45 protein-coding genes (1 of these 45 running past the window's edge) are annotated in these 57,671 nt (G+C 71.1%); 15 read left to right on the top strand and 30 right to left on the bottom strand.

Translation table 11 applies throughout. The features are described from left to right. Positions 1-87 precede the first annotated feature (87 nt). Both hemQ and hemG read right to left on the bottom strand, forming a co-directional pair. Complete coding sequence (gene hemQ / locus ACZ51I_RS28435; RefSeq protein ID WP_468881376.1) at positions 88-801, bottom strand: hydrogen peroxide-dependent heme synthase; 714 nt, start codon at positions 799-801, stop codon at positions 88-90. A gap of 17 nt (positions 802-818) precedes the next feature. Next, positions 819-2,282: a protoporphyrinogen oxidase gene (hemG, locus tag ACZ51I_RS28440; RefSeq protein ID WP_468881378.1), complete on the bottom strand. Its 1,464-nt coding sequence runs from the start codon at positions 2,280-2,282 to the stop codon at positions 819-821. A gap of 156 nt (positions 2,283-2,438) precedes the next feature. Here hemG and ACZ51I_RS28445 point away from each other — a divergent pair, with 156 nt between their 5' ends. After that, entirely contained in the window at positions 2,439-3,476 is a 1,038-nt protein-coding gene (locus ACZ51I_RS28445; protein WP_468881381.1) for a DUF4349 domain-containing protein, read from the top strand. Between the two features lie 9 nt (positions 3,477-3,485). Continuing rightward, positions 3,486-4,859, top strand: a complete 1,374-nt coding sequence (locus tag ACZ51I_RS28450; RefSeq protein ID WP_468881383.1) for an FAD-dependent oxidoreductase — start codon at positions 3,486-3,488, stop codon at positions 4,857-4,859. 80 nt (positions 4,860-4,939) lie between these two features. Here ACZ51I_RS28450 and hemE read toward each other — a convergent pair whose 3' ends face one another. Then, entirely contained in the window at positions 4,940-6,016 is a 1,077-nt protein-coding gene (hemE, locus tag ACZ51I_RS28455; RefSeq protein WP_468881386.1) for a uroporphyrinogen decarboxylase, read from the bottom strand. A gap of 90 nt (positions 6,017-6,106) precedes the next feature. Between hemE and ACZ51I_RS28460 the strand changes: the two genes are divergently transcribed. The 3 genes from ACZ51I_RS28460 (at position 6,107) to ACZ51I_RS28470 (ending at position 9,067) form a co-directional block, all read left to right on the top strand. Then, entirely contained in the window at positions 6,107-6,799 is a 693-nt protein-coding gene (locus ACZ51I_RS28460; protein ID WP_468881389.1) for a DUF3000 domain-containing protein, read from the top strand. 239 nt (positions 6,800-7,038) lie between these two features. After that, the gene (locus tag ACZ51I_RS28465; protein WP_015037008.1) at positions 7,039-7,704 is read left to right on the top strand and encodes a response regulator transcription factor; all 666 of its coding nucleotides are present in this window, start codon (positions 7,039-7,041) and stop codon (positions 7,702-7,704) included. A 79-nt stretch (positions 7,705-7,783) separates the two neighbouring features. After that, positions 7,784-9,067 (top strand): ribonuclease D, encoded by a 1,284-nt coding sequence (locus ACZ51I_RS28470; RefSeq protein ID WP_468881392.1) that lies wholly within the window; start codon positions 7,784-7,786, stop codon positions 9,065-9,067. Between the two features lie 69 nt (positions 9,068-9,136). Here ACZ51I_RS28470 and ACZ51I_RS28475 read toward each other — a convergent pair whose 3' ends face one another. Further along, positions 9,137-10,270 carry an alpha/beta hydrolase gene (locus ACZ51I_RS28475; RefSeq protein ID WP_468881394.1) on the bottom strand — a complete coding sequence of 378 codons (1,134 nt, stop codon included), beginning with the start codon at positions 10,268-10,270 and terminating at the stop codon, positions 9,137-9,139. A 298-nt stretch (positions 10,271-10,568) separates the two neighbouring features. Between ACZ51I_RS28475 and ACZ51I_RS28480 the strand changes: the two genes are divergently transcribed. Together ACZ51I_RS28480 and ACZ51I_RS28485 are read left to right on the top strand one after the other, a co-directional pair. Then, the gene (locus ACZ51I_RS28480) at positions 10,569-11,783 is read left to right on the top strand and encodes a thiolase family protein (protein ID WP_468881396.1); all 1,215 of its coding nucleotides are present in this window, start codon (positions 10,569-10,571) and stop codon (positions 11,781-11,783) included. Then, on the top strand, positions 11,780-13,918 hold the full coding sequence (locus ACZ51I_RS28485) for a 3-hydroxyacyl-CoA dehydrogenase NAD-binding domain-containing protein (protein WP_468881398.1): 2,139 nt from the start codon (positions 11,780-11,782) through the stop codon (positions 13,916-13,918). The genes ACZ51I_RS28480 and ACZ51I_RS28485 overlap by 4 nt, the downstream gene beginning before the upstream one ends. Before the next feature lie 75 nt (positions 13,919-13,993). On the opposite strand, the gene ACZ51I_RS28490 is transcribed toward ACZ51I_RS28485, so the two are convergent. The 10 genes from ACZ51I_RS28490 to ngcE all read right to left on the bottom strand — a co-directional run bounded on the left by ACZ51I_RS28490 (position 13,994) and on the right by ngcE (position 27,329). After that, positions 13,994-15,073, bottom strand: a complete 1,080-nt coding sequence (locus ACZ51I_RS28490) for a PLL family lectin (protein WP_468881401.1) — start codon at positions 15,071-15,073, stop codon at positions 13,994-13,996. A 99-nt stretch (positions 15,074-15,172) separates the two neighbouring features. After that, positions 15,173-16,651, bottom strand: a complete 1,479-nt coding sequence (locus tag ACZ51I_RS28495; protein WP_468881697.1) for an amino acid permease — start codon at positions 16,649-16,651, stop codon at positions 15,173-15,175. Between the two features lie 156 nt (positions 16,652-16,807). Continuing rightward, positions 16,808-18,727, bottom strand: coding sequence for a 1-deoxy-D-xylulose-5-phosphate synthase (dxs, locus tag ACZ51I_RS28500; protein WP_468881403.1), 1,920 nt, complete (start codon positions 18,725-18,727; stop codon positions 16,808-16,810). Between the two features lie 257 nt (positions 18,728-18,984). Beyond that, entirely contained in the window at positions 18,985-20,277 is a 1,293-nt protein-coding gene (locus ACZ51I_RS28505) for a sugar ABC transporter permease (protein WP_468881406.1), read from the bottom strand. After that, complete coding sequence (locus tag ACZ51I_RS28510) at positions 20,274-21,062, bottom strand: ATP-binding cassette domain-containing protein (RefSeq protein WP_015037000.1); 789 nt, start codon at positions 21,060-21,062, stop codon at positions 20,274-20,276. Before ACZ51I_RS28510 ends, ACZ51I_RS28505 begins: the two co-directional genes overlap by 4 nt. A 278-nt stretch (positions 21,063-21,340) precedes the next feature. Beyond that, positions 21,341-22,405 carry a sugar ABC transporter substrate-binding protein gene (locus ACZ51I_RS28515; protein WP_468881409.1) on the bottom strand — a complete coding sequence of 355 codons (1,065 nt, stop codon included), beginning with the start codon at positions 22,403-22,405 and terminating at the stop codon, positions 21,341-21,343. 122 nt (positions 22,406-22,527) lie between these two features. After that, a complete protein-coding gene (locus ACZ51I_RS28520) occupies positions 22,528-23,739 on the bottom strand; it encodes an ROK family transcriptional regulator (protein ID WP_468881412.1) in 1,212 nt (403 codons plus the stop codon). Positions 23,740-23,899: 160 nt separating this feature from the next. Next, positions 23,900-24,838, bottom strand: coding sequence for a carbohydrate ABC transporter permease (locus tag ACZ51I_RS28525; protein WP_468881415.1), 939 nt, complete (start codon positions 24,836-24,838; stop codon positions 23,900-23,902). Continuing rightward, the gene (locus tag ACZ51I_RS28530; RefSeq protein ID WP_468881416.1) at positions 24,838-25,767 is read right to left on the bottom strand and encodes a carbohydrate ABC transporter permease; all 930 of its coding nucleotides are present in this window, start codon (positions 25,765-25,767) and stop codon (positions 24,838-24,840) included. Before ACZ51I_RS28530 ends, ACZ51I_RS28525 begins: the two co-directional genes overlap by 1 nt. Before the next feature lie 119 nt (positions 25,768-25,886). Then, positions 25,887-27,329 (bottom strand): N-acetylglucosamine/diacetylchitobiose ABC transporter substrate-binding protein, encoded by a 1,443-nt coding sequence (ngcE, locus tag ACZ51I_RS28535; RefSeq protein WP_468881419.1) that lies wholly within the window; start codon positions 27,327-27,329, stop codon positions 25,887-25,889. A 527-nt stretch (positions 27,330-27,856) separates the two neighbouring features. On the opposite strand from ngcE, the gene ACZ51I_RS28540 reads away from it, so the two are divergent. Beyond that, entirely contained in the window at positions 27,857-28,768 is a 912-nt protein-coding gene (locus tag ACZ51I_RS28540) for an FG-GAP repeat domain-containing protein (RefSeq protein ID WP_468881422.1), read from the top strand. A 91-nt stretch (positions 28,769-28,859) separates the two neighbouring features. Here the strand turns inward: ACZ51I_RS28540 and acnA are convergent, their stop codons facing one another. Next, positions 28,860-31,577 carry an aconitate hydratase AcnA gene (gene acnA / locus ACZ51I_RS28545; protein ID WP_468881425.1) on the bottom strand — a complete coding sequence of 906 codons (2,718 nt, stop codon included), beginning with the start codon at positions 31,575-31,577 and terminating at the stop codon, positions 28,860-28,862. Positions 31,578-31,811: 234 nt separating this feature from the next. Beyond that, positions 31,812-32,534, bottom strand: coding sequence for a dienelactone hydrolase family protein (locus ACZ51I_RS28550; protein WP_468881428.1), 723 nt, complete (start codon positions 32,532-32,534; stop codon positions 31,812-31,814). Between the two features lie 283 nt (positions 32,535-32,817). Between ACZ51I_RS28550 and ACZ51I_RS28555 the strand changes: the two genes are divergently transcribed. The 3 genes from ACZ51I_RS28555 to ACZ51I_RS28565 all read left to right on the top strand — a co-directional run bounded on the left by ACZ51I_RS28555 (position 32,818) and on the right by ACZ51I_RS28565 (position 35,179). Next, positions 32,818-33,174: a VOC family protein gene (locus ACZ51I_RS28555; RefSeq protein WP_468881430.1), complete on the top strand. Its 357-nt coding sequence runs from the start codon at positions 32,818-32,820 to the stop codon at positions 33,172-33,174. A gap of 96 nt (positions 33,175-33,270) precedes the next feature. Beyond that, positions 33,271-34,800 (top strand): helix-turn-helix domain-containing protein, encoded by a 1,530-nt coding sequence (locus ACZ51I_RS28560; RefSeq protein WP_468881432.1) that lies wholly within the window; start codon positions 33,271-33,273, stop codon positions 34,798-34,800. 73 nt (positions 34,801-34,873) lie between these two features. Further along, positions 34,874-35,179 carry a hypothetical protein gene (locus tag ACZ51I_RS28565; RefSeq protein WP_468881434.1) on the top strand — a complete coding sequence of 102 codons (306 nt, stop codon included), beginning with the start codon at positions 34,874-34,876 and terminating at the stop codon, positions 35,177-35,179. Between the two features lie 75 nt (positions 35,180-35,254). Here the strand turns inward: ACZ51I_RS28565 and ACZ51I_RS28570 are convergent, their stop codons facing one another. From ACZ51I_RS28570 to ACZ51I_RS28580, 3 genes are read right to left on the bottom strand one after another with little or no spacing between them, the layout of a single operon-like run. Then, the gene (locus ACZ51I_RS28570; protein WP_468881437.1) at positions 35,255-35,956 is read right to left on the bottom strand and encodes a hypothetical protein; all 702 of its coding nucleotides are present in this window, start codon (positions 35,954-35,956) and stop codon (positions 35,255-35,257) included. Continuing rightward, positions 35,953-38,943, bottom strand: a complete 2,991-nt coding sequence (locus ACZ51I_RS28575) for a hypothetical protein (RefSeq protein WP_468881440.1) — start codon at positions 38,941-38,943, stop codon at positions 35,953-35,955. Before ACZ51I_RS28575 ends, ACZ51I_RS28570 begins: the two co-directional genes overlap by 4 nt. Positions 38,944-38,951: 8 nt before the next feature. Continuing rightward, positions 38,952-39,698 carry a DUF2690 domain-containing protein gene (locus ACZ51I_RS28580; RefSeq protein WP_468881442.1) on the bottom strand — a complete coding sequence of 249 codons (747 nt, stop codon included), beginning with the start codon at positions 39,696-39,698 and terminating at the stop codon, positions 38,952-38,954. A 185-nt stretch (positions 39,699-39,883) separates the two neighbouring features. On the opposite strand from ACZ51I_RS28580, the gene ACZ51I_RS28585 reads away from it, so the two are divergent. Beyond that, positions 39,884-40,717, top strand: a complete 834-nt coding sequence (locus ACZ51I_RS28585; RefSeq protein ID WP_468881444.1) for a PASTA domain-containing protein — start codon at positions 39,884-39,886, stop codon at positions 40,715-40,717. Between the two features lie 22 nt (positions 40,718-40,739). Here the strand turns inward: ACZ51I_RS28585 and ACZ51I_RS28590 are convergent, their stop codons facing one another. From ACZ51I_RS28590 to ACZ51I_RS28600, 3 genes are all read right to left on the bottom strand, one after another. Further along, positions 40,740-42,293, bottom strand: coding sequence for an MFS transporter (locus tag ACZ51I_RS28590; RefSeq protein WP_468881447.1), 1,554 nt, complete (start codon positions 42,291-42,293; stop codon positions 40,740-40,742). A 94-nt stretch (positions 42,294-42,387) separates the two neighbouring features. Then, on the bottom strand, positions 42,388-42,801 hold the full coding sequence (locus tag ACZ51I_RS28595) for a RidA family protein (RefSeq protein ID WP_468881450.1): 414 nt from the start codon (positions 42,799-42,801) through the stop codon (positions 42,388-42,390). Then, positions 42,798-43,952 carry an acyl-CoA dehydrogenase family protein gene (locus tag ACZ51I_RS28600; protein ID WP_468881452.1) on the bottom strand — a complete coding sequence of 385 codons (1,155 nt, stop codon included), beginning with the start codon at positions 43,950-43,952 and terminating at the stop codon, positions 42,798-42,800. Before ACZ51I_RS28600 ends, ACZ51I_RS28595 begins: the two co-directional genes overlap by 4 nt. A gap of 138 nt (positions 43,953-44,090) precedes the next feature. On the opposite strand from ACZ51I_RS28600, the gene ACZ51I_RS28605 reads away from it, so the two are divergent. Both ACZ51I_RS28605 and ACZ51I_RS28610 read left to right on the top strand, forming a co-directional pair. Further along, positions 44,091-45,713, top strand: a complete 1,623-nt coding sequence (locus ACZ51I_RS28605) for an AMP-binding protein (protein WP_468881455.1) — start codon at positions 44,091-44,093, stop codon at positions 45,711-45,713. 37 nt (positions 45,714-45,750) lie between these two features. Next, positions 45,751-46,572 (top strand): PaaX family transcriptional regulator, encoded by an 822-nt coding sequence (locus tag ACZ51I_RS28610; protein WP_468881458.1) that lies wholly within the window; start codon positions 45,751-45,753, stop codon positions 46,570-46,572. Here ACZ51I_RS28610 and ACZ51I_RS28615 read toward each other — a convergent pair. The 3 genes from ACZ51I_RS28615 to ACZ51I_RS28625 all read right to left on the bottom strand — a co-directional run bounded on the left by ACZ51I_RS28615 (position 46,569) and on the right by ACZ51I_RS28625 (position 50,211). Then, entirely contained in the window at positions 46,569-47,045 is a 477-nt protein-coding gene (locus tag ACZ51I_RS28615) for an anthrone oxygenase family protein (RefSeq protein ID WP_468881460.1), read from the bottom strand. The genes ACZ51I_RS28610 and ACZ51I_RS28615 overlap by 4 nt on opposite strands. A gap of 77 nt (positions 47,046-47,122) precedes the next feature. Then, positions 47,123-49,306 (bottom strand): bifunctional salicylyl-CoA 5-hydroxylase/oxidoreductase, encoded by a 2,184-nt coding sequence (locus ACZ51I_RS28620; RefSeq protein WP_468881700.1) that lies wholly within the window; start codon positions 49,304-49,306, stop codon positions 47,123-47,125. A 77-nt stretch (positions 49,307-49,383) separates the two neighbouring features. Further along, positions 49,384-50,211: an enoyl-CoA hydratase family protein gene (locus ACZ51I_RS28625; protein ID WP_468881463.1), complete on the bottom strand. Its 828-nt coding sequence runs from the start codon at positions 50,209-50,211 to the stop codon at positions 49,384-49,386. A gap of 304 nt (positions 50,212-50,515) precedes the next feature. Here ACZ51I_RS28625 and ACZ51I_RS28630 point away from each other — a divergent pair, with 304 nt between their 5' ends. Beyond that, positions 50,516-50,998 carry an ATP-binding protein gene (locus ACZ51I_RS28630; protein WP_468881702.1) on the top strand — a complete coding sequence of 161 codons (483 nt, stop codon included), beginning with the start codon at positions 50,516-50,518 and terminating at the stop codon, positions 50,996-50,998. Positions 50,999-51,046: 48 nt separating this feature from the next. Here ACZ51I_RS28630 and ACZ51I_RS28635 read toward each other — a convergent pair whose 3' ends face one another. The 5 genes from ACZ51I_RS28635 to ACZ51I_RS28655 all read right to left on the bottom strand — a co-directional run. Beyond that, positions 51,047-51,898 carry an MBL fold metallo-hydrolase gene (locus ACZ51I_RS28635; RefSeq protein WP_468881464.1) on the bottom strand — a complete coding sequence of 284 codons (852 nt, stop codon included), beginning with the start codon at positions 51,896-51,898 and terminating at the stop codon, positions 51,047-51,049. A 162-nt stretch (positions 51,899-52,060) separates the two neighbouring features. Next, on the bottom strand, positions 52,061-53,074 hold the full coding sequence (gene argF, locus ACZ51I_RS28640) for an ornithine carbamoyltransferase (protein WP_468881467.1): 1,014 nt from the start codon (positions 53,072-53,074) through the stop codon (positions 52,061-52,063). Between the two features lie 112 nt (positions 53,075-53,186). Beyond that, positions 53,187-54,419: an arginine deiminase gene (locus ACZ51I_RS28645; RefSeq protein WP_468881469.1), complete on the bottom strand. Its 1,233-nt coding sequence runs from the start codon at positions 54,417-54,419 to the stop codon at positions 53,187-53,189. 278 nt (positions 54,420-54,697) lie between these two features. After that, positions 54,698-57,232, bottom strand: coding sequence for a polynucleotide kinase-phosphatase (locus ACZ51I_RS28650; RefSeq protein ID WP_468881472.1), 2,535 nt, complete (start codon positions 57,230-57,232; stop codon positions 54,698-54,700). After that, positions 57,229-57,671, bottom strand: partial view of a 3' terminal RNA ribose 2'-O-methyltransferase Hen1 gene (locus tag ACZ51I_RS28655; protein ID WP_468881474.1) — the end only. The gene runs 1,021 nt beyond the window's last position; only the last 443 of its 1,464 coding nucleotides appear in the window; the start codon falls outside the window, past its right edge; it ends in the stop codon at positions 57,229-57,231. Before ACZ51I_RS28655 ends, ACZ51I_RS28650 begins: the two co-directional genes overlap by 4 nt.

A 57,671-nucleotide genomic window follows, 5' to 3' on the forward strand; every position in this document is an offset into this window, starting at 1 on the left:
TGTTTTCGCCCTGTCTTCTTTTTGGGGGGGCGGGGGCTCGTCACCCTGGCCTACCACCTCCCCCCGCCACCAGGTTTCGTACGGCCGTCAGGCCAGGCCCGCCACCAGGTCGGCGACGCTCTTGCGGCGGCCGGTGAAGAACGGGACCTCCTCGCGGACGTGCATCCGCGCCTCGGAGGCGCGCAGGTGGCGCATGAGGTCGACGATGCGGTGCAGCTCGTCGGCCTCGAAGGCGAGGAGCCACTCGTAGTCGCCGAGCGAGAAGGAGGCGACCGTGTTGGCGCGGACGTCGGGGAAGCCGCGGGCCATCTTGCCGTGGTCGGCGAGCATCCGGCGGCGGTCCTCGTCGGGCAGCAGGTACCAGTCGTAGGAGCGCACGAAGGGGTACACCGACACGTAGTCGCGCGGGTTCTCGTCGGCCAGGAAGGCCGGGATGTGCGACTTGTTGAACTCGGCGGGGCGGTGCAACGCCATGTTCGACCAGACCGGCTCCAGAGCGCGGCCCAGCCTGGTGCGGCGGAAGAGGTTGTACGCCTCCTGGAGCTCGTCGCTCGTCTCGGCGTGCCACCAGATCATGACGTCGGCGTCGGCGCGCAGACCGGAGAGGTCGTACGTGCCGCGGATGGTGATGTCCTTGGCCCCGAGCTGGTCGAACAGCTCCTGGACCTCGTCGGCGTAGCCGCCGCGGTCCTCGGGGAGAACGTCGCGCAGCTTGAAGACGGACCACAGGGTGTAGCGGATGACCTCGTTGAGGTCCTTCGCCTTCTTACCGGCGTTCGGGATCTTTTCGGGCGCACTCATACGCCTATTCTCGCCCGTCACGAGGAGTGCCCCGCACCGGGGTCGGTCCTCCGCGACGTGGCGATGATCTCGTCGGCCGCGCGGTGGGCCGAGGCGATGCAGGCGGGGACGCCGACGCCGTCGTACGCGGCGCCCGCGAGCCGCAGTCCGGGGAGGGCGGCGACGGCCGCGCGGACGCGGGCGACGCGGGCGAGGTGGCCGACCGGGTACTGGGGAAGGCCGCCGGTCCAGCGGGTGACCGTGCTCGCGACCGGGCGGGCGGCGAGGCCGGTGGCGGCGGCGAGGTCCTTGAGGGAGGCGTCGACGAGGTCGGAGTCCTCGCGGTGGACCTGCTCCTCCTCGCCGTGGCGGCCGACGGAGGTGCGCAGCACGAACAGGTCGGGGGCGCCGTCGGAGACCCACCGCCACTTCTGCCCGGAGAACGTGGAGGCCTTGACGGTGTGGCCGTCGACGGGCGGCACCAGGAACCCGGAGCCTGCCAGGGCGGGCACGTCGGAGCGGCGGAAGGCGAGCGTGATCAGGGCCATGGAGGCGTACTCGATCGCGTCGAGCTCGGCGGCCGCGTCCGGGGCGTGGCCGCCGAGGAGGCCGGCGGCGGTGCCGGCGGGGGTGGCGAGGACGACGGCGTCGGCGTCGAAGGTCCGGTGCCGGGTCACGACCTGCCAGCCGGTGGTGCCGGTGCGGACCAGCGCGTCCACGGGCGTGCCGGTGAGGATCTCGCCGCCCGCGGCGCGGATCGCGTCGGCGACCGCGCCGGGGAGGGTGCCGACGCCCCCCTCGATGCCGAGGAAGACGGCGCCGCCGAGGCCGGTGGCGGCGCCCGCCGCGTCGGCGGGGGTGGCGGCGCCGGCCCGCTGGACGGCGTGGACGGCGGCGGTGAGCGTGGGATGGACGCGGGCGGCCTCGAAGAGGGCGGGGACGGCGGCCTTCATCGAGATGCGGTGGGCGTCGCCGGCGTACACCCCGCCGAGGAGGGGTTCGACGAGGCGGTCGACGACCTCGTGGCCCATGCGCGCGGCGACGTACGCGCCGATGGCGATGTCCTCGCCGATCTCGGTGGGCGGCAGCTCCAGGTCGCCGCCGACGCGGCGCACGCCCTCGGCGGAGAGGAGCCCCTCGACGGCGGTGGGGTCGCCGGGGACGCCCATGACGTGCCCCTTGGGCATCGGGACGAGGCGGCCCCGGGACCAGACGGACGCGGTGGTCGTCACGGGGGCCTGGAGCCGGTCGCCGAGGCCGACGGACCGGGCGAGGGCGACGGCCTCGGGGCGGCGGGCGAGCAGCGACTCGGCGCCGAGGTCGACGGGCGCGCCCGCGATCTCCCCGGCGAGGAGCTTGCCGCCGAGCCGTCCTTCGGCTTCGAGGAGGGTCACCCGGTGGCCGGCGAGGGCCAGCCGGTGGGCGGCCGCGAGTCCGGCGATCCCGCCTCCGACGACGACGGCGTGAGGCCCGGTGGGGTGTCCCGTGGTGTCCGCGTTCATGGCACCACTCTCTCAAATCGCCCACCGGCTCCCGGCGCCCGGCCGCTCCCGTTCCGAGGCCGGACCGTGACCGCATCGCTACCGCCGGAGGGAAACCCGCACCGGAGGCCCGTGCGTCCAAGAGGCATCAGCCACCACCACCCTGGGGGGATCCTCGTGCGGACAGCGCGAACGAGAACGACGGCCGCGGCCCTGCTGACCGCCTCGCTGGTCCTGACCGGCTGCGGCGCGGGCGCCACGGACACGGCCTCGGACAGCAAGGGCGGCATGGCGGCGGCGAAGCCCGCGGACGCGGGCCGGGACGGGGCGGGCGAAGGAGCGGCGGACAGCGGCTCCGGGCCCGCGGGCAAGCCCGCGTCGAAGGCGCCGGCCCAGAAGCACGTCATCCGTACCGCCTCGCTCTCCGTCGAGGTGAAGGACGCCGCGAAGGCACTGGCCACGGCCCGCCGGGCGGCGACGGACGCGGGCGGCCACGTGGAGAACGAGTCGACGGAGCGGGTCGACGACACGTACCTCACCTCCCAGATCGTGCTGCGGGTGCCACAGGAGCGGTACGACTCCGTCCTCACCGAGCTCGCGGGCACCGGGAAGCTGCTCGACCGCAAGGCGGACGCCAAGGACGTCACCGGCGAGGTGGTGGACGTGGAGAGCCGGATCGCCACCCAGCGGGCGAGCGTGGCGCGGGTGCGGGCGCTGATGGACCGGGCGGAGAAGCTGTCCGACGTGGTGACCCTGGAGGGCGAGCTGAGCCGCCGCCAGGCGGACCTGGAGGCGCTGCTCGCCCAGCAGGCCTCGCTGAAGGACCGTACGACGCTGGCGACGATCACGCTGCGCCTCTCCGAGAAGGAGAAGCCACCGGCCCAGAAGCCGGAGGAGGGCCGCCCCGGGTTCGGGGACGCCCTGAGCGGCGGCTGGAACGCGCTGGTGGGCGCGGCGGCCTGGGTCGGGATCGTCCTGACCGCCCTGGCCCCGTGGCTCGCGGTCGCCCTGGCCGGCTTCCTCCTGTGGCGCCGCCTCGTCCGCCCGCGCCTCGCGGCCCGCACCCGGCCCGCGGCCCCCGCACCCGGCCTGCCGGGCACCGCGCGGAACGCCGCCGGAGCGGCCGTGGCCACCCCGCCCGCCCGGGGCACCGGGCCCGGGCAGGCCCCCGAGCCGCCGAAGGCCCCGCAGCCCCGGGAGGCCCCTGAGAAGTAGCGTCCTCCCATGAGCGAACGACTGGTAGTCATCGGTGGCGACGCGGCGGGCATGTCCGCCGCGTCGCAGGCGCGCAGGCTCAGGTCTCCCGGCGAGCTGGAGATCGTCGCCTTCGAGCGCGGGCACTTCTCCTCGTACTCGGCCTGCGGGATCCCGTACTGGGTCGGCGGGGACGTGGCCACGCGCGGGGAGCTGATCGCGCGCTCCCCTGAGGAGCACCGGGCCCGCGACATCGACCTGCGGACGCGGACGGAGGTGACGGAGATCGACCTCCCGGGACAGCGGGTCCGCTCGCGGGACCTGGAGGCGGGTACGGAGGCGTGGACGGGTTTCGACAAGCTGGTGATCGCGACCGGGGCCCGGCCGCTGCGCCCGCCGCTGCCGGGGATCGACGCGCCCGGGGTGCACGGCGTGCAGGACCTCGAGGACGGCCAGGCACTGCTCGACTCGCTGTCCGGTACGGAGGGGCGGCGGGCGGTCGTGGTGGGCGGGGGCTACATCGGCGTGGAGATGGCCGAGGCACTGCTGAACCGGGGTTACGAGGTGACGGTCCTGACCCGGAGCGAGCAGCCGATGGCGACCCTCGACCCGGACATGGGGCGGCTCGTGCACCGGGCGATGGACGGGCTGGGGATCAGGACGGTCGTCTCGGCGCCGGTGACGAAGATCCTCACGGGCCAGGACGGCCGGGTGCGGGCGGTGGCGACGGACTCCGACGAGTACCCGGCGGACGTGGTGGTGCTCGGCACGGGCGTGGCGCCGGAGACCACGCTCGCGCGGGACGCGGGACTGCCGCTCGGGGTGTACGACGGGCTGCTGACCGATCTGGCGATGCGGGTCCGGGGGCACGAGAACGTCTGGGCCGGCGGTGACTGCGTGGAGGTCCTGGACCTGGTCTCGGGCCGGGAGCGCCATGTGCCGCTGGGCACGCACGCGAACAAGCAGGGCCAGGTCATCGGCTCGAACGTCGGCGGGGGTTACGCGACCTTCCCGGGCGTGGTGGGCACGGCGGTGTCGAAGGTGTGCGACCTGGAGATCGCGCGGACGGGCCTGCGGGAGAGGGACGCGCGGGAGGTGGGGCTGCGGTTCGTGGCGGTGACGGTCGAGTCGACGAGCCGCGCGGGCTACTACCCGGGGGCCGCGCCGATGACGGTGAAGATGCTGGCGGAGAAGCGCACGGGACGGCTGCTCGGGGTGCAGATCGTGGGCCGTGAGGGGGCGGCGAAGCGGGTGGACGTCGCGGCGGTGGCGCTCACGGCGGGGATGACGGTGGAGGCGATGACGGCCCTGGACCTGGGGTACGCGCCGCCGTTCTCCCCGGTGTGGGACCCGGTCCTCGTCGCGGCGCGCAAGGCGGTGGCGGCCGTACGGGCCGCGGGATGACCCGAACGGCAGGGTGACCCCTGGTGACGGCTTGCGCCTTCCGGTCACCAGGGGTCACTGCGCTCCAGGGCGGATGGGCGTCAGACGGCCGTCCGCGTGTGCACGTACTCGACGAGACGGGACAGGGCGTCCGGGTCCATCGCCGGCATGACGCCGTGGCCCAGGTTGAAGACGTGCCCCTCCAGGTCCTTCGCGGCGGCGAGGACCTCGTCGGTCTTGGCCTCCACGACCTCGCGCGAGGCGAAGAGCACGGCCGGGTCCAGGTTGCCCTGGAGGGCCTTGCCGGGGCCGACGCGGCGGGCGGCCTCGTCGAGCGGGACGCGCCAGTCGACGCCGACGACGTCCGCGCCGGCCTCGCCCATCAGGCCGAGGAGCTCGCCCGTACCGACGCCGAAGTGGATGCGCGGGACGCCGTAGCCGGCGACCGCGTCGAAGACCTTGGTGGAGGCGGGCATCACCGAGCGGCGGTAGTCGGCCGGGGCGAGGGCGCCGACCCAGGAGTCGAAGAGCTGCACGGCGGAGGCACCGGCCTCGATCTGGACCTTGAGGAAGGCCGAGGTGATCTCGGCGAGGCGGTCGAGCAGGTCGGCCCAGAGCTGAGGGTCGCCGTACATGAGCGCCTTGGTGTGCTCGTGGCTGCGTGACGGGCCGCCCTCGACGAGGTAGCTCGCGAGGGTGAACGGCGCGCCGGCGAAGCCGATGAGCGGGGTGTCGCCCAGCTCCTCGGTGAGCATCCCGATGGCCTCGGTGACGTAGTGGACGTCCTCGGGGGTCAGGTCGCGCAGCCGGGCGAGGTCGGCGCGGGTGCGGATCGGGTCGGCGACGACCGGGCCGACGCCGGGCTTGATGTCGAGGTCGACGCCGATGGCCTTGAGCGGGACCACGATGTCGCTGAAGTAGATCGCGGCGTCGACCTTGTGGCGCCGGACCGGCTGGAGCGTGATCTCGGTGACCAGCTCGGGCCGCATGCACGACTCGAGCATGGGGATGCCCTCGCGGACCTTCAGGTACTCGGGGAGGGAGCGCCCGGCCTGCCGCATGAACCAGACGGGGGTGTGCGGCACCGGTTCGCGCCGGCACGCCTTGAGGAACGCGGAGTCGTACGTCCGCGACTGCTGCTTCGTCTGCTGGCCCTGCGGGCTGTCCGTGGCACTCACGCCCAAATCTTCGCATGTGGCGGGAAGCCGCTCGTCCGGGCCGGGTGTCCCTCCCTGCACGGAGGCCCCGTTCCGCCTACTCTTCCCCGCATGGCTGCGGCGCAGGGACATTTTTCCGATCATTCCGACGGCGAGCGAGGGACGGACGAAACGGCGGACAGTACGGACACGAATCCGGTTCCGGCCGCGTTCCGGCGGGCGGTGGAGGCCCTGCGGTCGGCGAGGCTGCGGCCCGAGATCGAGATCGACCCGACCAGGCCGCCGCAGCGCCTCGCCCCGTACGCGTACGCGGTGGAGGCGGCCGTCGTGGAGGGCGAGGAGGACCTGGCGGACGGGCGGCTCGTGCTGCTCCACGATCCGGACGGCCACGAGGCCTGGAAGGGCACCTTCCGTCTGGTGACCCTGGTCCGCGCGGAGCTGGAGCCGGAGATGGCGGCGGACCCGCTGCTGCCCGAGGTGTGCTGGTCCTGGCTGACCGGGGCGATGGAGGCGCGGGGGCTCGCGTACGGGGAGGCGAGCGGGACCGTGACGATGGCGGGCTCGCACTACTTCGGCGGTCTCGCGGACCGCAGGCCGGCGACCCAGATCGAGATCCGGGCGTCCTGGACCCCGCGCGAGGCCCTGGGCGGGGTGCCGGACACCGGGGCGCACCTGGCGGCCTGGTGCGATCTGCTCTGCCAGATCGCGGGGCTGCCGCCCGCGCCGGCGGATCCGGGGGCGGGGACGGTGACGGGGGCGGGGGTCGTCTCGCTGCCGCAGCGGCGAGGGCCGCAGGGGACCTGAACGCCCGCCCGGTGGGGGTCCCTTCCGGGTCCCTCGTGGGGGTGACGGAGCGGGCCCGCTCGTAGGATGATCGATCACGCGTCCGAATTGCCCTAATTATTACTCACCAAATCGTGATCTTTTTCTAAAGGCGGGCGGCCCGACTGCCGAAGGAGTAGTGACCCCTTCACAGCACGGGTTCGCCCCCGGCTTCTTCCCCGAGCCGGCTCCGTCCCGCACCCTTCCCCCCAGGAGGCCTGGTGTCCGTTCTCCTCGAGCAGCCCGCAAGCCTGGTCGCCTACCGCCCGAACAAGCCGACGGCCATGGTCGTCGTGGCCGATCCGCGCGTCCGTTCCACCGTGACCCGCCACCTGTGGGCCCTCGGAGTACGCGACGTGATCGAGGCTTCGTCCATCGCGGAGGCCCGTCCCCGCGTCGGCAACCCACGCGACATCTGCGTTGCCGACGTCCATCTGCCCGACGGCAGCGGCCTGACCCTGCTGTCCGAGACCCGCGCCGCGGGCTGGCCCAACGGCCTCGCCCTCTCGGCCGCCGACGACATCGGCGCCGTACGCAACGCCCTGGCGGGCGGAGTGAAGGGCTACGTCGTCACCGGCACCCGGACCAACATCGGCCACCCCACCCGTCCCGGCGCCGCCCCCATCGGCGCCGCGGCGGCCCGCCTCGGCCACCGCCGCCCCCCGGGTGCCCCGAGCCACCCGGGCGGCTACCGCGAGCTCTCCGGCCGTGAGGTCGAGGTGCTCCGGCTCGTCGCGGAGGGCCAGTCCAACAAGGCGATCGGGGTCTCCATGGGCCTCTCCGCCCTCACCGTCAAGAGCCACCTCGCCCGCATCGCCCGCAAGCTGGGCACCGGCGACCGCGCCGGCATGGTCGCGGTGGCCCTGCGGACGGGGATCATCCACTGACCGCCGGTGGACACGGCCCGCGCCCGTCGACGGAACGTTCCGTCGGCGGGCGCTTGCCGTTCACCGATACCCTTGACACGTGACCGACGCCCAAGAGACCGCAGCAGACACAGCACTGCGCACCACCGGGGGCGGCCCCCCGGACGACGATGTCCCTGCGAATGGGCTTCCGATCCCGTTGCTGGAGCCCCGCGAGGGGGTTCCGCCCGTCATCGAGACCGAGGACGCCCTCGCCGAGGTGATCGCCGCGTTCGCCGCCGGAACGGGTCCCGTGGCCGTCGACGCCGAGCGTGCCTCCGGCTACCGCTACGGCCAGCGCGCCTACCTCGTCCAGCTCCGCCGCGAGGGCGCGGGCACCGCGCTCGTCGACCCCGTCGGCTGCCCCGACCTCTCGGGGCTCGGCGAGGCGCTCTCCGGCACCGAGTGGATCCTGCACGCCGCGACCCAGGACCTGCCGTGTCTGCGTGACATAGGCATGCTGCCCACCTCGCTCTTCGACACCGAGCTGGCCGGGCGCCTCGCGGGCTTCCCCCGGGTCGGGCTCGGGGCGATGGTCGAGTCCGTCCTCGGCTACGCCCTGGAGAAGGGCCACTCCGCCGTCGACTGGTCCACCCGTCCGCTGCCCGAGCCGTGGCTGCGGTACGCGGCCCTGGACGTCGAGCTCCTCGTCGACCTGCGGGACGCCCTGGAGAAGGAGCTCGACCGGCAGGGGAAGCTGGAGTGGGCCCACCAGGAGTTCGACGCGATCGCCGCGGCGCCGCCCGCTCCGCCGCGCAAGGACCCGTGGCGCCGGACCTCCGGCATGCACAAGGTGCGCCGCCGGCGTCAGATGGCGGTCGTACGGGAACTGTGGACGGCCCGTGACAAGGTCGCCCAGCGGCGCGACGTCTCCCCCGGCAAGGTGCTGAGCGACGCGGCGATCGTGGAGGCGGCGCTCGCGGTGCCGCTGAACGTGGCGGCGCTGACGGCCCTGCCCGGCTTCGGCAACCGGATGGGCCGCCGCCAGCTGGAGCAGTGGCAGGCCGCGGTGGACCGGGCCAGGGCCCTCCCGGAGAGCGAGCTGCCCCAGCCGGGCCAGCAGGTCGCGGGCCCGCCGCCGCCGCGCGCCTGGGCGGACAAGGACCCGGTCGCGGCGGCCCGCCTGTCGGCGGCGCGCGCGGCGGTCTCGGCGCTCGCGGAGGAGCTGAACCTCCCGCAGGAGAACCTGATCACCCCGGACACCGTGCGCCGCGTCTGCTGGGAGCCGCCGTCCCCGGGCACCCCGGACACGGTCGCCGCCGCCCTCACCGGCTACGGCGCCCGGCCGTGGCAGGTGGAACTCGTGACCCCGCTGCTCGTGAAGGCGCTGACGGCGAACGCGTGATCCTGTCGGCGGAGCCCCCGGCGCCCGGAGGGGCGCCGGGGGCTCCGCCGTGTCCCGGCAAGACACCCCCTACGGGGCCGGGCTGAGGTTGCCGTCGACGTCCATGTCGAAGACGCCGTGCGTCTTGCCGTCGACCTTGAGCTGCTTGAGCCAGTGCTTCGAGAGCTCGTGCACGTTCGTGTGCTGCTTCTCCCACGGCACGGAATGCCCCGCGCAGGCCAGCTTGACCATCAGCTTGTGGGCGCCCGCGACGGCGTCGTAGAGCGCGGGGACCGAGAAGTTGAGTTCCGGGTTGTTGGGGTTGGGCGGTGTCGTGTTCGCCTGCCTGTCGTGCTCCCCGTACACGATCAGTACGGGCACGCTTCCGCCGAGCACCCCGCCCTGCTTCGCGGTGGTCTCGTTCCACCCCCACCGGGCGAAGCTCCTGAACCGGTTGAGCCCGTCGATGCCTCCCCAGACGCTGCCGACCGGGTCGCTCTTCAGCAGCGCGTCCCAGACCACGTCGACGATGCCGTCCTCGCGCTGACCCTCGCAGTGCAGTTCGCCGCCCCAGCCGCCGGGGGAAGACAGTCCGCTCTTCGTGCTGAGGTTGGTCGGGTAGCCCGGCACCGGTAGCGAGGCCGGCGGATCCGAGGTGCCCTTGGCCGGGAAGATCGGCGCCAGCAGGAACAGGCTCTCGACCATGCCGGGGTTCTTCACCGCGTACGGCCCCATCCAGAACGCGGCGGCGGACCAGCCGATGAAGGCGACCTTGTCCACCTCGCACAGGTCGCGGATGAACTTCACGACGGTGTGCAGCTCGTCCCGGTCGCTGTTCGAGTCGTTCAGCTGGTACGGGTAGTTCGGCTGGCCCGGTGTGAATCCCGGCGGCCGCGGCGTCAACAGGTTCTGCTGGTTGGGGTTGACGTTGCGGGGGTCGTCCATCTTGGGCCGTGCCGAGAGGCCGGAGCCCTGGAGGTCCATCATGAAGACGTCGTAGCCGGCCTGCGCCAGCGCCCCTGCCCAGCTGTAGTCCTTGTACCGGAGGTCGAAGCCCGGGAGCACCGGGACGCTCCGGCCGTGCAGCATGAGGACCGGCCTGCGCTTCTGTCCCTTGGGCGTGCCGTTGCGCTCCCGTACGAAGAGCTCGACCTCCTCGTCCTTGTTCGCGGGGACGGTGGACCTGTGCCAGACCCAGTGGTCGGTGGTGATGACCTTCGCCATCGGAGTCCTTTCCGTGGGGGGGGACCCGAGGCCGCACGCCCCGGTCCGGCCAGCGTCTTCCGGACGGGTCACGGGCGCCACGGCACGGTCGCCGGCGTGGGCCCATCGGGTTGCGGGAACCTCCCAACGGAGGGGCGCGCGGAGGGGGCGCGTGCCGTGGTGGGGGATGTGACCTTCGCCGCTTGGCCCTCAGGGGGTGGGCAGCCTGGTTACCCACAAGTAGCATGGGGGAAGCAAGCGCGCGCTTAGGCGTGCGCGGCAGCAGCAGTGCCACCCCGCACCCTGGAGGAGAGCCATCGTGCCTCGTACCGTCAGGGACGTCGTCTTCGTCGACGGCGTCCGCACCCCGTTCGGCAAGGCGGGCCCGAAGGGCATCTACCACGAGACCCGCGCCGATGACCTCGTCGTGAAGGCCATCCGGGAGCTGCTGCGCCGCAACCCGGGCCTCGACCCCGCGAAGATCGACGAGGTCGCCATCGCCGCGACCACGCAGATCGGTGACCAGGGTCTGACCCTCGGCCGCACGGCCGGCATCCTCGCCGGCCTGCCGCAGTCGGTGCCGGGATACTCCATCGACCGCATGTGCGCCGGCGCCCTCACGGCCGTGACGAGCGTCGCCGGTTCGATCGCCTTCGGCGCGTACGACGCCGTCATCGCCGGTGGCGTCGAGCACATGGGCCGCCACCCCATGGGCGAGGGCGTCGACCCGAACCCGCGCTTCGTGTCGGAGAAGCTCGTCGACGAGTCCGCCCTCTTCATGGGCATGACCGCCGAGAACCTGCACGACCGCTACCCGAGCATCACCAAGCGCCGCGCCGACGAGTACGCCGTGCGCTCGCAGGAGAAGGCCGCCAAGGCGTACGCCGACGGCAAGATCCAGCAGGACCTGGTGCCGATCTCGGTGCGCCGCACCGACCCGGCGGGCGGCGAGACCGGCTGGGGCCTGGTCACCGCCGACGAGCCGATGCGTCCGGGCACCACCCTGGAGTCGCTGGCCAACCTGAAGACGCCGTTCCGCGTCCACGGCAACGTCACCGCGGGCAACGCGGCCGGTCTCAACGACGGCGCCACCGCCTCGATCATCGCCTCCGAGGACTTCGCCCGGGAGAACGACCTCCCGGTCAAGATGCGCCTCGTCTCGTACGCCTTCGCCGGCGTCGAGCCGGAGGTCATGGGCTACGGCCCGATCCCGGCGACCGAGAAGGCCCTGGCCAAGGCCGGTCTGTCCATCGAGGACATCGGCCTCTTCGAGATCAACGAGGCCTTCGCGGTCCAGGTCCTCGCGTTCCTGGAGCACTACGGCATCGCCGACGACGACGCCCGCGTGAACCAGTACGGCGGCGCGATCGCCTACGGTCACCCGCTCGCCTCCTCCGGCGTCCGTCTGATGACGCAGCTGGCCCGCCAGTTCGAGGAGCACCCGGAGGTCCGCTACGGCCTCAACACGATGTGCGTCGGCTTCGGCATGGGCGCCACGGTCATCTGGGAAAACCCCCACTGGGAGGGCAAGTGAGCACCACCGCCGAGCTTCTGAAGGGCGCCGCCGAGCTCTTCCCGGACGAGGTCGTGACCTCGGCCCACGTACGGCACTTCGAACTGCCCGCGGGTGCGGGCCGGTTCGCGCTGATCACGCTGGACAACGGCTTCGACCACACCAAGCCGACCACCTTCGGCCCGCAGTCCCTCGCCAACCTGAACACGGCGATCGACCAGGTCGAGGCCGAGGCCGCGAACGGTGAGATCACCGGCGTCGGCATCACCGGCAAGCCGTTCATCTTCGCCGTCGGCGCCGACCTCAAGGGCGTCGAGCTGCTGAAGAAGCACGACGAGGCGCTCGCCATCGGCAAGGGCGGCCACGACGTCTTCAAGCGCCTGTCCGCGCTCGCCGTGCCGACCTTCGCGTACTACAACGGCGCGGCCATGGGCGGCGGCGTCGAGGTCGGTCTGCACTGCACCTACCGCACCGTGTCGAAGGCCCTGCCGGCCTTCTCGCTGCCCGAGGTCTTCCTCGGCCTGGTGCCCGGCTGGGGCGGCTGCGCCATCCTGCCGAACCTGATCGGGGCCGAGAAGGCCGTCTCGGTCATCATCGAGAACTCGCTGAACCAGAACCGCCAGCTCAAGGGCAAGCAGGTCTTCGAGCTCGGCATCGCCGACGCGCTCTTCGAGGGTGCCGACTTCCTGGAGCAGTCGCTCATCTGGACCGCCGGCGTGCTGAACGGCTCCGTGACCGTCGAGCGCCCCGAGGTCGACCGCGGCGAGGCCTGGGACCAGGCCGTCGCCAAGGGCCGTGCCATCGCCGACTCCAAGGTCCACGGCGCCGCCCCGGCCGCCTACCGCGCCCTCGAGATCATCGAGGCCGCCAAGGACGGCGACCTGCAGAAGGGCTTCGACGCCGAGGACCAGGCCCTCGCGGACCTGATCATGGGCGGCGAGCTGCGCTCCGGCATCTACGCCTTCAACCTGGTGCAGAAGCGCGCCAAGCGCCCGGCCGGCGCCCCGGACAAGTCCCTGGCCCGCCCGGTCACCAAGGTCGGTGTCGTCGGCGCCGGTCTGATGGCCTCCCAGCTGGCCCTGCTCTTCCTGCGCCGCCTCGAGGTGCCGGTCGTCCTGACCGACATCGACCAGGAGCGCATCGACAAGGGCGTGGGCTACGTCCACGGCGAGATCGAGAAGCTGCTCGGCAAGGGCCGTATCAACCAGGACAAGGCCAACCGTCTCAAGGGCCTCGTCTCCGGTGTCCTCGACAAGGCCGAGGGCTTCGCGGACGCGGACTTCATCATCGAGGCCGTGTTCGAGGAGATGGGCGTCAAGCAGCAGGTGTTCGCGGAGGTCGAGGCGGTCGCCCCGGCGCACGCGATCCTCGCCACCAACACCTCCTCGCTGTCGGTCTCCGAGATGGCCTCGAAGCTCCGGCACCCGGAGCGCGTGGTCGGCTTCCACTTCTTCAACCCGGTCGCGATCCTCCCGCTCCTGGAGATCGTGCGCGGCGAGAAGACGGACGACGCCTCGCTGGCCACCGCCTTCGGTGTCGCCAAGAAGCTGAAGAAGACCGCGGTCCTCACCAAGGACGCCCCGGCGTTCGTCGTGAACCGCATCCTGACCCGCTTCATGGGCGAGATCCAGAACGTCATCGACGAGGGCACCCCGGTCGAGACGGCCGAGAAGGCCATCGAGCCGCTCGGCCTGCCGATGTCCCCGCTGGTGCTCCTGGAGCTCGTCGGCCCCGCGATCGGTCTGCACGTCTCCGAGACCCTGAACCGCTCCTTCCCCGAGCGCTTCAAGGTCTCCCCCAACCTGAAGGCGGTCGTCGAGGCCGGCAAGCGCGGCTTCTACGTCTACAACGCCGAGAACGGCTTCAAGCCGGAGCTCGACCCGGAGGTCGCCGCCCTCCTCAAGCAGGGCGACGTCGTCCTGACCGAGGAGCAGGTCCGCGACCGCGTCCTGGACGCGGTGGCGCAGGAGATCGGCCTGATGCTGGAGGAGGGTGTCGTCGCCGAGGCGCAGGACATCGACCTCTGCCTGATCACGGGCGCGGGCTGGCCCTTCCACCTGGGCGGCATCACGCCGTACCTGGACCGTGAGGGCGTCTCCGAGCGCGTCAACGGCAAGCGTTTCCTGGCCCAGGGCGTGGCGAGCGTCCCGGCGTAACACTCCCAGGGCGTACGTGAACGGCCCCGGCACCTCGCACAGGTGCCGGGGCCGTTCCGCATGTCGGGGGCGGCGTCACCCTATGGAGCGCCAGCCTTCGAGCAGCAGCCCCTCGGCGCCCACCTTCTGACGGGTCATGACCGGCGTGCCCCCGTCGGCCACGGTCATCGCGACCAGACCGCCGTCGAGGCCCCGGGTGAGGACGGCCTCCAGGCTGCCCCGGCGCTCCCCCGTCTCGGACCAGCTCAGGCCCTCCGCCTCCTGCTCGCTGGGGTAGGCGGCGAGGGCGAGCCGGCCGTCGTCGGACTGCTGGGCGAGGACCGTGCAGTCGAAGCCGTCGATGAGACAGCGGGTGACGGACAGGCGTCCGGTGCCGACCGCCTTGCCCAGCGGCGTCGGCGCGAGGTCGCGCTCCGGCGACCAGGCGGAGACCTGGCCCTCCTGGTCGAGGTAGAAGAGCGTCACGTGCCCGGAAGGGCCGGTCACGGCCGCCAGGCTGCCCATGGTCACGGAGGCCGGCAGGAGCTCCTCGCGGACCGGCTTCGCCCCGGCCTCGCGCTGTACGTAGCGGACGAGGCCCTTCGCGTGCGAGCTGTACAGCTCGACGAGGCCGGAGCCGTTGGTGACGGCGACCGGCGAGGGGTCGGTCTTCGACCCCATCAGGTCCCACCAGGGGTGCCAGCCGCCCACGTCCTTCTGCGCGCGGACGCTGATACCGCCGCCCCCGTTCCGTACGAAGGCGTAGACACGGCCCTGGGCGTCCACGGCGACGGCGGGGTTGCCCGTCCACGGCCCCTTGCCGTTCGAGTGCCCCAGGGACCGCCAGGCGGCCGCCGGACGGCCCGTCTGGAACTGGACGGCGTGCACCAGCTCGACGTGTCCCTCGTCCCCGCCCGTCGGCCGCAGGCCGACGAGGTGGACATAGCGGTCGGCTCCCTGGCCGACGGCGAGGAAGGGGGTCAGGCCGTCGCCGCCGAGGGAGACGGGGCCGCTCCAGCCGCCGCCGGGCTCCTCGGTCCAGCGCACCACCTCGCCGTCCCGGGGCAGATAGGCGCTGAACCGGCCCTCCTCCCCTCTGGTGAGCCAGCCGCCCTGCAGCACGGGGGCAGCGGGGCCGTGGGAACGGTCGGTGGGGGCGTGGGATCGATTCGCCATGGGGGGATCCAGCACTCCGGTCGTCGGGAGGAGTTCGGGTACGAACCGACTGTAGTCGCCCTCCCGGACCCTCTCCGCCGCGCCTTCGGCCTCACCCCGTCAGTAGCGGGCGTCCCCTCCGGCCCGGCCGAGTCTGCTGTGACCGCGCCCGTACAAGAAGTACACGACCAGGCCGATCACCATCCAGACGGCGAACCGGAACCAGGTCTCGCCCGGCAGGTTGAGCATGAGCCAGACCGAGGCGGCGATGGAGAGGATCGGCAGCACGGGCACCCAGGGGGTGCGGAAGGCGCGCGGCAGGTCGGGGCGCGTGCGGCGGAGCACCATGACGCCGATGGCGACGACGACGAAGGCGAAGAGGGTGCCGATGTTCACCAGGGTCGCGAGTTCGTTGATGCTGGTGAAGCCGGCGACGATGGCGATGATCACACCGAGCAGGATGGTCGGCCGGTACGGGGTCCTGAACCGCGGGTGCGTGACGGAGAAGAACCGCGGCAGCAGGCCGTCGCGGCTCATCGCGAAGAAGACGCGGGTCTGGCCGAGCAGCAGGATCAGACAGACCGTGGTGAGGCCGACGGCGGCGCCGAAACTGATCACGCCCGCGTAGAAGGGGTGACCGGCCGCCTTGAAGGCGTCGGCGAGCGGGGCGCTCACGGACAGCTCCGTGTAGTGCTGCATGCCGGTGACGACGAGGGCGACGGCCACGTACAGCACGGTGCAGATGAAGAGCGAGCCGAGGATGCCCCGGGGCATGTCCCGCTGCGGCAGTCTGGTCTCCTCGGCGGCGGTGGCCACCACGTCGAAGCCGATGAAGGCGAAGAAGACGACGGAGGCCGCGGTGAAGATGCCCATGACGCCGAAGTTCGTCGGCTCGTATCCGAAGATCGTCTGGACCAGCGGGGAGTCCCAGTTGGAACCGCCGCCCTCGGGGGTGACGGCCTTCGGGATGAAGGGCTTGTAGTTGTCGCCGACGATGAAGAACAGGCCGGCGATGATCACGATCATCACGACGGTCACCTTGATCGCGACGACGACCGCGGTGATCCGGGCGGAGAGCTTCATGCCGAGGACGAGGACCACGGTCAGCACGAGGACGAGCAGGAAGGCGAGGATGTCGAAGGTGCCGCCCTCGATGTCCGGGCCTTCGAGCGCGGCCGGCAGGTGCCAGCCGATGTTGTCCATCAGGGATCTGACGTACCCGGACCAGCCGACGGCCACCACCGCCGTACCGAGGGCGAACTCCAGGACCAGGTCCCAGCCGATGATCCAGGCGGGCAGCTCTCCGATCGAGGCGTACGCGAAGGTGTACGCCGATCCCGCCACCGGCACCGTCGAGGCGAACTCGGCGTAGCACAGGGCGGCGAGGGCGCAGACGATTCCGGCCGCGACGAAGGCCAGGGCGGTGGCCGGTCCGGCGTTCTCCTTGGCGACCTTGCCGGTGAGGACGAAGATGCCGGTGCCGATGATGACGCCGACGCCGAACACCGTCAGATCCCAGGCCGACAGGGATTTCCGGAGCGCGTGCTCGGGCTCCTCCGTGTCGCGGATCGACTGCTCGACCGACTTGGTCCGGAACATTCCGGTGTTGGCGCGTGGCCGCTGGTCCGTACTCACGTCGCACCTCCCTGCCATGGGGCTGCCCATCCTGTGGTCAGCATGCACGCGAAAGGGCCGGTCGGCACTCCGAAGAGTGATCCGACCGGCCCAAAGGTGACGCGGAGTGGCGGTGGTCCGTCAGTCGCGGGCGGGCTCCACGGCCTGCGCGCTGCTCTCGAACCTGCCGTCGAGCCGGGAGACCAGACCGGTGACCTGGCGGGCGATGTCCGGGGCGGTCAGCCCGATCTCGGCCAGGACCTCGCTGCGGGAGGCGTGGTCGAGGAAGCGCGGCGGGATGCCGAAGTCACGCAGCGGTACGTCGACGCCCGCGTCGCGCAGCGCCTGGGCGACGGCGGAGCCGACACCGCCGACGCGGCTGTTGTCCTCGACGGTGACGACGACCCGGTGGCGCTCGGCGAGCGGGGCGAGGGCCTCGTCGACGGGCTTGACCCAGCGGGGGTCGACGACCGTGGTGGAGATGCCCTGCCGGTCGAGGAGGTCGGCGATCTCCAGGCACATGGGGGCCAGGGCGCCCACGGAGACCAGGAGGACGTCCGGCCGCTCCGAGCCGGGCTCGCGGAGCACGTCCATGCCGCCGACGCGACGCAGGGCGGGGACGGCCGGGCCGACGGCGCCCTTGGAGAAGCGGACCACGGTCGGGGCGTCGGTGACCTCGACGGCCTCGCGCAGCTGGGCGCGGACCTGGTCGGCGTCGCGCGGCGCGGCGAGCCGCAGGCCGGGGACGACCTGGAGGATCGACATGTCCCACATGCCGTTGTGCGAGGCGCCGTCGGTGCCGGTGACACCGGCCCGGTCGAGGACGAAGGTGACGCCGCACTTGTGCAGCGCCACGTCCATCAGGACCTGGTCGAAGGCGCGGTTGAGGAAGGTCGCGTAGACCGCGAAGACCGGGTGGAGGCCGCCGGTGGCGAGGCCGGCCGCGGAGACCGCGGCGTGCTGCTCGGCGATGCCGACGTCGAAGACCCGCTCGGGGAAGGCCTTGGCGAACTTGTCGAGCCCGACGGGCTGGAGCATGGCCGCGGTGATCGCGACGATGTCCTCGCGCTCCTTGCCGAGCGCGACCATCTCGTCGGCGAAGACGCCGGTCCAGTCGGCACCGGAGGTGGCGATGGGCAGGCCGGTGTCGGGGTGGATCTTGCCGACGGCGTGGAAGCGGTCGGCCTCGTCCTGGAGGGCGGGCTGGTAGCCGCGGCCCTTCTCGGTGAGGCAGTGGACGATCACCGGGCCGCCGAAGCGCTTGGCGCGCGTGAGGGCGGACTCCAGGGCCTCGATGTCGTGGCCGTCGATGGGGCCGACGTACTTCAGGCCGAGGTCCTCGAACATGCCCTGGGGGGCGATGAAGTCCTTGAGGCCCTTCTTGGCACCGTGCAGGGTCTCGTACAGCGGCTTCCCGACGACCGGGGTGCGCTCCAGGATGTCCTTGCCACGGGCGAGGAAGCGCTCGTAGCCGTCGGTGGTGCGCAGGGTGGCCAGGTGGTTGGCGAGGCCGCCGATGGTGGGCGCGTAGGAGCGCTCGTTGTCGTTGACGACGATGACGAGCGGGCGGTCCTTGGCGGCGGCGATGTTGTTCAGCGCCTCCCAGGCCATGCCGCCGGTGAGGGCGCCGTCGCCGATGACGGCGACGACGTGGTCGTCCTTCTTCAGGACCTCGTTCGCCTTGGCCAGGCCGTCGGCCCAGCCGAGGACGGTGGAGGCGTGCGAGTTCTCGATGACGTCGTGCTCGGACTCGGCCTGCGAGGGGTAGCCGGAGAGGCCGCCCTTCATCTTGAGCTTCGAGAAGTCCTGGCGTCCGGTGAGGAGCTTGTGGACGTAGCTCTGGTGGCCGGTGTCCCAGAGGACCTTGTCCTTCGGGGAGTCGAACACCCGGTGCAGGGCGATGGTCAGCTCGACCACACCGAGGTTGGGGCCGAGGTGCCCGCCGGTCTTGGAGACGGCGTCCACGAGGAACGACCTGATCTCGTCGGCCAGCTGGTCCAGCTGCTCCGGGGAGAGCCGGTCCAGATCTCGCGGTCCCCTGATACGGGTCAGCAGAGCCACCCGTTCCTCCTTGCTTTGAGCTGGTCGAGCTTGCCGATTTGTCGAGTCTAATGTTCCGTCTTGGATCGTGGGCATCGGGCCGGGGGGTGAGGCGTCACCCTCACGGCCGACAAGCCGCTGATCTGTACGGCTCTGTACGCGGCGCCTCTGTACGGCTTCGTGCGCGGGTTCGCGCCGCTCCGTACGCGCGCGTGCACTGCTCCGGACGCGCCGGAGCCCGGCACCGGTTTCCCGGTGCCGGGCTGATGTGACGGGGGTTACGCGCGTCCGGCCGTCTTCTGGGTGCGGCGGGAGACCGAGTCGATGATCACGGCGATGAGCAGGACCGCTCCGGTGATCATGTACTGGATCGCGTTCGAGGACAGGTTCATCTGGTTGAGGCCCTGGACGATCGACTGGATGACCAGGATGCCGAGGAGTGCCGACCAGACCTTGCCGCGTCCGCCGAAGAGGGACGTGCCGCCGATGACCGCGGCGGCGATGCACATCATCAGCTGGTTGCCGCCGCCGAGGGAGCGGTCGGCGCCGCCGGTCGCGGAGGCGAGGAAGAGGCCGCCGACGGCGCCCATCGTGCCGGAGATCATGAAGACCGAGATCCGGATCCACGAGACGTTGATGCCGGCGCGGCGGGCGGCCTCGATGCCGCCGCCGACCGCGAAGACCTGACGGCCGTAGGTGGTGCGGCGCAGGACGAAGTCGGTGACGAGCAGGATCGCCAGGAAGATCACCAGGGAGAGCGGCAGGCCCTGCTCCTGGTTGAAGCCGTACGCGGCGACGAGGACCAGGACCGCGAGGACGGCGGTGCGCAGGATGATCTCGCTCTGCGGGCGGTGCGGCAGCTCGGCGGCCTTGCGGCGGCGGGAGTCGCGCAGCTGGGCGAGGTAGAAGGCGGCGACGACGGCGACGGCGAGGCCGTACGCGGCGGCGACGTCGGAGAAGTAGTACTTGGTGAGGTCGCCGACGAAGCTGCCGATCGGGGTGGGGATGGTCGACCGGTCGCCCATCACCCAGGTCTGCAGACCGGCCCAGCCGAGGAAGCCGGCGAGGGTGACGACGAAGGCGGGGACGCCGATCTTGGCGAACACCATGCCGTGGAAGGCGCCGATCAGGGTGCCGGACAGGATGCCGAGGAGGATCGCGAGGCCGTCGGGCATGTCGGTGCCGAGGACGCCCCAGACGGAGCCGGCGAGTCCGGCCACGGAGCCGACCGCGAGGTCGATCTCGCCGAGCAGCAGCACGAAGACGATGCCGACGGCCATGATGCCGGGGCCGACCGCGTACAGCGTGATCTGGTCGAGGTTGTACGAGGTGATGAAGTTGCCGGTGAGGGCCTGGAAGACGACGCCGATGACGATCAGGCCGACGACGACGGGCAGCGAGCCGATCTCACCCGAGCGGATCTTGCGCTTGAACTCGTCGACGTAGCCCTTGAAGCCCTGCTCGCGGACGAGGAGGCGGGGGTCGACGGCGGGGACCGCGGCGGCCGCGACCGGGGCCTCCTCGCGCGGCTCGGGCACGGTGTCCTCGGAGGTACGGGGGGTCGTGCTCACTTCGCTACCTCCGCGTTGCGGGCCTGGCGGCGGGTCACGGCGTTGTCCGTGGCACCGGTGATCGCGGCGATGATCTCTTCGTGCGTGGTGGTGGCCACCGGGAAGGTGCCGTTGTTGCGGCCCAGGCGGAGCACGGCGACGGTGTCGGCGACGGCCTTCACATCGGCCATGTTGTGGCTGATGAGGATGACGCCGAGGCCCTGCTCGCGCAGCCGCTCGACGAGGTCGAGGACCTGCGCGGTCTGCTCGACGCCGAGCGCGGCGGTGGGCTCGTCCAGGATCACGATCTTGGGGTCGCCGACCAGGGCGCGGGCGATGGCCACGACCTGCCGCTGGCCGCCGGAGAGGGCGGCGACGGGGATGCGGACGCTGGGGATGCGGATGGAGAGCGTGGAGAGCAGGTCCTTGGCGCGCTTCTCCATGGCGACCTCGTCGAGGACGCCGCCCTTCTTGATCTCGCGGCCGAGGAACAGGTTGGCGACGACGTCGAGGTTGTCGCAGAGCGCGAGGTCCTGGTAGACGGTCGCGACACCGAGGTTCTGGGAGTCGTGCGGCCGCTGGATCTCGACGCGCTCGCCCTCCCACTCGATGACGCCCTCGTCGATGGGGTGCACGCCGGCGATCGTCTTGACCAGCGTGGACTTTCCCGCTCCGTTGTCGCCGACGAGCGCGACGACCTCTCCTGCGTGGACTTCGAGATCGACACCGGAGAGGACCTGAACCGCTCCGAACCGCTTGAAGATCCCGCGCAACGCCAGCACGGGCGTCTGGGACACGTGAACCAACTCCTTCGCCGCCCGGGGGGCGGCGGCATGTCGCGCCACCGGTGCAGCGCCGAAGTTTCGAGGGGGGCTGTGCTCGTCCGGCCCCCGGACCGACAGCGGGGTCTGGGTCGGCCGGGGGCCGGACGGGCTGGGGGCGGATCCGTACGCCGTCGCCGGTCTTCGTCACCGGGGGTCTTCACCCTCTGTACGCGGGGCCGTACGGGGCCCTCGGAGAGGGGAGACGGACGGGCGGGATCCGTGGCGCCGGGCCCGCGGGGGCCCGGCCGGGTCGGGCGGGGTTACTTGACGCCCAGCTCGGTGCACTTGGCGGCGAGGTCCGCGGTGCAGAGGTCGGCGGCCTTGTAGATGCCGTCCTTGACGACCGTGGTCTGGATGTTGGTCTTGTCGACCACGACCGGGGCGAACAGCGTGGAGGGCACGCCGTCGGTCGAGCCCTGGGCGCCCAGGTCCTTGCCCTTGAGCAGGTTCACCGCGAACTTGGCGGCCTCGGGGGCCAGCTGGAGCGGCGACTTGTAGATGGTGAAGGTCTGGGAGCCGGCGATGATGCGCTGGACGCCCGCGACCTCGGCGTCCTGGCCGCCCACCGGGATGCCCTTGACGCCGGCGTTCTCGAGGGAGGTGATGATGCCGCCGGCCATGCCGTCGTTCGCGGAGTAGACGGCGCCGATCTTGTCCTTGCCGACCGAGGAGATCGCGGCGGACATCTTCTCGCCCGCGACCTTCGGGTCCCACTCGCCGGAGGCCTCGTAGGCGATCTTGCCGACCTTGCCGTCGAGCGCGGTGTGGGCGCCCTTCTTGAACAGGGCGGCGTTCGGGTCCTTCTCGTCGCCGTTGATCATCACGACGTTGGCGGTGGCGGCCTTCGGGCCGAGGGCGGCCAGCAGGGCCTGGCCCTGGAGCTCGCCGACCTTGTTGTTGTCGTGGCTGACGTAGGCGTCGGCGCCCGGGACGGCGCGGTCGTACGCGACGACCTTGACGCCCTTGGCCTTCGCGTCCTTGACCCAGCCCGCGGCCTTGGCGGCGTCCACCGGGTCGAGGGCGATGACCTTGACGCCGTCGGCGATCAGCTGGTCGAACTGCTGCTTCTGCTTCACGACGTCGGAGACCGCGTTGTTGTAGACGATCTCGCAGTCGGAGCAGGCGGCCTTGACGGCCTTCTCGAACTGGGGCTTGTCGAGGGCCTCGTAGCGCGAGGTCTTGTTCTCGGGAAGGAGCAGACCGATCTTGGTCGAGCTGCCCTTGTCTCCGCTGTCGCCGCCGCCGGCCTGGCCGCAGGCGGCGAGCGAGAAGGCCATCGAGACCGCGGCCGTGGCTATGACGGCACGACGCGTCACTGCGTTCATGTGGGGTTGCCTCCCTGACGAGGCCGCGACGTTGCGGCCGAGGTGGCACGAAGTCAACTCGGCCGCAACGTTGACGTCAAGAAGTAAATCCTTAACGAGATGACAACGGTGGTGTTCGTTATCTAAGTGAAGGCAAGGCGCGAGACCGGCGCGGCCGCGGGCAGCGCACTCTCCAACAGGGTCGAATCGCCCATTTCGCTCAGCACGAGGGCGAGGGCGCCGAGCACCTCGGCGCGGCCGCCCAGCGCCCCCTGGGCGAGCGAGAGCTGGCGGGCGGCGCTGGGGATCGCGTACCGCGAGACGGAGTCCCTGATGGGCGCGAGGACCAGCTCACCGGCCTCGGCGAGGTCGCCGCCGAGGACCACGCGGCTGGGGTTGAGCAGGTTGCAGAGGTTGGCGATGCCGCTGCCGATGTGCCGTCCGACGTCGGCGATCACCCGGCGGCAGCCGGGGTCGCCGTCGCGGGCCAGCTGGACGACACGCTCCATGGTCAGGTCGGGGCCGTGGCTCGGCTGGAGCAGGGGCAGGACGTACCGCGCGGCGGTGAAGGTCTCCAGGCAGCCGCGGTTGCCACAGCGGCAGACGGGCCCCGACTCGTCCAGGGTGATGTGCCCGATCTCCCCGGCGGTGCCGCCGGGCCCCCGGTAGACCCGCCCGTCGATGACGAGCCCGGCGCCGACGCCGCTGGCCACCTTGATGTAGGCGAGGTCCGTGACGCCCCGGCCGCTGCCCCAGACCAGCTCACCGAGCGCGCCGAGGTTGGCGTCGTTGTCGACGTGCACGGGGACGCCGAGCCGGCCGGAGAGCTCCTCGGCGGGGTTGATGCCGCTCCAGCCCGGCAGGATCGAGGTCGAGCCGAGCGTCCCGGAGGAGACGTCGATCGGGCCCGGTACGCCGAGGCCGACGCCGATGACCTTGTCGGGGCCGATGCCGGTGGCCCTGATCAGCCGCTTGACCAGCTGCTCGGCCCGGTCGAAGCCCTCGGCGGCGGAGGCGTCGACGTCGAGCGGCTCGGCCTCCTCGGCGAGCACCTGGTGAGCGAGGTTGCCGACGGCGACGCGGAGATGCGTGTGGCCGAAGTCCACGCCGATCACGATGCCGGCGTCGCCGGAGAGCGAGACGCTGCGGGCCCGGCGGCCGCCCGCGGAGGTGGGTGTGACCTCTACGGTGCCGCCGTCCTTCAACTCCCGCACGATGTTGGAGACCGTGGCGGCGGAGAGGCCCGTCGCCCGGGCGATCTCCGCCTGGGTGAGCGAGCCGGCCATACGCACCGCCCGGACGACCCGTTCGAGATTGGCCCTGTGCAGAGACGTCTGCGACCCCGGAGTCTCCATCGACTCACTCACTCCCACCGTTTTCTCCAACATGTGAACTCTAAGGGGACGCTTTCGGCTTGGTCCCCGTCAAGACCTTGAGTGTCGGACGGTGAGTGTCACACGACGCGCGGGGCCCCCGGCGCGGCTGCGCCGGGGGCCCCTGGCCGCGGGAGCGGGGTTACTTCACGGCGCCGGCGGTGAGGCCGGCCACCACCTGCCTCTGGAAGATGATGTACGCGGTGAGGACCGGGAGCATCGCCATCACCAGGCCGGCGAAGAGACCGGACCAGTCGCCCTTGTAGCCCTGGCTCACGGCCAGCTGGACCAGGCCCTGCGAGAGCACCTTCCGGTCCGGCTCCGTGTTGAGCACGGTCGGCAGCAGGTACTGGTTCCACTGACCGAGGAAGTTGAAGATGGCGACGCTGATGAGACCGGGCTTCGCCATCGGCAGCATCACCTGGAAGAAGGTCCGGGTGTGCGAGGCGCCGTCCACGAAGGCCGCTTCCGCCACCGAGGTAGGCAGGGTGCGGAAGAAGGCCGTGAGGAAGAAGACGGTGAACGGCAGCGAGTACGCGATGTAGACCAGGATCAGGCCGTGCAGCGTGTTCAGCAGGCCCATGTTCTGCATCACGTAGAAGAGCGGCACGAGCGCCAGGATGATCGGGAAGCTCATCCCCCCGATGAAGAGGTAGTAGATGAAGCGGTTGCCCGGGAACTCGAAGCGGGCCAGGACATAGGCCGCCATCGAGCCGAAGAGGAGCGTGCCGAGGAGCGAGCCGCCGACCACCAGGAGGGTGTTCACGAAGTAGTCGCTCATGTGCGCCTCGGTCCAGGCCCGCGACCAGTTCTCGAAGTGCAGCCTGTCGGGCAGCGCCCACGGGGAGGTGAAGATCGCCCGGTCGGTCTTGAAGGAGGTCATGACCGCCCAGAGCAGCGGCATGACGACCATGATGGCCCAGACGATCAGGACGCCGTGCGAGAAGACGTTGAGGGTCGCGCCCTCCGCCTTGGCGGTCCTGCGCGGGGCGGGCGCCGTCGTCCTGGTGACCGCGGGGCCCGGGCCTGCCGGGGAGCCGGGGGTCTCGACGCCGGTGGTGGCAGTGTCGGTCGTCTTCATCAGAACTCCAGCCGCTCGCGCCGGCCCAGCTTCATCACGAGGGCCGCGAAGGCGAGCGTGACGACGAGGAGCGCGACACCGATGGTCGTTGCGTAGGCGGCCTGACCGTCCCGGAACGCCTTCTGGTACACGTACAGCGGAAGGACGATGGTGGAGTAGTCGGGCCCGCCGCCGTTGGGGCCGACGGTCATGATCTGGACGACGGCGAAGGACTCCGCGCCGAGCGCGAGGATGCCCATGTAGATCCAGCCCGACTGCACGGTGTCCCAGAGCAGCGGCAGGGTGATCTTGAAGAAGGTGGTGAAGCGGTTCGCGCCGTCGAGCAGGGCCGCCTCGTAGAAGTCCCTCGGAATGGACGCCATGCCGGCCGAGAAGAGGACGACGAAGAATCCGACCGTCGACCAGACGAGGACCACCATCACGCAGATGAGGGCGAGGTCCGGGTCACCGAGCCAGTCCGGCTGGACGCTGCCGAGACCGATTCCCTGCAGGACGGAGTTGATGGCTCCGCTGTTCGGGTTGTACGCGAACTGGAAGAGCAGGGCGACGATCGCGATCGACAGCACCTGCGGGAAGAAGTAGACGATCTTGTAGAACGAGGAACCGCGCACACCCGCGATCGCCGCGCCCCTGCGGCGCCGGCCTCCGACATTGAGCATGAAGGCGAAGAAGAGCGCGAGCCCCACGGTCACGAGGGGCAGCACCACCGCGAAGGTCAGGCTGTGCTGGAGGGATTTCCAGAAGACCTCGTCGTCCAGCATTCTGCTGTAGTTGTCGAATCCGACCATCCCGAATTCGGGACTCAGTCCGGACCAGTTCGTGAACGAGTAGTAGATGGACTGGATGAACGGCCAGATCACGAACAGCGCGTAGAGCGCGAGGGGGGCCGCCAGGAACCCCACGATGAAACGGTACTTGCCGTGCTGCATTCCTACCGACCCCGATCTTCCCGCGGTGACGCGCCGCTGGTGCCGCGCGCCGCTCGTGCCGCGCGCCAAGGGGCCGGAGCCCGCTCCCGGTCGGCGGGAAGGGGCCCCGGCGGTGTTGGTCAGTGCTTGTAGTGCTTGATGCTCGAGTCCTTGGCCGCTTCATCGGCGAATTTCTGGATCTTCTTGATGGTCTCCGCCGGGGTCGCGCGGCCGGCCATCATCTCGCCGATGCCGGCGACGCCGATCTTCTCCTTCTGGAGGGCGACGTACCAGTCCTGGAGACGCGGGTTGACGACGTTCTGGCCGGCCTTCTCCAGGGCCGCGACACCGGACTTGAGGCCCGGGGTCAGCTCGATGCCGTCGGTGCCGCCGTTGTAGGCGGTCAGGGACTTCACCGACTTGGTGAAGTTCTTCGAGGAGGCCTCGCTGAGCATGATGCGCAGCTGCTCCAGGCCACCCTCCAGGTTCTTCGCCTTCGCCGGGACGATGAAGGGCTCGCCGCCGGAGGCCCAGATGGTGCCGAAGGGCATCTTGTCGGAGGAGTCGATGCCGGTCGGGGCGGACACGGCCAGGTCGAAGTCGGCCGGCATGGTCTTCGCGGCCTCGTTCTCGACCCAGGAGCCGTTCGGGATGAACAGCGCCTTGCCCTCGGTCCAGGCGGTCTGCGACTGGATGTGGTCGAGACCCGGGGTGCCCTTGAGGATGTACCCCTTCCTGACCAGCTCGTAGTACGCCTCGAAACAGGCCTTGACGGCGGGGTGCTCCCAGGCCTTCGGCTCCAGGTTGTCGATGGCGTCGAGTACCTCGCGGCCGCCGACCTTGCCGATCATCGGGTAGAGGGAGAACGGGACGTAGTACGGGTGCTTGCCGGCGTACGTCCAGCCGGCGATGCCCTTCTTCTTGGCCTTCTCGCAGACGGCCAGCATCTCGTCCCAGGTCTCGGGGTACTTCGCGTCGAGGGAGTCGAGCAGCTTCTGCGAGTACCAGACGCCGTAGATCGTGTAGGCGTAGTACATGATCCACACCGGGTCACCGTCGAACTGGCCCATCTCGACGATGCCGGGCCGCAGGGTGTCGCGGACCTTCTTGCTCGGGTCGTCGACGGACGGCGCGTCCAGGAGCGGGGTGAGGTCCGCCAGCTGCTTCTGGCCGACGAGGACACCCATGTCCATCTGCTCGGCGCCGGAGTTGTCGATGAGGTCGGGCGGGGTGCCGCCGTTGAAGCGCGGCTGGAGCGTGGTGGTGATCTTCTGGGTCGGCGTGAACTTGACGCTCGCCTTGGGGTAATTGGTCTCGTAGACCTTGATCGCGTCCTTGGCGTACTCCTGTCCGAATCCGCCGTCGAAGAGGACGAAATCGAGCGGTGCCGACTCGTTCACCCCGAGCGGGTTCTTGTCGGACTTCGTACCCTTCTCGACCTTTCCGTTGCCACCGCTGTCACTGCTCGCGCAGGCGGACAGGAAGCCCATGGTCGGCACGGAGATCAGACCGATAGCGGCGGAACGCTTGATCAGATCGCGACGGCCGAGGCCCTCATCGTTGTGTGCGGAGGTGGATCCCATGCTCAAGTCCTCGCCTTCATTCAGGACTCAGGCGGTGTACCGGTCGCCCGTACTCACTCGCCACAGGCGAAGGGCCCCGCCACCGCGGTCATTTGCAGCCGGGTCGTGCACGCGTCGGGCCGTCGTCGGATCACTCCGACTGGCTGGACGCCGACAGGTATAGTCCACTTCCCTTCACGGGAGCAAGATCGAAACCAGGTTTGCACGCCCATCTTTCCCGAGTTGAGACCTCCGGGATAAGCACGCTGGATCTGCGGCGTTTCGTCCAACCATTCGCCACGCGACACCCTTGACACGGCATCAGAATCACCCCATCGCCCGGGGCCGCACCGGCGCCCGGCCTGAGCCCGCGGCCAAGGGGGCAAAGGGGGACATACGCTCGACATCGAAACAGTTGTGTCACAAACCAGTTGCCCGGTGAAGATCTCGTGAGAAGGATCCTGGATCATAGAGACCCCGCCACCCCCTGCCTCCGGCACGGGCGTGCGGCGGGACCTGCCTCATTCCATACGGATCTGGAGTAATACGTGGCCAACTCTTCTGGCCTGAACCGCACGGGCATCCTGTCCCGTGTCACGGTCGCGGCGATCACGGCCGCCCTGGTCGGCACCACGACGGCCGCCGTCGCCGCTGACGCGCCGCAGGAGCGGACGGCGTCCGCCGCCTCGCAGCCCTCGTCGAACGCGAGCGCCTTCGCCGCCACCAGCGACGCCCAGGTGAACGCCCTGTACGGCATCGACTCCCGCGGCGACATGTACGGCTACCCGCCGAGCGGCGAGGGCGGCCTCGACGCGCGCGTCTACTCCGGCTACGGCTGGAACAACGCCAAGTTCATCACGCAGGTCGACCAGGACCACGACGGCTACTCGGACGGCATCTGGGACGTCACCGCGGGCCGCCTGTCGTACCTGAAGTTCGGTGCCGACCCGGTCTCGATCGGCACCGGCTGGAGCATCTACAACAAGGTCCTGTCCGCCGGCCAGCTCGGTGGCGGCACGGCCGACGACGTGCTCGCCCGTGACAGCTACGGCACGCTGTGGCTGTACCTGGGCTACGGCAACGGCAAGCTCACCAGCCGCTACAAGGTGGGCACCGGCTGGGGCATCTACAACCAGATCGCCGGAAAGGGCGACCTGAGCGGCGACGGCAAGGACGACCTCGTCGCCCGCGACGGCAACGGCACCCTGTGGCTGTACCGCGGCACCGGCAACTACAAGGCGCCGTTCGGCACCCGCACCAAGATCGGCAGCGGCTGGGGCATCTACAACAACATCCTCTCGGTCGGTGACATCGACATCGACGGCATCACCGACGTGATCGCCCGTGACGGTGCCGGCGCCCTGTGGCTGTACAAGGGCACCGCGAACGGCAACACGCCGTTCAAGCCGCGCGTGAAGATCGGCACCAGCGGCTGGAACTCGTACCGCCTCATGTTCTGATCCCGCTCCCGTCGCGAGACGGCGCGTGTGACGAACGAAAGGGCCCCGCTCCTCTTCCGAGGAGCGGGGCCCTTGCCGTTCACCCGATGCGTCAGCCGCGGATCAGGTTGCGGAGCACGTACTGCATGATGCCGCCGTTGCGGTAGTAGTCCGCCTCACCGGGGGTGTCGATGCGGACGACCGCGTCGAACTCGACACCGGTGTCGGTGGTGACCTTGACCGTGCTCGGCGTGGTGCCCTCGTTCAGCTGCGTGACGCCGGTGATGGAGAAGGTCTCCTCACCGGTCAGGCCGAGCGAGTCGGCCGTCTGGCCGGCCGGGAACTGCAGCGGCAGGACGCCCATGCCGATGAGGTTCGAGCGGTGGATGCGCTCGTACGACTCGGTGATGACGGCCTTGACGCCGAGGAGCGCGGTGCCCTTGGCGGCCCAGTCGCGGGACGAGCCGGAGCCGTACTCCTTGCCGCCCAGGATGACCAGCGGGGTGCCGGCGGCCTGGTAGTTCTGCGAGGCGTCGTAGATGAAGCTCACCGGGCCGTCAGGCTGGGTGAAGTCGCGGGTGTAGCCGCCCTCGGTGCCCGGCGCGATCTGGTTGCGCAGGCGGATGTTGGCGAAGGTGCCGCGGATCATGACCTCGTGGTTGCCTCGGCGCGAGCCGTAGGAGTTGAAGTCACGACGCTCCACACCGTGCTCGGTGAGGTACTTGCCGGCCGGGGTGTCGGCCTTGATGGCGCCGGCCGGGGAGATGTGGTCGGTGGTGACCGAGTCGCCCAGCTTGGCCAGGACGCGGGCACCGGTGATGTCGGTGACCGGCGTGGTCTCCATCGTCATGCCCTCGAAGTACGGGGGCTTGCGGACGTAGGTGGACTCGGCGTCCCACTCGAAGGTGTTGCCGGTCGGGATCGGCAGCGCCTGCCACTGGGCGTCGCCCGCGAACACGTCCTGGTAGGACTTGCTGAACATGTCCTCGCCGATGGCGTTGGCGACGACGTCGTTGACCTCGGCCTCCGACGGCCAGATGTCGGCCAGGTAGACGGGCTTGCCGTCCTGGTCGACGCCGAGGGCGTCCTTGGTGATGTCCACCTTCATGGAGCCCGCGATGGCGTACGCGACGACCAGCGGCGGGGAGGCCAGGTAGTTCATCTTGACGTCGGGGTTGATGCGGCCCTCGAAGTTGCGGTTGCCCGAGAGGACCGAGGTCACGGCCAGGTCGTGCTCGTTGACGGCCTTGGAGACCTCCTCCGGCAGCGGGCCGGAGTTGCCGATGCAGGTGGTGCAGCCGTAGCCGACGAGGTTGAAGCCGACCTTGTCGAGGTACGGGGTGAGGCCCGCCTTGTCGAAGTAGTCGGTGACGACCTTCGAGCCCGGGGCGAGGGTGGTCTTGACCCACGGCTTGCGGGTCAGGCCCTTCTCGACGGCCTTCTTCGCGACGAGCGCGGCGGCGACCATCACGTACGGGTTCGAGGTGTTGGTGCAGGAGGTGATCGCGGCGACGGTGACGGCGCCGTGGTCGATCTCGTAGGTGGAGCCGTCGGGGGCGGTCACCTGGACCGGCTTCGACGGGGCACCGTTGGGGTGGTTGGCCGGGGCGTCGGAGGCCGGGAAGGACTCCTTGCCCGCCTCGTCGACCTCGTCGACGTAGTTGCGGACGTCCTGGGCGAACTGCGCGGCGGCGTTCGCGAGGACGATGCGGTCCTGCGGGCGCTTCGGGCCGGCGATGGACGGGACGACCGTGGAGAGGTCGAGCTCCAGCTTCTCGGAGAAGTCGGGCTCGGCGGCCGGGTCGAGCCAGAGGCCCTGCTCCTTGGCGTACGCCTCGACGAGCGCGACCTGCTGCTCGGAGCGGCCGGTGAGCTTGAGGTACTTCAGGGTCTCGTCGTCGATCGGGAAGATCGCGGCGGTGGAACCGAACTCCGGCGACATGTTGCCGATGGTGGCGCGGTTCGCGAGGGAGGTCGCGGCGACGCCCTCGCCGTAGAACTCGACGAACTTGCCGACGACGCCGTGCTTGCGCAGCATCTCGGTGATCGTGAGGACCAGGTCGGTGGCGGTGGTGCCGGTGGGGAGCTCGCCGGTCAGCTTGAAGCCGACGACGCGCGGGATGAGCATGGAGACCGGCTGGCCGAGCATCGCGGCCTCGGCCTCGATGCCGCCGACGCCCCAGCCGAGCACACCGAGGCCGTTGACCATGGTGGTGTGCGAGTCGGTGCCGACGAGGGTGTCGGGGTACGCCTGGCCGTTGCGGACCATGACGGTGCGGGCCAGGTGCTCGATGTTCACCTGGTGGACGATGCCGGTGCCGGGCGGGACGACCTTGAACTCGTCGAAGGCGGTCTGGCCCCAGCGCAGGAACTGGTAGCGCTCCTTGTTGCGGCCGTACTCCAGCTCGACGTTCTGGCCGAAGGCGTCCTTGGTGCCGAACTTGTCGGCGATGACCGAGTGGTCGATGACCAGCTCGGCCGGGGCGAGCGGGTTGATCTTCGCCGGGTCGCCGCCGAGCTCCTTGACGGCCTCACGCATGGTGGCGAGGTCGACGACACAGGGCACACCGGTGAAGTCCTGCATGATCACGCGGGCGGGCGTGAACTGGATCTCCTGGCTCGGCTGAGCCTGCGAGTCCCATTCGCCGAGGGCCCGGATGTGGTCGGCGGTGATGTTCGCGCCGTCCTCGGTGCGGAGCAGGTTCTCCAGGAGGACCTTCAGGCTGTAAGGGAGGCGCGCGGAGCCCTCGACCTTGTCCAGCTTGAAGATCTCGTACGACTCGTCGCCCACGCGCAGCGTGCTGCGGGCGTCGAAGCTGTTCGCCGACACGACAGTCTCCTTCATATATGTGCGCGTTCCACCACATCCTGCCGCCACGTACACGTCGTCGATCCGCTAAGGTAAGGCTAAGTTAGGTAACCCTTACCAGGGTGGCGGCAGCGGTGCGCCTCGGCAGATATCTCGATGTCGAGATAACTCTAGTACATCGCCGCCGCCCGGTCATGCCTGGCGTGCCTCTGCTTGCGCAGAAGGCCTTACTTCAGGCGGCCGACTCCGGACCCCTCACTTCAGGTGCCGGCCGAAGAACCGGTTCCCGTCGTCCACCTCGAACCACGGGGTGCCGGTGTGACCGCCCATGTTGGCGTGCAGTGTCTTCTCCTCGGTGCCGAAGGCGTCGAAGAGGTCCAGGGCGCGCTGCCGGGGGTTTCCCTCGTCATCCCACTGGAGCAGGAAGAGCAGCGGCACGGTGACCCGGCGGGCCTCCTCGCGCTGGGCGCGGGGGACGTATCCCCCGGCGAAGAAGCCTGCGGCCGCGATGCGCGGCTCGGTCACGGCGAGGCGGATTCCGAGGGCGGTCCACCCCGAGTACCCGACCGGGCCGCCGATCCCGGGCAACGCGAGGACGGCGTCCAGGGTGGCCCGCCACTCCGGGGCCGCGTCGTCGACGAGCGGGCCGATGAAGGACTCGAAGATCTCGTCGACCGGCTCACCGGCCCGCATCGCCCGGCGGAGCTCGGCGCGGGCCTGCTCGTCCGCGGCGGAGCGGGGCCGGTCGCCGCATCCGGCGGCGTCGATGGTGGCCACCGCGTAGCCGTACGCCGCGGAGTGCCGGGCCCGGGCCACGAGTCGGTCCGCCGTCCTGGGCAGGCCGTTGTTGTGAGCCATGAGGATCAGCGGGACCGGCGCGGCGGATGCGGGCGTCCACAGGGTGCCGGGGATCTCGCCGAGGGTGAATTCGCGTTCGAGGACGCCGTCGTCGAGGCGTCGCTCGGAGGTGAAGTGCATGGTCGTGCCTTTCGAGAGTGCTCTGGAACGGCGCTCCCGGACGACCTGCCTATCGTCCGACCGTGACCCCGGAGGGGAGCACCCATGTCGATACTGCGTTCACGGGTACCACCTCCTCGTTCTCTCGCACGGCCTCCGGAAAGTTAGCAGGGGGCGCGGTGCCCCGCCAGCGGATTTTCAGGGGTCCAGGATCCAGGCGGGGGCTCCCGGATCCGGGGATGCGCGCGCCCCGAACGGATGCCCCCCGATTGCCGCGGTGGCCCGCGCGCCCGACGATCGATCCATGTTCAGCGGCGCGCATGTGATTCTCTACACCCGGGACGCGGAGGCCGACCGGGCCTTCCTCAAGGACGTCGTCGGCTTCGAGCACGTGGACGCCGGGGGCGGCTGGCTCATCTTCCGGCTGCCGCCCGCCGAGATCGCGGTGCACCCGACCTCGGACGAGCCGAAGCACGAGGTGTATCTCATGTGCGACGACCTCACGCGTACGCTCACCACGCTGGAGGACCGGGGCGCGGAGATTTCACGGGCCATCACCGACCAGGGCTGGGGGCTGCTCGCTGCGGTACGGCTGCCGAGCGGTACGGAGCTCCCCCTGTACGAGCCGCGCCATCCCACCGCGCTGAACCTCCCCGGTTAGGGCAATCTGGTCATAGCCTGACGAAGGTGACGGGATATCACCCGAACGCACTATCCCAGTGATCACCACATCTCATATCTGAGATAACGTGACGCCATGGCAGACGACTACCTCGTACGTATCGGCAAGCTCATCCGTGACGCCCGGCAGCACCGCGGCTGGACGCAGACGCAGCTCGCCGAAGCGCTGGCCACGAGCCAGAGCGCCGTCAACCGGATCGAGCGCGGCAACCAGAACATCAGCCTTGAGATGATCGCCCGGATCGGCGAGGCCCTCGACAGCGAGATCGTGTCCCTGGGGTACGCGGGGCCGATGCACCTCCGGGTCGTCGGCCGGCGCCGTCTCTCCGGCGCCATCGACGTCAAGACGAGCAAGAACGCCTGCGTCGCGCTGCTCTGCGCCTCGCTCCTCAACAAGGGCCGCACCGTCCTGCGCCGGGTCGCCCGCATCGAGGAGGTCTTCCGGCTCCTGGAGGTTCTCAACTCCATCGGCGTCCGCACCCGCTGGATCAACGACGGCGTGGACCTGGAGATCGTGCCCCCGGCCGAGCTCGACATGGAGTCCATCGACGCCGAGGCAGCGATCCGCACCCGCTCGATCATCATGTTCCTCGGGCCGCTGCTGCACCGCATGGACCGCTTCCGGCTGCCGTACGCCGGCGGCTGCGACCTCGGTACGCGCACGATCGAGCCGCACATGATCGCGCTGCGCCGCTTCGGCCTGGAGGTCACGGCCACCGAGGGCATCTACCACGCCCAGGTCGAGCGCTCCGTCTCCCCCGGCCGCCCGATCGTCCTGACCGAGCGCGGCGACACCGTGACCGAGAACGCGCTCCTGGCGGCGGCCCGCCACGACGGCGTGACCGTCATCCGCAACGCCTCCTCCAACTACATGGTCCAGGACCTCTGCTTCTTCCTGGAGGCCCTCGGTGTCCGCGTCGACGGCATCGGTACCACCACCCTGACCGTGCACGGCGTCCCGCAGATCGACGTGGACGTCGACTACTCCCCCTCCGAGGACCCGGTCGAGGCGATGAGCCTGCTCGCCGCCGCGGTCGTCACCGAGTCGGAGCTGACGATCCGCCGGGTCCCGATCGAGTTCATGGAGATCGAGCTCGCGGTCCTGGAGGAGATGGGCCTCGACCACGACCGCTCGGCGGAGTACCCGGCGGACAACGGCCGCACCCGCCTGGTCGACCTGACGGTCCGCCCCTCGAAGCTGGAGGCGCCGATCGACAAGATCCACCCGATGCCGTTCCCGGGCCTGAACATCGACAACGTCCCCTTCTTCGCGGCGATCGCGGCGACGGCCCAGGGCAAGACCCTCATCCACGACTGGGTCTACGACAACCGCGCCATCTACCTCACGGACCTCAACCGCCTCGGCGGCCGCCTCCAGCTCCTCGACCCCCACCGGGTCCTGGTGGAGGGCCCGACCCGCTGGCGCGCCGCCGAGATGATGTGCCCGCCGGCCCTCCGCCCGGCCGTGGTCGTCCTCCTCGCGATGATGGCCGCCGAGGGCACCTCCGTCCTCCGCAACGTGTACGTCATCAACCGCGGCTACGAGGACCTCGCGGAACGCCTCAACTCGATCGGCGCCCAGATCGAGATCTTCCGCGATATCTGACGGCTGTTTACAATGCGCCTCTCGGATCCATTCGGAAGAGAGCATTGTGAACAAAGCGCGTATATGTCTCGCGGTGGCCGCCGTTCTCATGGTCGCCTCGTGCGGGGGCGGCGGGGAAAGCGACACCACTGTCGACACCTCCCGGCTGAGCGACCGCGAAAAGGAATGGGTCAAGTTCTCCTACGCGCACGAGAAGAACCAGGACATCAAGGAGAAGTGGGAAGGACTGCCGGCCGACGGCGTCAAGTCCTACCTCGATGAGCAGCTTCCCCGGCTGTGCGGCGACACGGCCGCGCTGATGGAGAGCCTCAAGGCGGCGGGCTACGAGGCCGGGGAGATGCGGGAGTACAAGGAGAAGTCCGCGGAGCTCATCTGCTGATGTCCGCGCGTTCTCGCAGAGGGAAGGTCCCTGCCGTCATCGGCAGGGACCTTCGTGTTCCGGAGGGCGGCCGCTCTAGGCCACCGCGCCTCCGAGGATTCTCAGGGAGTACGTGGCGTAGGCCCGGTGCAGGACCATCACCACGGGGCCCGAGGTGAATACGCCGCTGACGACGTACTCCTTCTTGTTTCCGGTCTCGGCGACCTTTTTCTCGTACAGGGAATCGGTCTCCTTCTTCGCCTGATCAAGCCAGGAGGACGCCTTGCCGTGATCGACTCCCGCCACGTCCAGACCGGTGCAGGCGGCGAGGAAGCCGAGGGCGTCGGACTGGTTCGCGCTGGTCCGGCAGACGAGGGACGACATGTGGGTGTGGTCGGCGTATCCGGCCGAGACCGTCCTCCCTTTTCCGCCGCGGCCGTTGACGTACGTCCTCTTCTTCCCGTCGGGCATCTCCTGTTCGACGGGCTTGTCCAGTTTCAGCGTCCAGGTCTTCGCGAGGCCGGCGAGGAATTCCTTCCCGGTGTATCCGGTGGCCATCGTGTCCGCCGTGCCGAAGCCGGGCCTCTTGTCGCCCGACACCGCGTGCTTCGGCAGGTCGGCGGCGTGCGGAGCGGTCCTCGTCGTGGTGGACGGCGCGGGACGAGGCGACGCCGTGGCCTTCGGGCGCTCGGGCGCCGCCGTGCCGGGGCTGTTCTGGCTGCTGCAGGAGGCCGTCCCCGCCGTGCCGATGGCGACCGCCATCAGCACGGCGGGGACGCGGAGGGCGGCGCGGATCACACGCCACCGTCGACGAGGCCGCAGGGACCGGGCTCGGGGTAGTTGTACGGAACGAAGGCGATCGCGTCGAACACGACGTTCGCGTCTCCGGTGCCGCCCTTCTGGATGTTGTCCATCTCGATCCGTCCCCCCTTCCAGAAGGTGAAGGTGCCCATCTCGAACCAGGTGTCCTTGCCCGCGCTGCGGGTTCCCTGGTTCACGTTGCAGTAGTCGGGCTTGGCGCCCGCCGTGTTGTCGCCCGGGATGAAGTCGTACCGGACGACCGCTTCCGCGCCGTGACTGGGCAGGTGCAGGTAGATCTTGTAGCGCTTGCCGGGCTGGTCTCCGGAGGGCAGCTTCTCCTGGTTGACCTGCCACCGGCCGGTGACCTGGTGGAACGGCTCGGTGTACGGGTAACTGTGCGTGAAGTAGACGTGGTGGTCGTACCCGGCGCCGAGCTGGTGCAGGTCGAGCGGGGCGATGTAGGGGGTCGCGCGGAAGGTGCCATCGCTCCTCAGCGTGGTGACGCTGTCGCCGGCCTGGAGGGTGAACTTGCCGTCGTCGGCGCCCTCGAAGTCCCCGCAGCCGTAGGTGTCCTCGTGCTCTCCGAGGTCATCGACGATGATCGCGTTGGTGTAGACGCTCGGGTGGTCGATGCAGGGGCCGTGACCGTACTTGCTCTGGAGCGCGGGTTCTCCCGATCCGAGCGAGTAACTGAGCTTTTCGGTGCTGGAGTTGCCGGTGTTCTGCCCGCCCATCCAGTCCGCGCTGCCGCTCCAGCGGCACTGGTCGTCCCAGGTCGGGCACGGGTCGGCCGCGGTGGGGGTGCAGGCGTTGATGGACGGCGAACAGAACAGGGTGCGCGGCGGGATCTTGATGACGCCCATCGGCATGGTCGGCTCGGAGTACGACTCCTCGGCGTTCCAGGTCAGCTGGGGCGTCTCCGCCCAGCCGAGGATCTTCTCCGAGTAGTTCCACTCGCCGGGGCGGGAGGCGTCGTTGTAGCTGTAGCGGAGGAACGGCTGACGGTCGGCCGGGTAGCTCGGGTTGACCGGGTTGTTGAAGAAGCCGAGGCCGACGGAACCGGAGGTGTAGACGCCGGAGTTGTAGCCCCACAGCGCCATGTACCAGTTCTCGATGTAGGCCGGGTTGCCGTCGTTGGCCGTCATGCCCAGGGCCTTGAGCTGGTTCCACTTCTCGGCCAGAATGCCGAGACCGGCGGCGATGTTCGCCGCGTAGTCCGTGGTGACGGCGCCCGCGCGCAGGGTGTCCAGCTGGGAGTCGTGCTTCTCCGACATGCCGGTGGTCACCTGGGCGATGCCGTAGCCGCAGTCGGCCTTCTCACGGTTGGGGTAGCCGTGGATGCCGTTCAGGTTGCCGAACCAGTCGGACCGGGTGACGTTGCCCGAGTCGCCGTTCATGGAGTGCCAGGAGGCCTGCTTGAAGTTGGACTCCTGGGCGAGGATGCCCAGCATGACCTGCGCGGGGATCTCGCCTCCGCCGGTCAGCGCCGGCTTGGGGAAGAGTCCCTGCGGGGTGTAGGCGGCGAGGCCCGTGTCGTGCCAGTTCTGCTCGCGGGAGACGTACAGCCGGCCGTGCACGGCCTGGTCGACCGCCCACTCGACCTGGTTCGCGCTGGCCTGGAGCGCCTGGCGCTTCGGGTCGTTGCGCTTGACGATGCAGGGTGTCTCCATCGTGCCGACCTTGCCCCAGACGGGCGCGCCGGCGCCGGAGAGGCACTTCGTCTCCGGCTCGCCCTCACCGCAGTTGCGCGGATCGTCGTCGTCGTCGAGAGGCAGGGCGAAAGCGGCCGGGTCCATCGACGGCGCCGAGTCCGGCTTCGGCCGCTTGCGGTCGGCGTTCACGAGCTTGGTGGCCTTGGCACCGGTCTTGAGCGCGGTCGCCTCGACGGTCAGCGATCCGGCGCCCTCGGAGGAGGCCGCGCCGATGCGTGTGGTGATGCCCTTCATCTGCTCGGAGAAGACCGAGTGGGTGACCAGGTGGCCCTGCCGGGAGATCCCGGCGACGCGGCCGTCCACCGCGTGCTTGGCGAGCCCCGGGGCCTTGCTGGTGTCGATTCCCTTCACCTCGCCGACGACCGCGGCGCCGTCGGCGACGGGGAGGAGCTTGACCTTGCCCTTCGGGGCCCGGCCCAGCTCGGTGAAGCCCTTGCCGTCGAAGTGGGAGATGACGCTCTTCTCGCCGTCGACCGTGCCGACGTCCACGCCGTTCTCCGTGGCGGTCAGCGCGAACATCGGGCCGGGCACCGCGGCGAGCTTGCCGGCGGTCAGCTTCTTGCCGTTGCCCTTCAGGTCCACCAGGTTGCCGTCGAGCACGCCGACGGTTCCCTTCCGGGTGGGCGTGACGTGCGTCAGGTAGCCGTCGACCGTGCGCCGGGAGGAGACCGATCCCTTGGCCGCGTCGACGGAGATCACCGTCGTCGCGCCGGCGGACGTGTCGGTGGCCGAACTGGAGGTGAACGCCACCTCGTCGCCGGATCCGCAACCCGGCGTGAAGTACGCCAGTTTGACCCGGTCGGGTATCTCGGTGACCTTGCCGTCGGAGAGCCGGATCACCGCGGCGAAGGCGCCGCGCTCATATGCGCCGGGCTCGTTGGACCAGACCGACGGGGCGTAGACCGCCGCCGCGTAGTTCCCCGAGCCCGTGGTGCAGACGTAGCCCGTCCACGGGCCGATGTCGGACAGTTCCTTGCGATCGAGACGGGCGATCTCGTAGAAGGAGAATCCGTCGTTCTCCTTCGCCGCGAGGATGTGGAGTCCCTCGGCGTCGCCGGTGGCCTGCACGATCGCGTCCGACGAGGAGGCGTAGTCCGCTCCCAGGTCCTTGCTGGGGGTGGAGAAGAGACGGGGCGTCGTGCCGTCCGCGGCGGCGGGGGCCGCCGTGGTGTCCGCGGAGGCCAGGGGAACGAGGGCGGCGGACGCCGCCACCACGCTCAGGGCGATCAGCGGGTTCGTGGCGAAGTATCTTCCAAGGCGTCGCGTGCGCATGCTCTTCCTCACATCCAGTCCGTGCAACTGCCGTGAAGCGCCGGGAGGCTCACGTCGACCGGCTTGTCTCCGGTGGCGGTGGGGTCCTGGATGATGTACTTCATCGGTTCGGGGTCGTACTGGGCGTTGACGTCGTTCCAGCACGCCTTCGCGGTCGTGCCCTTCCAGTTCTGCATCGGGGTGTAGGCACCCGCCACGCCGTCGCCGAGCCTGCCCGCCGTGTCGTAGGCCTCGACGCCGCCGTCGGGGTCACGCGTCGTCCACAGCGTCAGGTACACGTAGTCGGGCGAGGTGTCGAGGTCGCGGGAGACCTTCGCCCACACGCCCTGACACTCCGGCGACCACATCAGCCGCACCGCGACCGAGCCGTCCGCCTCGGTCACCTGTTGAAGGATCTCCGCGTCGGCGTCACACCCCATCTGGATGGGGTCCTTGCCCGAACACGTGGCTCGCCAGCACCCGGTCGCGGCCGCCGGGCTCGCCTGAATTCCCTGAAAAACTCCCGCCAGTAGCGTCAGAGCGGCCGCTACCGGCACCCATCTGCGTATGCCGTGCACACACATCACCTTCACTCTTTCTTCTCCGTGCCGTTTCGGGCGCACGGAAAAACGTGTTCTTCCTTGCCACCCTTGGGCCGCTTCCGGCGACATGGGGCATGCGCAGAATACGCGAACAGGCCTGTGGCGAAAGCTGGTTGCAGCCCCTGCCACCTGCTCCGATGCCGAAGTTGGACATGTCGTGGCAGTGCGTCTCATCCGTGGTGCACGACCCCAGAGCGGGACGTGTCATACGGTTTCTCCGCGGCGAGCAAATAGGCCCGTATCCGCCGGTTCGGCATTTGAGAACGCGAGGTAATGTCGTTCTTCCCGTACTCCTCGGCATTCACCCCGGGCCACCAATTGCCTGTCGCCGGGTGGGGGTTGCGACTACGATCCGGGCCGTGGATCCGTACACCAGCGTCCCGCCGCCGCCCCCGCTGCCGCCCTCGACTCCGCCGCGGCCGGCTCCGCGCCGGTGGTGGCAGCATCCGGTGCTCGTCGTCGTCGCGTTGGTCGCCCTGCCGCCCGTCGGCATCGGGCTCGCGTGGCTGAGTCCCTGGCAGAGGAGCCGGAAGATCCTCGCCGGCGTGCTCGCGGCCGTCTGGTTCGTCCTCCCCTTCCTCGCCGGCGATCCGCCGGAGAGGAAGCCCGTACGGGACGATGCCCGGCCGCCACGGGTCACCATCACGGTCTCCTCCGCGCCCGAGCCCGCCGCGCCTCCCTCGCTCGTGGGGAAGGGCCTCCGGGAGGCGAAGGACGCCGCCTCCGCCGCCGGGTACTCCGTCGTCTCCCACGACGCGTCCGACCAGGACGCCAGGCAGTGGGACGCCGACGCGTGGACGGTCTGTTTCCAGACCTCCGCCGGGCAGCGGTCGGGCGACCGGCCCGCCCTCGACCTCGCTGTCGTGCGCGTCGGGTCGCCCTGCCCCGCCGCCGACGGCGAGAAGCTCCCCTGGCCGAGGATGCCCGCCGTCACCGGCATGACCTTCGCGCGCGCCTCCGAGGCGCTGAAGCCGATCGGGTTCAGGAAGGTCGAGCGCGAGAGCGCGTACTCCGACGTGGCGCTGCCCGGCGTCGCGGATCCGTGGAAGGTCTGCTTCCAGGACCCCGAGCCGGGCAAGGAGGTCGAGAACCCGCAGTACGGGACGGCGTATCTGAAGCTCGCGCCGCCCGACACGGCGTGCCCCGAGCGGCCCTATGCCGAGCTGCGCCCCTCGGCCACGGCGAAGCCGTGACGGAGGGGCGGCACGGTGTGCGTCAGGCGCCTGGCATCATGCCGCCGCCCTTGAGGCGTTCGAGGTCGGAGGGACGGACCTTGATGACGAAGAGGGCTATCAGCGCGCCGATCACGGCGAAGATCGCCGCCGTGACGAAGCCCGCCGAGACGCCGGAGGTGAGGACCTGGTCGGCCCAGGGCGGGGGCAGCTGGCCGGTCTTCGCGAACTGGGCCTTCTCCAGCGGGCCCGCCTGGGACAGGAAGGCCGGCACCTGCGTCTCCGCCTCGTTGCGGCTGGCCGTCCCGAAGACCGTCACCAGGATGGAGAGGCCCAGTGAACCGCCCACCTGCTGCATGGCGTTGAGCAGGCCTGACGCGGCTCCCGACTCCCTCGGCTCGACGTTCGACAGCGCCATGATGGTCAGCGAGACGAACATCAGTCCCATGCCGAGGCCGAAGACCAGGATCGGGCCGAGGATGCTGCCTGCGTAGGTGGAGTGCACATCGGTCAGCGTCAGCCAGGACAGGCCCGCCGCCGCGAGAATCGAACCCGTCACCATGAAGGGTTTCGGGCCGTACTTCGGCAGCAGGTTGGACGTGAGCCCGGCGCCGACCGCGATGATCGCGCTGACGGGCAGGAAGGCGAGGCCTGCCTGCAGGGGGCTGAAACCGAGGACCTGCTGGACGAAGAGGGTGAGGAAGAAGAACATCCCGAAGATCGCGGCCGCCAGGCAGAGCATGATGGCGTACGTGCCCGAGCGGTTGCGGTCGGCGAACATGTGCAGCGGGGTGATGGGCTGCTGCGATCGCCGCTCCACCAGCAGGAAGAGGGCCAGGAGCACCACGGCCGCGCCGAACGAGCCGATGGTGTAAGGATCGCGCCAGCCCTCCTGCGCGGCCCGGATGAAGCCGTACACCAGCGCCACCATGCCGAGGGTGGAGGTGAGCGCGCCGAGGAGGTCGAAGTGGCCGGGGTGTCGCTCGGACTCCTTGACGTGCCGTGGCGTCAGGAAGGCGATGACCACGGCGATCGGCACGTTCACGAAGAAGATCCAGCGCCAGTCGAGCCACTCGACGAGCATGCCTCCCGCGACCAGTCCGATCGCGCCGCCGCCGGCCGAGACGCCGGCGAAGACGCCGAAGGCCCTGTTGCGTTCGGGGCCTTCGTCGAAGGTCGTGGAGATCAGGGACAGCGAGGTCGGGGAGGCGATGGCGCCGCCGACGCCCTGGAGCGACCGCGCGGCGAGCAGCTGCCACTCGCTCTGCGCCAGGCCGCAGAAGAGCGAGGCCAGTCCGAAGAGGAGGACGCCGAACATGAAGACCCGTCGGCGGCCGAGGATGTCACCCGCGCGCCCGCCGAGGAGGAGGAGTCCGCCGAAGGTGAGCGTGTAGGCGTTGACGACCCACGCGAGGCTGGTGGTCGAGAAGTCCAGTGCGCTCTGGATGTGCGGGAGCGCGATGTTCACGATGGTGATGTCGAGGACGACCATCAGCTGGCAGGAGGCGATCACGAACAGGGCGATGCCCTTGCCGTCGCCGTCGTGTTTCCGTGGAGCGGTCGCCGTGCGGGCCGTCGGCTCCGGTGTCCTACTCATGGCAGTTCATGGCGCATCACGCCCCCCGGTCGAGGGTTGGGCCGGTCAGTCCACCTTTCGACACTAAGCCCGGCCCCGGCGCGCGACCAGTTGATCAAGCATGCGCGGGCTCGTCGAGGACCGCGAAGCCGTCGAGCTCCACCAGCGCCTGCTCGTCCCAGAGCCGTACGACTCCGATGACGGCCATCGCCGGGTAGTCGCGGCCCGCCAACCGGCGCCAGATGCGGCCCAGTTCGTGCGCGTGCTCGCGGTAGCCGGGGACGTCGGTGGTGTAGACGGTGACGCGGGCGAGGTCGGCGGGGGCGCCGCCGGCGTGCCGCAGGGCGGTGAGCAGGTTGCCCAGGGCGGTGGTGAACTGCTCGGCGAGGTCCTCCCCCACGACCTTGCCCTCGGTGTCGAGGGCGGTCTGTCCGGCGAGGAAGACGAGCCGGGACCCGGTGGCGGTGACGGCGTGCGAGAAACCGGTGGGCGGGGACAGTTCGGCGGGGTTGTGACGGTGCAGGCTCACGGGGTCGCCTCCTTCGCGGTCTTCTTCACGGGCGGCAGCTTCGCGTACAGCTCCTTCGCGATGATCGTGCGCTGCACCTCCGTCGCGCCCTCGTAGATCCGGGGGGCGCGGACCTCGCGGTAGAGGTGTTCCAGGAGGTGGCCGCGCTGGAGCGCGAGGGCGCCGTGCAGCTGGACGGCGGCGTCGACGACGTACTGGGCGGTCTCGGTGGCCAGGAGCTTGGCCATGGCGGAGCGCCGGGGGACGTCGGGGTCGCCCTCGTCGTACGCGACGGCCGCCGCGTACACGAGGAGGCGGGCGGCCTCGGTGCGGGTGGCCATCTCGGCGACGCGGTGCGAGACGGCCTGGAGGTCGGCGAGGACGCCGCCGAAGGCGGGGCGGGCGGCGGTGTGGGCGAGGGCGGCGTCGAGGGCGGCCTGGGCCATGCCGACGGCGAAGGCGCCGACGCTGGGCCGGAAGAGGTTCAGGGTGTTCATGGCGACCCCGAAGCCCCGGTCGGGCTCCCCCAGCAGGTCCTCGGGGCCGACGGGGACGCCGTCGAAGGTGAGGGTGCCGAGGGCGTGCGGGGCGAGCATGTCGAGCGGCTCCCCGCCGAGGCCGGGGCGGTCGGCGGGGACGAGGAAGGCGGTGACGCCTCGGGCTCCGGCGCCCCGGGTGGTGCGGGCGAAGACGGTGGCGAAGTCGGCCTCGGGCGCGTTCGAGATCCAGCGCTTCTCTCCGTGCAGGCGCCAGCCGCCGCGCCCGTCGGGGACGGCGTCGAGGGCGAGGGCGGCGGCGTCGGAGCCGGCGTCCGGTTCGGAGAGGGCGAAGGCGGCGACGGCGCGTCCGGCGGTGGCCTCGGGGAGCCAGCGGGCGCGCTGGGCCGGGGTGCCGAAGGCGGCGACGGGGTGGGTGCCGAGGCCCTGGAGGGCGAGGGCGGTCTCGGCCTCGGTGCAGGTCCGGGCGAGGGACTCGCGCAGCAGGCAGAGGTCGAGGGCGCCGGCGCCGAAGAGGCGGGCGAGGAGGCCGAGCTCGCCGAGGGCGGCGACGAGGGGGCGGTTGACCCGGCCGGGTTCGCCCTTCTCCGCGAGGGGCTTCAGGCGGGTGGCGGCGAGAGCGCTGAGCTCCGCACACCAGGTGGTCTGTGCCGGATCGAGCGAGAATGCGGGCATGTGGGCCCTCTCCGACGCCCTCGGGCGCCCTGCTCCCGGCGCCTTCCGGCGCCTTTGTCGCGAACCGTTGACTGCCGTCACCAACACGATACGCTCGTGGAGCGACGGGCGACCCCACCACGACAGGGGGACGGACTCATGGAGCTGACACCCTCGGGACACCTCGACACGTTCGCCCGCGACCGGCTGCCCCCGCCCGAGCGGTGGCCGCGTCTCGTCTTCGACCTCCCCGAGCTCGCCTACCCCGACCGGCTCAACTGCGGCACGGAACTCCTCGACCGCACGGTGGAACGATTCGGCGCCGGCCGGCCCGCCTTCCACGACGGCGAAGGCGGGGTCTGGAGCTACGGGGAGCTCCGCGAGCGGGTGGACCGCATCGCCCACGTCCTCACCACCGACCTACGGGTCCTGCCCGGCAACCGGGTGCTGCTGCGCGGCCCCACCACCCCATGGCTCGCCGCCTGCTGGCTCGCCGTGATGAAGGCCGGCGGCGTCGCCGTCACCGTCCTGGCCCAGCAGCGAGCCCCCGAGCTGACCGTGATGGCCGAGGCCGCCCGGTGCACCCACGCGCTCTGCGACGCCCGTGTGCTCGACGAGCTGCTCGCGGCCCGGATACCCGGCCTGCGGGTCACCCCCTTCGGCGGGGGCGGACCGGACGACCTGCTGACCCTCGCCGACCGCCGCCCCGGCCCGTACGAGGCGGTGGCGACCGCCGCCGACGACGTGGCGCTGATCGCCTTCACCTCCGGCACGACCGGGCGGCCCAAGGGCTGCGTCCACTTCCACCGGGACGTCCTGGCCGTCGCCGACACCTTCTCCGCGCGCGTCCTGCGCCCGCTGCCCGACGACGTCTTCGCCGGCTCGCCGCCGCTCGCCTTCACCTTCGGCCTCGGCGGGCTCGTCGTCTTCCCCCTGCGGGCCGGGGCGAGCGCGGTCCTCCTCGAACAGGCCGGGCCGAAGCAGCTGCTCGCGGCGATCGAGCGGCACCGGGTCTCGGTGCTCTTCACCGCCCCGACGGCCTACCGGGTGATGCTCGACGAGCTGACCCAGGGCACCGCCCCGGAGGTGGCCTCGCTGCGCCGCTGCGTCTCGGCCGGCGAGAACCTGCCGGAGGCGACCTGGAAGGCCTGGTACGCGCGGACCGGGCTGCGCCTGATCAACGGCATCGGGGCGACCGAGCTGCTGCACATCTTCATCTCCGCCGCCGACGGCGACATCCGCCCCGGGACCACCGGCCGCCCGGTGCCCGGCTGGCAGGCCAGGATCGTCGACCGCGACGGCAACGGCGTCCCGGACGGCGAGGAGGGGCTGCTCGCGGTGCGCGGCCCGGTCGGCTGCCGGTATCTGGCCGATCCCCGCCAGGAGGAGTACGTCCGGAACGGCTGGAACGTCACGGGCGACACGTACGTCCGCGAGCCCGACGGCTGGTTCCGTTACGTCTCACGGGCCGACGACATGATCATCTCGGCCGGGTACAACATCGCGGGCCCCCAGGTCGAGGAGGTGCTCCTCGACCACCCCGACGTCGTGGAGACGGCGGTGGTGGGCCGCCCGGACGAGCTGCGCGGCCAGGTGGTCGTGGCGTACACGGTGGTACGGGACGGGGTGCCGCGCGACGCGAGCACCGCCGCCGCCCTGCGGGCCTTCGTCCGCGCCCGCATCGCCCCGTACAAGTCACCCCGGGAGATCGTCTTCCTCGACGCGCTGCCGCGCACGGCCACGGGCAAGCTCCAGCGGTTCCGGCTCCGGGACCCGGCGTGACCGGCATGACGTGTGCGCCACCCCCTAAAGTGATCACGTGGCCGAGCAGCACACTCCCCGATCCCTGATCGTCTCCCTCTACGGCGCCTACGGCCGTGCGCCGGACGAGTCGCCGGTGCCGGTGGCCGCGCTCGTCCGGCTGCTCGGCGTGCTCGGCGTGGACGCGCCCTCGGTGCGGTCCTCGGTCTCGCGGCTCAAGCGGCGCGGGCTGCTGCTGCCGGGCCGGACGGCGGGCGGCGCCGCCGGGTACGCCCTCTCGGCGGACGCCAGGCGGCTCCTGGACGACGGTGACCGCCGGATCTACGCCCGTACCGAGCCGAAGCTGTCCGAGGGCTGGGTCCTGGCCGTCTTCTCGGTGCCGGAGGCCGAGCGGCACAAGCGGCACCTGCTGCGGTCCCGGCTCGCCCGGCTGGGCTTCGGCACGGCGGCGCCGGGCGTGTGGATCGCACCCGCCCGGCTGTACGAGGAGACCCGGAACACCCTGGAGCGTCTGGAGCTCTCCGCGTACGTGGACCTCTTCCGGGGCGACCACCTCGGGTACGCGGCGACGGCCGAGGCGGTGGCCCGCTGGTGGGACCTGCCGGCGATCGCCGGGCTCCACGAGGAGTTCCTGGCGGCGCACGGGCCGGTCCTGCGGGCCTGGCGCTCGGCACCGGCGGGCGCCGAGAACGCCTACCGGGACTATCTCCTCGCCCTGGACTCCTGGCGCCGGCTCCCCTACGCGGACCCGGTGCTGCCGGCGGAGCTCCTTCCCGACGACTGGCCGGGCCGCCGCTCGGCGGAGGTCTTCGCGGCCCTGCACGAGCTGCTGAGGGACCGGGGCGCGGAGTACGTGGGGCCGTTCCTGGCGGGGGACTAGCGTCGTACCGACAGCGCCCGCAACAGGCAGATGAACCCAGCCGTGCTCAGGACCGCGCGGACCAGGTTCCACGCCACCCAGGGCCCCTCGAAGGCGGCCCGCGCGGTGGCGGGGTCCTTGGTCGCGGCGAGGGCGTCGTTGAGGGGGACGTTCGCCGCCGAGGTGACCACGAGGACCACCAGGCCGAGTACGAACCCGGCGAGGGTCCAGAGCCGCGCCCGGCCCGCGCGGTGCTGCCAGGCGGCCACCGCCGTGAGGACCGGCACCCCGAAGAACGGCGTGAAGAACACCGGGTTCTGGATCACGTCGTTGATGTTCCGCATCACCTCGACGTAGACGCGGTCGTCGCTGCGCGCCAGCGCCGGCATCACCGAGCAGACGTACGCGAACCACACCCCCGCGATAAGTCCCGTCGCCACCGTCGCCGCGCCGAGGACCGCCCCGGCACCCTTCCCGCCCCTGTTTTCCGTCATGCCCTCATTCAAGGGGAGGGGCGGTGCGCGGGCCATGGTCTCGCGTCGCACCCGCATACGCGAGCGTCCAGGGAGGGCTATTCGCGGCGGCCGGTGGGTGGGCGGCGGCTGCCCGCGCGGTACGGGGCGGGCCAGGGGGCGGCCGGCCCCTGGTACCCCTGCTCGGCCGCCGCGTGCAGGGTCCAGTGCGGGTCGTAGAGGTGGGGCCGGGCGAGGGCGCAGAGGTCGGCGCGGCCCGCGAGAAGCAGGGAGTTGACGTCGTCCCAGGAGGAGATCGCGCCGACCGCGATGACGGGGACGCCGAGCTCGTTGCGGATCCGGTCGGCGTACGGGGTCTGGTACGAGCGGCCGTAGGCGGGCTCCTCGTCGGGGACGACCTGGCCGGTGGAGACGTCGATCGCGTCGGCGCCGTGGTCCGCGAAGGCGCGGGCGATCGCGACGGCGTCCCCGGCGGTGGTGCCGCCCTCGGCCCAGTCGGTGGCGGAGACGCGGACGGTCATCGGCCGGTCGGCCGGCCATGCCTCGCGCACCGCGTCGAAGACTTCGAGGGGGTAGCGGAGGCGGGCCGTGAGGTCGCCGCCGTAGGCGTCGGTGCGGTGGTTGGTGAGCGGGGAGAGGAAGCCGGAGAGGAGGTAGCCGTGGGCGCAGTGGAGTTCGAGGAGGTCGAAGCCGCTGCGGGCGGCGCGGCGGGCGGCGGCGGTGAACTGCTCGCGTACGGCGCTGAGTCCGGCGCGGTCGAGCGCGGCCGGGGTCTGGTTGACGCCGGGCCGGTACGGGAGGGGGGAGGCGGCGACGAGTGGCCAGTTGCCCTCGGGGAGGGGCTGGTCGATCCCCTCCCACATGCGGCGGGTGGAGCCCTTGCGGCCCGAGTGGCCGAGCTGGACGCCGAGGGCGGTGCCGGGTGCCGAGGCGTGGACGAAGTCGGCGATGCGCGCCCAGGCGGCGGCCTGGGCGTCGGTCCAGAGGCCGGTGCAGCCGGGGGTGATGCGCCCTTCGGGGCTGACGCAGACCATCTCGGTCATGACGAGTCCGGCGCCGCCGAGGGCCCGGGAGCCGAGGTGGACGAGGTGGAAGTCGCCGGGGACGCCGTCCTCGGCGACGTACAGGTCCATGGGGGAGACGACGACCCTGTTCCGCAGGGTCAGTCCGCGCAGCCGGAAGGGGGTGAACATCGGCGGGGTGCCGGGCGGGCAGCCGAAGTCCTCCTCGACGGCGGCGGTGAAGGCCGGGTCGCGCAGCTTCAGGTTGGCGTGGGTGACGCGGCGGCTGCGGGTGAGCAGGTCGAAGGCGAAGCGGCGGGGCGGCCGGTCGACGTGTCCGGCGAGCTCCTCGAACCAGCGCAGGCTGGCGCCGGCCGCGCGCTGGGTGGACTCGACGACGGGACGGCGCTCGGTCTCGTACGCGGTGAGGGCCTCGTCGAGGGTGGGGTGGGCGCCGACGGCGATGGCGAGGGCGACGGCGTCCTCGACGGCCAGCTTGGTGCCGGAGCCGATGGAGAAGTGCGCGGTGTGGGCGGCGTCGCCGATGAGCACGGTGTTGCCGTGCGACCAGCGGGCGTTGGTGACGGTACGGAAGGCGGTCCAGGCGGAGTTGTTCGAGCGGAGCTCGCGGCCGCCGAGCGCCTCGGCGAAGACCTTGGCGCAGCGGGCGGCGGACTCGGCCTCGTCGAGCTCGTGGAAGCCGGCGGCCCGCCAGACCTCCTCGCGCATCTCGACGATGGCGGTGGAGGCTCCGGCTGAGTAGGGGTAGGCGTGGAGCTGCATCACGCCGTGCTCGGTCTCGGCGATCTCGAAGCGGAATGCCTCGAAGGGGAAGTCGGCGGCGAGCCAGATGTAGCGGCAGCGGTGGGTGGTGATCCGGGGGCGGAAGTGCGCGGCGTGGGTCTCGCGGGTGCGGCTGTGGATGCCGTCGGCGGCGACGACCAGGTCGTGGCCGGAGGCGAGTTCGGCGGCGGGCGGGGCCTCGGCGCGGAAGCGGAGCCGGACGCCGAGCTCGGCGCAGCGGGCGTGCAGGAGCTCCAGGAGCCGGCGGCGGCCGAGGGCGGCGAAGCCGTGGCCGGTGGAGGTGGTGCGGTGGCCCCGGTGGACGACGTCGATGTCGTCCCAGCGGACGAGCTCGCGGCGGAGCGCCTCGTACACGACGGGGTCGGCGTCCCGGATGCCGCCGAGGGTCTCGTCGGAGAGGACGACGCCGAAGCCGAAGGTGTCGGAGGGGGCGTTGCGCTCCCAGACGGTGATCTCGCGGGCCGGGTCCTGCCGCATGAGGAGGGCGGCGGCGTAGAGCCCGCCCGGCCCGCCCCCGACGACGGCGACGCTCCGGGGGCCCCGGCCGGGCACGGTCAGCACCCCCGCCACTTCGGGGGGCGTTTCTCGGTGAAGGCGGCGTGGAACTCGGCGTAGTCCTCGCCGTTCATCAGGAGCGCCTGGGTGGCCGCGTCCATTTCGACGGCGGCGGCGAGCGGCATGTCGAGTTCGGCGGTGAGCAGTGCCTTGGTCTGGGCGAGGGCGAGGGCGGGGCCGTCCGCGAGGCGGCGGGCGAGGGCGGCGGCCCGCTCCCCCGCGGCGCCCTCCTCGGTGAGCTCGCTGAGGAGGCCGATGCGCTCGGCTTCGGCGGCGTGGACGGGCTCGCCCAGCATGAGGAGGCGGGTGGCGTGGCCGAGTCCGACGACCCGGGGCAGCAGATAGGCGGCGCCCATGTCGCCGCCGGAGAGGCCGACCCGGGTGAAGAGGAAGGAGAAGCGGGTGGTGGGGTCGGCGATCCGGAAGTCGGCGGCGAGGGCGAGGACGGCCCCGGCGCCGGCGGCGACGCCGTGGAGGGCGGCGACGACAGGGAAGGGGCACTCGCGCAGTGCGCGGACGACCTGGCCGGTCATCCGGTTGAAGTCGAGGAGCCGGGCGGTGTCGAGGGCGAGGGTGGCGCCGATGATCTCGTCCACGTCGCCGCCCGAGCAGAAGCCCCGGCCCTCGCCGCCGAGGACGAGGGCGCGGACGGCGCGCTCGCGGGAGAGCTCGGCGAGGAGGTCGCGCAGGTCGGCGTAGGCGCCGAAGGTGAGGGCGTTGAGTTTCGCGGGGCGGGCGAGGGTGACGGTGGCGACGCCCTGGTCGATGTCCAGGCGCAGATGCTCCCAGCGGGCCGTGCGGGGCGCGGAGCCGGTAAAGGGGCTCATGCGGGGGCCTCCTTCCTCCACAGGGGAGCGTATCACCATGTTGTGACTATCGTCACGAGTACGCGATACCCCGACGGGGAAGGCCATGGGGAGGGGTGCGAGTGCATGCCTCACAAGGTCCCGGAGGGGGATGACGGAGGTCCCGGCTCCCAGGGCGGGGGTGCCCTGGGAAATGGATTTTGCACCTCGTAAGGTTGAAACCAGGACGTCTCGGGACGCCCCCCGTGCCATATCCGCCCCGCCCGCCCTCGGTGAAGGGAGCCCGCCCGTGCCCGAAGCCACCGAAGCCCCCGGAACCGCCACCTTGCCCTCCGATGCCACCGGGCCCGCCGGCACCTGGCGTGTGCGCCTCCCCCACACCACCGCCGCCGTGCCGATCGCCCGCGCCCTGATCCGTACCGCACTCACCGACATCGCCCCCGCGGCCGCCGACCGCCCCGCCCCCGCCCGCCCCGACCTCGACACGGCGGAGCTCCTCACCGCCGAGCTGGTCGCCAACGCCGTCGAGCACACCGCCGGCACGGGTCCGATCGAGCTGGTCGTCGAACGGCTCTCCACCCCCGGCGGCTGTCAGATCGAGGTCCACGACTCCCAGCCCGCCCGCCCCGGCGAGCTCGTCTGCCCCGACATCGAGGCCGGGATCGACCCCTGGCAGGAGCACGGGCGCGGCCTTTTCCTGATCCGGGCGCTGAGCAGCGACTGCGGCCACCGCCCCACCGCGCACGGCAAGGCGGTCTGGTTCACGCTCCCGGGGGTACCGGCGCAGCGGCGCCGGCGGATGCCGTGACCATGTGACCGGCCGCGGACTCGGGCGCCCGCGGAGGGCACCCGTCCGTCACGTGGCCGAGGGCCGGGGCTGTTCGGGCGGGACCGAGCTTTCGGCCATCGCCATCCACTGGTCGAGGTCGGCCTGGGTGAACTCCGTCCAGGCGGGTATCCCCGGCAACCGGCGGAGAAGATCGAACGCCTCCGCGATGTGCGGCGGGCGGAGCACCGGCGTGTGGCAGCCGGCGACGACCTCGGCGCCCAGCCCCTGGAAGCCGTCTACCACCGAGCGGAACTTCTGTTCGTCCGCCAGCGCGACCCAGGGGGAGACCAGGCGTCCGCCGAAGAACTGCCCGTCGCGGAATTCGTCCGCGGTCAGCTCGGCGATCTCGGGCAGGGGGGTGGGCACGTTGGTCGCGAAGGTGTCCACCGACCACAGGACGCCGGTCTGCGTGTCGAAGAGCGCGCGGGTCGTCGGGTTGTCGTAGAGCGGCGGCCGTCGGGCCACCAGGGTGCGGTCACCGGCGTCCACGGTGTCGCCGTCGATCATGAACCGGCACCGGTTGATCGGCGTCTCCCACTCCTCGGCCATGCGCCCGATGGAGAACCAGGTGGTCAGGAGCGTCGCGTTCGGGCAGGCGGCGAGGACGGCCAGGAGGTTCCCGGCGTGATCGCGGTCGTCATGGGTCAGGAAGATCCCCCGCACGTCCAGGGGATCCACGATGGACCACGCGGCCTCCAGCCACTGGGATCGCACCGCGGGAGCCCCGGTGTCCACGATGACCGGTTCGGCTCCCCGGATCACCATCGAGTTCATCGGGAAGTGGCCGACCGGCGGAGCCTCCAGGGCCCACGGAATGACGAACGTCTCCTCGGCGATCCGGTACGGCTGGAGGAGCTCGAAGGTTTCGGTAGCAGTCATCGCTGCTCCCTGGAGTGGAGTTCGGCCGGGACGCCCGTCCCTCCAGTCCAGCCCCGTCCCCCGCCCGCGTCAAGCCGACGGATGCGGGGCGGCGGGTCGGTGGCGGCACGCCAGGTGCCGGGCCGACCGACCCGCGCGCTCGGGCTCTTGCCCGCGCCGGCCCTACTCCCCCGCCGGACCGGCCAGCGTCGCGACCAGGACCGCCTTGATGGTGTGCATCCGGTTCTCGGCCTCGTCGAAGACGACCGAGTGCGCCGACTCGAAGACCTCGTCCGAGACCTCCAGCTCGGTCAGCCCGTGCCGGGCGTATATGTCCCGGCCCACGGCCGTGCCCAGGTCGTGGAAGGCGGGCAGGCAGTGCAGGAACTTGACGTCCGGGTTCCCGGTGGCGCGCAGCACGTCCATGGTCACGGAGTACGGGGCGAGGGCGGCGATCCGCTCGTCCCAGACCTCCTTGGGCTCGCCCATGGAGACCCAGACGTCGGTGACGACGAAGTCGGCCCCCGCGACGCCCTCGGGCACGTCCTCGGTGAGGGTGATCGTGGCACCGCTGGTCTCGGCGAGCTTGCGGGCCGCGGCGACGACGTCCTCGGCCGGCCAGTACGCCTCCGGGGCGACGATCCGGACGTCCATGCCGAGCAGGGCACCGGTGACCAGGTAGGAGTTGCCCATGTTGAAGCGGGCGTCGCCCAGGTAGGCGAAGGCGATCCCGTCGAGCGGCTTGTCCACGTGCTCGGTCATGGTGAGCACGTCGGCCAGCATCTGGGTGGGGTGCCAGTCGTCGGTGAGCCCGTTGAAGACGGGCACGCCCGCGAAGGCGGCGAGCTCCTCGACCGCGGCCTGGCTGTCCCCCCGGTATTCGATGCCGTCGAACATCCGGCCGAGGACGCGGGCGGTGTCCTTGACCGACTCCTTGTGGCCGATCTGGGAACCCGAGGGGTCGAGGTAGGTGGTGGAGGCACCCTGGTCGGCGGCGGCGACCTCGAAGGCGCAGCGGGTGCGGGTCGAGGTCTTCTCGAAGATCAGGGCGATGTTCCTGCCGCGCAGCCGCTGCACCTCGGTGCCCGCCTTCTTGGCGGCCTTGAGTTCGGCGGCGAGCGCGATCAGGCCGCGGAACTCCTCGGCGGTGAAGTCCAGCTCCTTGAGGAAGTGGCGGCCGATGAGGTCTGTGGCCATGGGACGCGCTCCTGTGGGTACGGTCGGGAGGACGACGATCGGGACTCTGGAAGTGTATACGCACTTCAACATTTCTATACAGCCCCCTCCGGCCTCCCGTCTCCCGCCGCCGTCAGACCGCGTCCCGCTGCACCGGGCAGCTCATACAGCGCGGACCGCCCCTGCCCCGGCCCAGCTCGCTCCCGGGGATCTCGATGACCTCGATGCCCTGCTTGCGCAGATGCGTGTTGGTCGTGACGTTCCGCTCGTACGCGACGACCACCCCCGGCTCCACGGCGAGCACGTTGCACCCGTCGTCCCACTGCTCGCGCTCGGCCGCGTGCACGTCCTGGGTCGCCGTGAGGACCCGGATGTCCTGGAGCCCGAGGGCCGCCGCGATGGCGCTGTGCATCTGCTCCGGCGGATGGTCGGTGACCCGGAGGGACTGCCCCGCGTCACCCGGTTCGATCGTGTACGAGCGGAGCATGCCGAGCCCCGCGTACTGCGTGAACGTGTCCCCGTCGACCATCGTCATCACCGTGTCCAGGTGCATGAACGCCCGCCGTTTCGGCATGTCGAGCGCGATGATCGTGCGCGCCGAGCCGGCCGCGAACATCCCCCGGGCCAGCATCTCCACCGCCTGCGGCGTGGTCCGCTCGCTCATCCCGATCAGCACGGCGCCGTTGCCGATGACGAGGACGTCCCCGCCCTCGATCGTCGACGGGTAGTCCGCCTGCCCCTCGGACCAGTGGTGGAAGGGACCCGCCTCGGGGCCCGTGAACAGCGGATGGTGCTTGTAGATCGCCTCGAAGTGCACCGTCTCGCGCTGCCGGGCCGGCCAGCGCATCGCGTTGATGGAGACGCCGTCGTAGATCCAGGCCGAGGTGTCCCGGGTGAAGAGGTGGTTCGGCAGCGGTCCGAGGACGAAGTCGTCCAGGTCGAGGGCGTGGAAGCGGACCGAGGTCGGTTCCCGGTGCACGGCCAGGAACTCCCGCTTCGTCATGCCGCCGACGAGTGCCTCCCCGAGAGCGGCGGCGTCCAGCGAGTCGAAGGACGCACGGAGGTGGTCGGCGGCGAGCGGCCCGTACTCCTTCTCGTGGAAGACCCGGTCGAGGACCAGCGCGCGGGCCGCCGGGACCTCCAGGGCCTCGCGCAGCAGGTCCCCGAACAGGTGCACCTCCACTCCCCGGTCGCGCAGCACGTCGGCGAAGCCGTCGTGCTCCTGCCGGGCCCGGCGCACCCACAGCACGTCGTCGAAGAGCAGGGCGTCCTTGTTGGACGGGGTGAGCCGCTTCAGCTCCAGATCGGGCCGGTGCAGGATGACGCGGCGCAGCCGCCCGGTCTCGGAATCGACATGGAATCCCATGCGCCCATCCTGACGGAGGCGGGCGGCCCTGGCCCGCCTTTCGACAGGGGTCACGCGCTTCCCTCACGCTCAGCCGGCCCCCTGGGCGCGACCCGGTGGGTTAGCGAAGCCTGCGTGAAGGCTCCGCGAACGCACCCCGGAGCCCTCGCCCGCCCGGCCACCAGCCGTGCGAGACCGGCCCAGGTGGTCGCGGCCGGGCGGCCGGGTCCCGGCATCCCCAGCGCCCGGCAGACGTGAGACGGCCGCCGCCGGGCGCGGAGCCGCGGCCTGAGGCGACGTCAGAGTCGCGGGTCGACCGGTTCGGATTCCAGGGCCAGGACCGCGAAGACCGCCTCGTGGACCCGCCAGAGCGGTTCGCCCGCGGCGAGTCGGTCGAGCGCCTCCAGGCCCAGTGCGTACTCGCGCAGCGCGAGCGAGCGCTTGTGGCCGAGGAAGCGCTGCCGGAGCCGCTCCAGGTTCTCCGGGCGGGTGTACTCGGGACCGTAGATGATCCGCAGGTACTCCCGGCCGCGCACCTTCACTCCCGGCTGCCCGAGCCGTCCCTCGGCGTCCCGGACGAGCGCGGCCAGCGGTTTGACGACCATGCCCTCGCCGCCCGCTCCGGTCAGTTCCAGCCACCAGTCGGTGCCCGCGCGGACCGAGGCCTCGTCGCCGGTGTCGACGACGAGCCGGCGGGTGACCTGGAGGAGTCCGGTCGGGTCGTGCTCGACGAGCCGGTCGAGCCAGGCGAGCTGCTCGTCGTGCGGCACCGCCGCGAGGGAACGCCCACGTGCCCCGAGCAGCTGGAACGGCGCGAACCGCACCCCCTCCAGGCCCTCCGTCGGCCAGCAGTACCTGCGGTACGCCTCGGTGAAGGCCGCCGCGTCCACCGCCCGCTCCCGCTGCCGGGCGAGCAGCCCGTCGATCCCCTCGACCCCGCGGTCGACGGCCCGTTCCAGTGCGTCGATCGCCCCGGGGAGGACGGCCCCGGAGGCCGCGCCGACCGCCGCGTACTGCGCGCGAAGCAGCCCGGCGGACTTGAGCGACCACGGCATCAGCTCGCCGTCGAGCAGCAGCCAGTCCGTGTCGAGCTCGTCCCAGAGCCCGGCCGCGCCGATCGCGGTCCGCAGCCGCCCGAGGACCTCTTCGGTGACGTCGGAATCGTCGAAGAACGGCCGTCCGGTACGGGTGTGCAGGGCGCCGGTCACCCCGGTCACCCCGAACCGTTCACGCGCCGCGTCGGCGTCCCGGCAGACCAGGGCCACGGCCCGGGAGCCCATGTGCTTCTCCTCGCACACGACCCGCTCGACGCCGTCCGCCCGGTACTGGGCGAAGGCCTCGGCCGGGTGCTCCAGATAGCCCTCCTCCTTCGAGGTGGCGGTCGGTGCCATCGTCGGCGGCAGGTACGCGAGCAGCCGCGGATCGACCGCGAACCGGCTCATGACCTCCAGGGCCGCCGCGGCGTTCTCCTCGCGCACGGCGACGTTCCCCAGGTGGCGGGTCTCCACGATCCGCCGCCCGTGCACGTCGGCCAAATCCAGGGGCCGCCCCTGGTGGCCGCCGGGCGCCTCGGTGGCGAGCGGTCGCGCCGGCTCGTACCAGACCCGCTCGGCCGGTACGTCGACGAGCTCGCGCTCCGGCCAGCGCAGCGCCGTCATCTTCCCGCCGAAGACGGCCCCGGTGTCGAGGCAGATGGTGTTGTTGATCCAGGAGGTGTTCGGCACGGGCGTGTGTCCGTACACGACGGCCGCCCGGCCCCGGTACTCCTCCGCCCACGGGTAGCGCACCGGCAGCCCGAACTCGTCGGTCTCACCTGTGGTGTCCCCGTACAGCGCGTGCGAGCGCACCCGCCCGGAGGTCCGGCCGTGGTACTTCTCCGGCAGACCGGCGTGGCAGACGACGAGGTTCCCGCCGTCGAGGACGTAGTGGCTGACGAGCCCCTCGATGAACCGTCCGACCTCCGCCCGGAACTCCTCGCTCTCCCGTCCCAGCTGTTCGACGGTCTCGGCGAGGCCGTGCGTCTCCTGCACCTTCCGCCCCTTGAGCCACCGGCCGAGCTTGTTCTCGTGGTTGCCGGGGACGCACAACGCGTCGCCCGCGGCGACCATCCCCATGACCCGGCGCAGCACGCCCGGCGAGTCGGGGCCCCGGTCGACGAGGTCGCCGACGAAGACGGCCGTCCGCCCGTCGGGGTGGTGTCCGTCGACATAGCCGAGCTTCGCGAGCAGGGTCTCCAGCTCGGAGGCGCAACCGTGGATGTCGCCGATGATGTCGAAGGGGCCGGTGAGGTGCCGCAGGTCGTTGAAACGGCGCTCCAGGACGACCTCGGCCGCCTCGACCTCCTCCACGGAGCGCAGCACGTGCACCTTGCGGAAGCCCTCGCGCTCCAGACCGCGCAGCGAACGGCGCAGTTCCCGCCGGTGGCGCTGGATGACGTGCGCCGGCATGTCCGCCCGGTCGGGCCGGGCGGCGTTCCGGGTGCGGCACACCTCCTCGGGCAGGTCGAGGACGATCGCGATCGGGAGGACGTCGTGGGTCCTGGCCAGCTGGACCAGCTGACGCCGGGCCTCCTGCTGCACGTTGGTGGCGTCGACGACGGTCAGCCGGCCGGCCTCCAGGCGTTTGCCCGCGATGTAGTGGAGGACGTCGAAGGCGTCCCGGCTCGCGGACTGGTCGTTCTCGTCGGCGACGAGCCCGCGGCAGAAGTCGGAGGAGACGATCTCGGTCGGCTTGAAGTGGCGCCGGGCGAAGGTGGACTTGCCGGAACCGGTGGCGCCGACGAGCACCACGAGGGACAGGTCGGTGACGGGCAGGGTGCGGGTCTCGGTGGTCATCTCGGTCCCTCCTTCTCGGTGTCGGTGCGGGTGAACACGGCCATCTGGGTCGGCGGTCCGACCTCCGGGTCGTCCGGTCCCACGGGGCGGAACTCCACCCCGTAGCCATACCGCCCGGCGACGGCGGCAGCCCAGCTCCGGAACTCCTCGCGGGTCCACTCGAAGCGGTGGTCGCCGTGCCGGACACGGCCGGCCGGGAGCGTCTCCCAGCGCACGTTGTACTCGACGTTCGGCGTGGTCACGACGACGGTTCGGGGCCGCGCCGAGCCGAACACCGCGTACTCCAGGGCCGGCAGCCTCGGCAGGTCCAGGTGCTCGATCACCTCGCTGAGCACGGCCGCGTCGTAACCGGCCAGCCGCTTGTCGGTGTACGCGAGGGAGCCCTGCGTCAGTTTCACGCGGGCGGCCTGCCGCTCCCCCATCCGGTCGAGCCGCAGCC

It is taken from the genome of Streptomyces sp. NPDC034084, assembly GCF_055575535.1.

Coding starts and splice junctions, on each gene's coding strand:
- ACZ51I_RS28515 (WP_468881409.1), bottom strand. CDS start 22,405: ATGAACGCAGTGACGCGTCGTGCCGTCATAGCCACGGCCGCGGTCTCG.
- ACZ51I_RS28460 (WP_468881389.1), top strand. CDS start 6,107: ATGGCTGCGGCGCAGGGACATTTTTCCGATCATTCCGACGGCGAGCGA.
- ACZ51I_RS28475 (WP_468881394.1), bottom strand. CDS start 10,270: ATGGCGAAGGTCATCACCACCGACCACTGGGTCTGGCACAGGTCCACC.
- ACZ51I_RS28530 (WP_468881416.1), bottom strand. CDS start 25,767: ATGCAGCACGGCAAGTACCGTTTCATCGTGGGGTTCCTGGCGGCCCCC.
- ACZ51I_RS28625 (WP_468881463.1), bottom strand. CDS start 50,211: ATGAGCCCCTTTACCGGCTCCGCGCCCCGCACGGCCCGCTGGGAGCAT.
- ACZ51I_RS28520 (WP_468881412.1), bottom strand. CDS start 23,739: ATGGAGACTCCGGGGTCGCAGACGTCTCTGCACAGGGCCAATCTCGAA.
- ACZ51I_RS28580 (WP_468881442.1), bottom strand. CDS start 39,698: ATGAGACGCACTGCCACGACATGTCCAACTTCGGCATCGGAGCAGGTG.
- ACZ51I_RS28525 (WP_468881415.1), bottom strand. CDS start 24,838: ATGAAGACGACCGACACTGCCACCACCGGCGTCGAGACCCCCGGCTCC.
- ACZ51I_RS28620 (WP_468881700.1), bottom strand. CDS start 49,306: ATGCGGCAGGACCCGGCCCGCGAGATCACCGTCTGGGAGCGCAACGCC.
- ngcE (WP_468881419.1), bottom strand. CDS start 27,329: ATGGGATCCACCTCCGCACACAACGATGAGGGCCTCGGCCGTCGCGAT.
- ACZ51I_RS28575 (WP_468881440.1), bottom strand. CDS start 38,943: ATGCGCACGCGACGCCTTGGAAGATACTTCGCCACGAACCCGCTGATC.
- ACZ51I_RS28495 (WP_468881697.1), bottom strand. CDS start 16,651: ATGTTCCGGACCAAGTCGGTCGAGCAGTCGATCCGCGACACGGAGGAG.
- ACZ51I_RS28590 (WP_468881447.1), bottom strand. CDS start 42,293: ATGAGTAGGACACCGGAGCCGACGGCCCGCACGGCGACCGCTCCACGG.
- ACZ51I_RS28560 (WP_468881432.1), top strand. CDS start 33,271: ATGGCAGACGACTACCTCGTACGTATCGGCAAGCTCATCCGTGACGCC.
- ACZ51I_RS28490 (WP_468881401.1), bottom strand. CDS start 15,073: ATGGCGAATCGATCCCACGCCCCCACCGACCGTTCCCACGGCCCCGCT.
- ACZ51I_RS28645 (WP_468881469.1), bottom strand. CDS start 54,419: ATGGGATTCCATGTCGATTCCGAGACCGGGCGGCTGCGCCGCGTCATC.
- ACZ51I_RS28615 (WP_468881460.1), bottom strand. CDS start 47,045: ATGACGGAAAACAGGGGCGGGAAGGGTGCCGGGGCGGTCCTCGGCGCG.
- argF (WP_468881467.1), bottom strand. CDS start 53,074: ATGGCCACAGACCTCATCGGCCGCCACTTCCTCAAGGAGCTGGACTTC.
- ACZ51I_RS28555 (WP_468881430.1), top strand. CDS start 32,818: ATGTTCAGCGGCGCGCATGTGATTCTCTACACCCGGGACGCGGAGGCC.
- hemQ (WP_468881376.1), bottom strand. CDS start 801: ATGAGTGCGCCCGAAAAGATCCCGAACGCCGGTAAGAAGGCGAAGGAC.
- ACZ51I_RS28450 (WP_468881383.1), top strand. CDS start 3,486: ATGAGCGAACGACTGGTAGTCATCGGTGGCGACGCGGCGGGCATGTCC.
- ACZ51I_RS28635 (WP_468881464.1), bottom strand. CDS start 51,898: ATGACTGCTACCGAAACCTTCGAGCTCCTCCAGCCGTACCGGATCGCC.
- ACZ51I_RS28650 (WP_468881472.1), bottom strand. CDS start 57,232: ATGACCACCGAGACCCGCACCCTGCCCGTCACCGACCTGTCCCTCGTG.
- ACZ51I_RS28605 (WP_468881455.1), top strand. CDS start 44,091: ATGGAGCTGACACCCTCGGGACACCTCGACACGTTCGCCCGCGACCGG.
- hemG (WP_468881378.1), bottom strand. CDS start 2,282: ATGAACGCGGACACCACGGGACACCCCACCGGGCCTCACGCCGTCGTC.
- ACZ51I_RS28600 (WP_468881452.1), bottom strand. CDS start 43,952: ATGCCCGCATTCTCGCTCGATCCGGCACAGACCACCTGGTGTGCGGAG.
- ACZ51I_RS28550 (WP_468881428.1), bottom strand. CDS start 32,534: ATGCACTTCACCTCCGAGCGACGCCTCGACGACGGCGTCCTCGAACGC.